Annotated in this window: 55 protein-coding genes and 1 riboswitch; of the genes, 39 read left to right on the plus strand and 16 right to left on the minus strand. The window is 68.4% G+C overall.

The annotated features are described in order from the left end of the window. The first annotated feature begins 267 nt into the window (after positions 1-267). The 4 genes from ehuB to ehuA are packed head-to-tail and all read left to right on the plus strand — an operon-like array spanning position 268 to position 3328. Positions 268-1152: an ectoine/hydroxyectoine ABC transporter substrate-binding protein EhuB gene (gene ehuB, locus P3H15_RS20785; RefSeq protein WP_276138999.1), complete on the plus strand. Its 885-nt coding sequence runs from the start codon at positions 268-270 to the stop codon at positions 1150-1152. A 22-nt stretch (positions 1153-1174) separates the two neighbouring features. Beyond that, positions 1175-1906, plus strand: coding sequence for an ectoine/hydroxyectoine ABC transporter permease subunit EhuC (gene ehuC / locus P3H15_RS20790; RefSeq protein ID WP_276139000.1), 732 nt, complete (start codon positions 1175-1177; stop codon positions 1904-1906). Further along, complete coding sequence (gene ehuD / locus P3H15_RS20795) at positions 1903-2547, plus strand: ectoine/hydroxyectoine ABC transporter permease subunit EhuD (protein WP_124391783.1); 645 nt, start codon at positions 1903-1905, stop codon at positions 2545-2547. The genes ehuC and ehuD overlap by 4 nt, the downstream gene beginning before the upstream one ends. Positions 2548-2566: 19 nt before the next feature. Continuing rightward, positions 2567-3328, plus strand: a complete 762-nt coding sequence (gene ehuA / locus P3H15_RS20800) for an ectoine/hydroxyectoine ABC transporter ATP-binding protein EhuA (protein ID WP_276139094.1) — start codon at positions 2567-2569, stop codon at positions 3326-3328. 8 nt (positions 3329-3336) lie between these two features. Here ehuA and P3H15_RS20805 read toward each other — a convergent pair whose 3' ends face one another. Further along, the gene (locus P3H15_RS20805; RefSeq protein ID WP_276139001.1) at positions 3337-4341 is read right to left on the minus strand and encodes a bile acid:sodium symporter family protein; all 1005 of its coding nucleotides are present in this window, start codon (positions 4339-4341) and stop codon (positions 3337-3339) included. Positions 4342-4424: 83 nt separating this feature from the next. On the opposite strand from P3H15_RS20805, the gene P3H15_RS20810 reads away from it, so the two are divergent. Continuing rightward, the gene (locus P3H15_RS20810; RefSeq protein ID WP_276139002.1) at positions 4425-5285 is read left to right on the plus strand and encodes a LysR family transcriptional regulator; all 861 of its coding nucleotides are present in this window, start codon (positions 4425-4427) and stop codon (positions 5283-5285) included. Here the strand turns inward: P3H15_RS20810 and P3H15_RS55775 are convergent. Continuing rightward, positions 5221-5403: a DUF3253 domain-containing protein gene (locus P3H15_RS55775; RefSeq protein WP_369426196.1), complete on the minus strand. Its 183-nt coding sequence runs from the start codon at positions 5401-5403 to the stop codon at positions 5221-5223. The genes P3H15_RS20810 and P3H15_RS55775 overlap by 65 nt on opposite strands. Positions 5404-5435: 32 nt before the next feature. Between P3H15_RS55775 and P3H15_RS20815 the strand changes: the two genes are divergently transcribed. After that, on the plus strand, positions 5436-6083 hold the full coding sequence (locus P3H15_RS20815; protein ID WP_095862977.1) for a GntR family transcriptional regulator: 648 nt from the start codon (positions 5436-5438) through the stop codon (positions 6081-6083). Further along, a complete protein-coding gene (locus P3H15_RS20820; RefSeq protein ID WP_276139003.1) occupies positions 6080-7414 on the plus strand; it encodes an MFS transporter in 1335 nt (444 codons plus the stop codon). The genes P3H15_RS20815 and P3H15_RS20820 overlap by 4 nt, the downstream gene beginning before the upstream one ends. On the opposite strand, the gene P3H15_RS20825 is transcribed toward P3H15_RS20820, so the two are convergent. Together P3H15_RS20825 and P3H15_RS20830 are read right to left on the minus strand one after the other, a co-directional pair. Beyond that, on the minus strand, positions 7345-8643 hold the full coding sequence (locus tag P3H15_RS20825) for a M1 family metallopeptidase (protein WP_276139095.1): 1299 nt from the start codon (positions 8641-8643) through the stop codon (positions 7345-7347). The two genes, P3H15_RS20820 and P3H15_RS20825, sit on opposite strands and share 70 nt — an antisense overlap. A 14-nt stretch (positions 8644-8657) precedes the next feature. After that, positions 8658-12548: a Pls/PosA family non-ribosomal peptide synthetase gene (locus P3H15_RS20830; RefSeq protein WP_276139004.1), complete on the minus strand. Its 3891-nt coding sequence runs from the start codon at positions 12546-12548 to the stop codon at positions 8658-8660. 219 nt (positions 12549-12767) lie between these two features. Between P3H15_RS20830 and P3H15_RS20835 the strand changes: the two genes are divergently transcribed. Together P3H15_RS20835 and P3H15_RS20840 are read left to right on the plus strand one after the other, a co-directional pair. Then, positions 12768-13469 (plus strand): YciI family protein, encoded by a 702-nt coding sequence (locus P3H15_RS20835; RefSeq protein ID WP_276139005.1) that lies wholly within the window; start codon positions 12768-12770, stop codon positions 13467-13469. Then, complete coding sequence (locus tag P3H15_RS20840; protein WP_276139006.1) at positions 13470-14723, plus strand: RNA polymerase sigma factor; 1254 nt, start codon at positions 13470-13472, stop codon at positions 14721-14723. Here the strand turns inward: P3H15_RS20840 and P3H15_RS20845 are convergent. The 4 genes from P3H15_RS20845 to P3H15_RS20860 are packed head-to-tail and all read right to left on the minus strand — an operon-like array spanning position 14702 to position 18853. Further along, on the minus strand, positions 14702-15727 hold the full coding sequence (locus P3H15_RS20845; RefSeq protein WP_276139007.1) for an agmatine/peptidylarginine deiminase: 1026 nt from the start codon (positions 15725-15727) through the stop codon (positions 14702-14704). The genes P3H15_RS20840 and P3H15_RS20845 overlap by 22 nt on opposite strands. Further along, positions 15724-16722: a nitrilase-related carbon-nitrogen hydrolase gene (locus P3H15_RS20850; protein WP_276139008.1), complete on the minus strand. Its 999-nt coding sequence runs from the start codon at positions 16720-16722 to the stop codon at positions 15724-15726. Before P3H15_RS20850 ends, P3H15_RS20845 begins: the two co-directional genes overlap by 4 nt. Next, positions 16719-17345 (minus strand): TetR/AcrR family transcriptional regulator, encoded by a 627-nt coding sequence (locus P3H15_RS20855; protein ID WP_072947337.1) that lies wholly within the window; start codon positions 17343-17345, stop codon positions 16719-16721. The genes P3H15_RS20850 and P3H15_RS20855 overlap by 4 nt, the downstream gene beginning before the upstream one ends. A gap of 26 nt (positions 17346-17371) precedes the next feature. Then, positions 17372-18853: a cytosine permease gene (locus tag P3H15_RS20860; RefSeq protein WP_124391762.1), complete on the minus strand. Its 1482-nt coding sequence runs from the start codon at positions 18851-18853 to the stop codon at positions 17372-17374. A 173-nt stretch (positions 18854-19026) separates the two neighbouring features. Between P3H15_RS20860 and P3H15_RS20865 the strand changes: the two genes are divergently transcribed. The 5 genes from P3H15_RS20865 (at position 19027) to P3H15_RS20880 (ending at position 22715) form a co-directional block, all read left to right on the plus strand. Then, positions 19027-19149 (plus strand): hypothetical protein, encoded by a 123-nt coding sequence (locus P3H15_RS20865; protein WP_276139009.1) that lies wholly within the window; start codon positions 19027-19029, stop codon positions 19147-19149. Next, positions 19146-20393: an MlaD family protein gene (locus P3H15_RS20870; RefSeq protein ID WP_276139010.1), complete on the plus strand. Its 1248-nt coding sequence runs from the start codon at positions 19146-19148 to the stop codon at positions 20391-20393. The genes P3H15_RS20865 and P3H15_RS20870 overlap by 4 nt, the downstream gene beginning before the upstream one ends. 81 nt (positions 20394-20474) lie before the next feature. Beyond that, positions 20475-20589: riboswitch (SAM riboswitch) on the plus strand. 51 nt (positions 20590-20640) lie between these two features. Continuing rightward, a complete protein-coding gene (locus tag P3H15_RS20875; protein WP_276139011.1) occupies positions 20641-21936 on the plus strand; it encodes an aminotransferase class V-fold PLP-dependent enzyme in 1296 nt (431 codons plus the stop codon). A gap of 28 nt (positions 21937-21964) precedes the next feature. Continuing rightward, the gene (locus tag P3H15_RS55780; RefSeq protein ID WP_369325290.1) at positions 21965-22033 is read left to right on the plus strand and encodes a putative leader peptide; all 69 of its coding nucleotides are present in this window, start codon (positions 21965-21967) and stop codon (positions 22031-22033) included. Positions 22034-22088: 55 nt separating this feature from the next. Beyond that, positions 22089-22715 carry a hypothetical protein gene (locus tag P3H15_RS20880; RefSeq protein ID WP_276139012.1) on the plus strand — a complete coding sequence of 209 codons (627 nt, stop codon included), beginning with the start codon at positions 22089-22091 and terminating at the stop codon, positions 22713-22715. Between the two features lie 5 nt (positions 22716-22720). Here P3H15_RS20880 and dszD read toward each other — a convergent pair whose 3' ends face one another. The 3 genes from dszD to P3H15_RS20895 form a co-directional block, all read right to left on the minus strand. Further along, positions 22721-23305, minus strand: coding sequence for an NADH:FMN oxidoreductase DszD (gene dszD / locus P3H15_RS20885; RefSeq protein WP_087559824.1), 585 nt, complete (start codon positions 23303-23305; stop codon positions 22721-22723). 118 nt (positions 23306-23423) lie between these two features. After that, on the minus strand, positions 23424-23897 hold the full coding sequence (locus P3H15_RS20890) for a YbaK/EbsC family protein (protein WP_072947342.1): 474 nt from the start codon (positions 23895-23897) through the stop codon (positions 23424-23426). Positions 23898-23931: 34 nt separating this feature from the next. Then, complete coding sequence (locus P3H15_RS20895; RefSeq protein ID WP_276139013.1) at positions 23932-25023, minus strand: hypothetical protein; 1092 nt, start codon at positions 25021-25023, stop codon at positions 23932-23934. Positions 25024-25075: 52 nt separating this feature from the next. On the opposite strand from P3H15_RS20895, the gene P3H15_RS20900 reads away from it, so the two are divergent. Continuing rightward, complete coding sequence (locus tag P3H15_RS20900) at positions 25076-25726, plus strand: TetR/AcrR family transcriptional regulator (RefSeq protein WP_276139014.1); 651 nt, start codon at positions 25076-25078, stop codon at positions 25724-25726. Between the two features lie 44 nt (positions 25727-25770). On the opposite strand, the gene P3H15_RS20905 is transcribed toward P3H15_RS20900, so the two are convergent. Next, positions 25771-26838, minus strand: coding sequence for an alpha/beta fold hydrolase (locus tag P3H15_RS20905; RefSeq protein ID WP_276139015.1), 1068 nt, complete (start codon positions 26836-26838; stop codon positions 25771-25773). 75 nt (positions 26839-26913) lie between these two features. Next, positions 26914-28233 (minus strand): monooxygenase, encoded by a 1320-nt coding sequence (locus tag P3H15_RS20910; RefSeq protein ID WP_276139016.1) that lies wholly within the window; start codon positions 28231-28233, stop codon positions 26914-26916. Positions 28234-28315: 82 nt separating this feature from the next. Here P3H15_RS20910 and P3H15_RS20915 point away from each other — a divergent pair, with 82 nt between their 5' ends. Together P3H15_RS20915 and P3H15_RS20920 are read left to right on the plus strand one after the other, a co-directional pair. Beyond that, positions 28316-29146, plus strand: coding sequence for a crotonase/enoyl-CoA hydratase family protein (locus P3H15_RS20915; RefSeq protein WP_276139017.1), 831 nt, complete (start codon positions 28316-28318; stop codon positions 29144-29146). Between the two features lie 75 nt (positions 29147-29221). Continuing rightward, positions 29222-30919, plus strand: a complete 1698-nt coding sequence (locus P3H15_RS20920; protein ID WP_276139018.1) for an MDR family MFS transporter — start codon at positions 29222-29224, stop codon at positions 30917-30919. A 66-nt stretch (positions 30920-30985) separates the two neighbouring features. Here P3H15_RS20920 and P3H15_RS20925 read toward each other — a convergent pair whose 3' ends face one another. Continuing rightward, positions 30986-31477: an inorganic diphosphatase gene (locus P3H15_RS20925; protein ID WP_276139019.1), complete on the minus strand. Its 492-nt coding sequence runs from the start codon at positions 31475-31477 to the stop codon at positions 30986-30988. Positions 31478-31608: 131 nt separating this feature from the next. On the opposite strand from P3H15_RS20925, the gene dacB reads away from it, so the two are divergent. From dacB to hpt, 4 genes are read left to right on the plus strand one after another with little or no spacing between them, the layout of a single operon-like run. Then, positions 31609-32994 (plus strand): D-alanyl-D-alanine carboxypeptidase/D-alanyl-D-alanine-endopeptidase, encoded by a 1386-nt coding sequence (dacB, locus tag P3H15_RS20930; RefSeq protein WP_276139096.1) that lies wholly within the window; start codon positions 31609-31611, stop codon positions 32992-32994. Next, on the plus strand, positions 32994-34040 hold the full coding sequence (locus tag P3H15_RS20935; RefSeq protein WP_276139020.1) for a zinc-dependent metalloprotease: 1047 nt from the start codon (positions 32994-32996) through the stop codon (positions 34038-34040). The genes dacB and P3H15_RS20935 overlap by 1 nt, the downstream gene beginning before the upstream one ends. 19 nt (positions 34041-34059) lie before the next feature. Then, positions 34060-35040, plus strand: a complete 981-nt coding sequence (gene tilS, locus P3H15_RS20940; RefSeq protein ID WP_276139021.1) for a tRNA lysidine(34) synthetase TilS — start codon at positions 34060-34062, stop codon at positions 35038-35040. Between the two features lie 4 nt (positions 35041-35044). Beyond that, the gene (gene hpt / locus P3H15_RS20945; RefSeq protein ID WP_072947351.1) at positions 35045-35599 is read left to right on the plus strand and encodes a hypoxanthine phosphoribosyltransferase; all 555 of its coding nucleotides are present in this window, start codon (positions 35045-35047) and stop codon (positions 35597-35599) included. A 10-nt stretch (positions 35600-35609) separates the two neighbouring features. Here the strand turns inward: hpt and P3H15_RS20950 are convergent, their stop codons facing one another. Beyond that, positions 35610-37661: a serine/threonine-protein kinase gene (locus P3H15_RS20950; RefSeq protein ID WP_276139022.1), complete on the minus strand. Its 2052-nt coding sequence runs from the start codon at positions 37659-37661 to the stop codon at positions 35610-35612. A gap of 164 nt (positions 37662-37825) precedes the next feature. On the opposite strand from P3H15_RS20950, the gene P3H15_RS20955 reads away from it, so the two are divergent. The 18 genes from P3H15_RS20955 (at position 37826) to P3H15_RS21040 (ending at position 56077) form a co-directional block, all read left to right on the plus strand. Then, positions 37826-39172 (plus strand): amidase, encoded by a 1347-nt coding sequence (locus P3H15_RS20955; protein ID WP_276139097.1) that lies wholly within the window; start codon positions 37826-37828, stop codon positions 39170-39172. A gap of 212 nt (positions 39173-39384) precedes the next feature. Continuing rightward, positions 39385-41673, plus strand: a complete 2289-nt coding sequence (ftsH, locus tag P3H15_RS20960; RefSeq protein ID WP_276139023.1) for an ATP-dependent zinc metalloprotease FtsH — start codon at positions 39385-39387, stop codon at positions 41671-41673. A 60-nt stretch (positions 41674-41733) separates the two neighbouring features. Continuing rightward, positions 41734-42351, plus strand: coding sequence for a GTP cyclohydrolase I FolE (folE, locus tag P3H15_RS20965; RefSeq protein WP_043826734.1), 618 nt, complete (start codon positions 41734-41736; stop codon positions 42349-42351). Then, positions 42348-43205: a dihydropteroate synthase gene (gene folP, locus P3H15_RS20970; RefSeq protein WP_276139024.1), complete on the plus strand. Its 858-nt coding sequence runs from the start codon at positions 42348-42350 to the stop codon at positions 43203-43205. Before folE ends, folP begins: the two co-directional genes overlap by 4 nt. Beyond that, complete coding sequence (folB, locus tag P3H15_RS20975; RefSeq protein WP_276139025.1) at positions 43198-43560, plus strand: dihydroneopterin aldolase; 363 nt, start codon at positions 43198-43200, stop codon at positions 43558-43560. The genes folP and folB overlap by 8 nt, the downstream gene beginning before the upstream one ends. After that, the gene (gene folK / locus P3H15_RS20980) at positions 43557-44069 is read left to right on the plus strand and encodes a 2-amino-4-hydroxy-6-hydroxymethyldihydropteridine diphosphokinase (RefSeq protein ID WP_276139026.1); all 513 of its coding nucleotides are present in this window, start codon (positions 43557-43559) and stop codon (positions 44067-44069) included. The genes folB and folK overlap by 4 nt, the downstream gene beginning before the upstream one ends. 20 nt (positions 44070-44089) lie before the next feature. Next, positions 44090-44557, plus strand: coding sequence for a DUF3180 domain-containing protein (locus tag P3H15_RS20985; RefSeq protein WP_179377657.1), 468 nt, complete (start codon positions 44090-44092; stop codon positions 44555-44557). Between the two features lie 70 nt (positions 44558-44627). Then, positions 44628-45599, plus strand: coding sequence for a DUF6779 domain-containing protein (locus P3H15_RS20990; RefSeq protein WP_276139027.1), 972 nt, complete (start codon positions 44628-44630; stop codon positions 45597-45599). A 147-nt stretch (positions 45600-45746) separates the two neighbouring features. Beyond that, positions 45747-46673 carry a Rossmann-like and DUF2520 domain-containing protein gene (locus tag P3H15_RS20995; RefSeq protein ID WP_276139028.1) on the plus strand — a complete coding sequence of 309 codons (927 nt, stop codon included), beginning with the start codon at positions 45747-45749 and terminating at the stop codon, positions 46671-46673. Between the two features lie 5 nt (positions 46674-46678). Continuing rightward, complete coding sequence (panC, locus tag P3H15_RS21000; RefSeq protein WP_276139029.1) at positions 46679-47614, plus strand: pantoate--beta-alanine ligase; 936 nt, start codon at positions 46679-46681, stop codon at positions 47612-47614. Between the two features lie 18 nt (positions 47615-47632). Continuing rightward, complete coding sequence (gene panD / locus P3H15_RS21005) at positions 47633-48079, plus strand: aspartate 1-decarboxylase (protein ID WP_012691507.1); 447 nt, start codon at positions 47633-47635, stop codon at positions 48077-48079. Positions 48080-48082: 3 nt separating this feature from the next. Beyond that, positions 48083-48898 carry a type III pantothenate kinase gene (locus P3H15_RS21010; RefSeq protein ID WP_012691508.1) on the plus strand — a complete coding sequence of 272 codons (816 nt, stop codon included), beginning with the start codon at positions 48083-48085 and terminating at the stop codon, positions 48896-48898. Positions 48899-49020: 122 nt separating this feature from the next. After that, positions 49021-49554, plus strand: coding sequence for a cysteine dioxygenase family protein (locus tag P3H15_RS21015; RefSeq protein WP_276139030.1), 534 nt, complete (start codon positions 49021-49023; stop codon positions 49552-49554). Beyond that, positions 49551-49973, plus strand: coding sequence for a rhodanese-like domain-containing protein (locus P3H15_RS21020; RefSeq protein ID WP_012691510.1), 423 nt, complete (start codon positions 49551-49553; stop codon positions 49971-49973). The genes P3H15_RS21015 and P3H15_RS21020 overlap by 4 nt, the downstream gene beginning before the upstream one ends. A 45-nt stretch (positions 49974-50018) precedes the next feature. Continuing rightward, positions 50019-51530, plus strand: a complete 1512-nt coding sequence (gene lysS, locus P3H15_RS21025; protein ID WP_276139031.1) for a lysine--tRNA ligase — start codon at positions 50019-50021, stop codon at positions 51528-51530. Positions 51531-51668: 138 nt separating this feature from the next. Continuing rightward, the gene (locus P3H15_RS21030) at positions 51669-52019 is read left to right on the plus strand and encodes an Lsr2 family protein (protein WP_072947363.1); all 351 of its coding nucleotides are present in this window, start codon (positions 51669-51671) and stop codon (positions 52017-52019) included. 99 nt (positions 52020-52118) lie between these two features. Further along, positions 52119-53054, plus strand: a complete 936-nt coding sequence (locus tag P3H15_RS21035) for a triacylglycerol lipase (protein ID WP_276139032.1) — start codon at positions 52119-52121, stop codon at positions 53052-53054. Positions 53055-53539: 485 nt separating this feature from the next. Then, positions 53540-56077, plus strand: a complete 2538-nt coding sequence (locus tag P3H15_RS21040) for an ATP-dependent Clp protease ATP-binding subunit (RefSeq protein WP_276139033.1) — start codon at positions 53540-53542, stop codon at positions 56075-56077. Between the two features lie 68 nt (positions 56078-56145). On the opposite strand, the gene P3H15_RS21045 is transcribed toward P3H15_RS21040, so the two are convergent. Then, positions 56146-56727 (minus strand): TIGR03086 family metal-binding protein, encoded by a 582-nt coding sequence (locus P3H15_RS21045; RefSeq protein ID WP_276139034.1) that lies wholly within the window; start codon positions 56725-56727, stop codon positions 56146-56148. Between the last annotated feature and the right edge of the window lie 26 nt (positions 56728-56753).

Below are 56753 nucleotides of genomic sequence, written 5' to 3' on the forward strand. Positions count from 1 at the left end.
TGCACCCGACAGGGTGTGGGAGAGTAGGACACCGCCGAACATCCGTTACCGAAAGCCCCCCAACCTTGTTGGGGGGCTTTCGGCATTCCACAACACTTTCGCCCACCGCAACTTGATAACGCTGCGGTAACGTCCCCCCGGTTCCTCTTTGGCAGGTCCTTCGCCTGCGTAACGTGGCCCGGGCAGATCCGTTGGGATCGTGCCGTGCGGTGCGCGTCCTCCCGGATCACCCGAGGTGACGAAGGGGAATCTGTGGTGACGAGCACGATGTCGAAACAACGTCCGGCTGTCAGAGCGGCTGTCGCGTTCACAGGCTTGATGGTGGCCGCCGGCTCCGTCGCGGGGTGCACGAAGACCGACACGGCGAGCGGCGGATCGCTCCTCCAGCAACTGCAGGACAGCGGAACGGTGACCGTCGGTTTCGCCGGCGAGGCGCCGTACAGCTTCGAGCAGGACGGACAGTTGACCGGCGCCACCGTGGCATTGCACCGGGAAATCTTCAAGAACCTCGGCATCGACAACGTCGAGGGCGTGAGCACCGACTTCGGAGCCCTCATTCCCGGACTGCAGGCGCGCCGCTTCGACGTTGTCAGTGCCGGCATGTCGATCCTGCCGCAGCGCTGCGAGCAGGCAGCGTTCAGTGAGCCGGAATTCAACTACACGACCGCGCTGATGGTGCCCAAGGGCAATCCCGCGAACCTCACCGACATGCAGTCGGTGCAGCAGAGCGGTGTGCGGATGGCCGCGATGACCGGGGCGATCGAATCGGACTACGCGCAGCAACTCGGAATCGACGCCATGCAGGTGGCGTCGCCGCAGGACGGCATGGATGCCGTCGCCAACGGGCGTGCGGATGTCTTTGCGCTCACCGGGATCTCGCTGAACTGGCTGGCGCAGAACAACCCGCAGGCGCCGGTGGAGGTGACCAACTCCTTTGTCGCCGTGATCGACGGGGTACCCCAGGTCGGTGCCGGCGGAACGGTCTTCCGGAAGGAGGACACCGAGTTGCGTGACGCCTACAACGCCGAACTCGCCAAGATCACCTCCGACAAGGAGAAGTACCTGTCGATCGTCGGACCGTTCGGATTCACCGAAGAGGAACTGCCCGATCCGAACCTGACCACCGCCAAACTCTGCGGCGAGACCGGCTGATCGTCGCCGGGGTCTGCTGCTTGTGAAGGAGAACATCGACGCGCTGCTGGATGCGTGGCCGAGCATCCAGGAAGGCATCGTCGTCACGCTCCAGCTGACGGCGGGAGGCGCGCTCCTGGCGTTCGTGCTCGCGCTCGTACTCGGTTTGGCAGCCCGTGCCCACAACATCGTGGTCCGGGGATCGGCTCGTGCGTTCATCGAATTCTTCCGGGGTACTTCGCTTTTGGTGCAGCTGTTCTGGTTGTTCTACGTGGTTCCGCTGTTCGGCTATCTCCTCGACCCGGTGCTGTGCGGGATCCTCGCGCTCGGGCTCAACTACGGCGCCTACGGAGCCGAGGTGGTCCGCGGTGCGATCAACTCGGTGCCGCAATCGCAGTGGGAGGCGGCGACGGCACTGGACTTCAGTCACTGGCAGCGGCTGCGCCGGGTGGTCTTCCCGCAGGCGTGGGCAGAGATGATTCCGCCGCTGACGAATCTGCTCATCCAGCTCCTCAAGGGCACGGCGCTCGCGAGCTACATCCTTTTGCAGGACTTGACCTTCGAGATCGATCAGCTCCGGCAGACGACCGGGAACACGCTGTTCGCGTTCGGTGTCGGGCTCGTCATCTATTTCGTCATCGGCTATGTGCTGACGCTGTTGATGAACGCGCTCGAGGTGCGGGCGAAGAATCGCCTCGGCACGGGACCGTCTCTGCGTGAGATCTTCAGTCTCGCACCGTCCGATCCGCGGGGATTGGAGGCGGCGAAACAATGAGTGCCCACTGGAGCTGGGACCGCGCATTCGAGGCCCTGCCCGTGCTGCTCGAGGGTTTCAAGATCACCCTGATCGCCACCGTGCTCGGGTTCCTGATCTCAGTCGTACTCGGACTCGTCATCGCATTGATCCGGCAGGCCGCACCGCGGTGGGTGAGTGTGCCGGTCCGCGCGGTCAGCGAATTCATCCGGCTGACGCCGCTCGTCGTGCAACTGCTGTTCGTGTACTACACGTTCACGGGACTGTCGCCGCTGCAGATCGGTGTGGCGGTGCTCGGAATTCATTATTCGACGTACATGGCAGAGGTGTACCGGGCGGGGATCGAAGCGGTGCCCGTCGGTCAGTGGGAGGCGGCGCGGGCGTTGTCGATCGCGCCGACCCGGACGTGGCGGGCGATCATCCTGCCGCAGGCCATCCGTCGCGTCGTCCCCGCGCTGGGCAACTACGCGGTGTCGATGTTCAAGGACACCCCGTTCCTGTTCGCCATCACGGTGGTGGAGATGGTGACGGCCGCACAACAGTTCGGTGCCCGGCACTTCCAGTACCTCGAACCGTTGACGCTGGCGGGTGTGATCTTCCTGCTCGCCAGCTACCCGACGTCCCTGCTCATACGGCGATTGGAGAGACGTCTTGCCCGATGACACGAGCGCAGCAACCCCGATGATCCGATTCGACGACGTCGTCAAGCAGTTCGGCGACCACGTCGTGCTCGATCACCTGGATTTTCAGGTCGAACGCGGCGACCGCGTGACCCTCATCGGTCCGAGCGGATCGGGGAAGACGACGATCCTGCGGTTGCTCATGACCCTCGAGAAGGTGAACGACGGCGTCATCTGGGTGGACGGAGCACCGCTGACGCACGAGGAGAAGGGCGGCACACTCGTTCCGGCGTCGGAGAAGTACGTGCGCCGGATACGACGCCGGATCGGCATGGTCTTCCAGCAGTTCAACCTGTTCCCCAACATGAACGTGATCGAGAACATCACCGAAGCGCCTATCCACGTGCTCGGCCTGGACAAGGCCGCGGCTACGAAGCGGGCACGCGAGTTGCTCGAGACGGTCGGTCTGTCGGACAAGGAGACCGCGCACCCGACGCAGCTGTCCGGTGGTCAGCAACAGCGGGTCGCGATCGCGCGAGCCCTGGCGATGGACCCCGACATCCTGCTGCTCGACGAGGTGACGTCGGCACTGGATCCGGAGTTGGTGGCGGACGTCCTCGACGTGCTCCGGGACGTCGCGCGCACCACCGACATCACGATGCTGATCGTCACGCACGAGATGCAGTTCGCGCGGGACGTGTCGAATCGGGTGATGATGTTCGACGCGGGCCGCATCGTGGAAGAAGGCGACCCGGCCACGATCTTCACCGCACCGAAGCACGAGCGCACCAAGACGTTCCTGAAGGCCGTGCTGGCCGACTGATTCCCGGACTAGCGTGAGGTGGTCGCGAGTTCCGCGTCGTCGGCGGGAGCGCGCCGTGCCAGCCGGCCTGCCATCCACGCGCACACCAGCAATTGCAGTTGGTGGAACAGCATGAGCGGCAGCACGATCAGGCCGATCGGCTGGCCGGCGAACAGGACCGTGGCCATCGGAAGACCGGTGGCGAGGCTCTTCTTCGACCCGCAGAACGTGATCGTGATCTGATCGGCCCGGTCGAACCCGAGTCGTTTCGACCCGAACCAGGTGAGGGACAGGACGATCGCGAGCAGCACCGCGCACACCGCGAGCAGGCCGAGGAGCCGGCCGACGGACAGCGTGCCCCAGATGCCCTCGTTCATTCCTTCGCTGAACGCGACGTAGACAACCAGCAGGATCGATCCCCGGTCGACGAGCTTGAGCGGCGCGCCGTGCTTCTTCACCCAGGGGCCGATCCACCGTCGCACCAACTGGCCGGCGATGAACGGGAGCAGCAGCATGACGAGGATGCCGATCGCGGAGGACGCGTCGAAGCCCGCCCCCTCGCTCGTCATCAATAACGCCACGAGCAGCGGAGTCACGAAGATGCCGAGGATGTTGGAGAACGACGCGCTGACGATCGCCCCGGGCACATTCCCCCGTGCGATCGACACGAAGGCGATCGACGACTGGACGGTCGACGGCAGGAGGCAGACATACAGGAGGCCCAGGTACAGCGGCTGGGTCAGGATCGTCGGGACCAGCACGCGTGCGGCGATTCCGAGGAGCGGGAAGATGACGAACGTCGCAGCGAGGATGGTGAGGTGGAGACGCCAGTGACGCAGGCCCTGCAGCGCCTCCTGCGTGGAGAGCCGGGCGCCGTAGAGGAAGAACAGAATTCCGACAGCAACCTTCGTGGCCCAGGTGAACGCCGTCAGGGCCGTGCCGTCAGCGGGGACCAGGCTGGCGATCCCGACGGTGATCAGGATGCCGATGATGAACGGATCGAGTCTTCCGAGCAGCGGGATCTTGGTCAGCATGGTTCGACCGTAAGGAATCCGCGGATATTTCGAAAGGCGATAGTGACGTTTACTGTAATGCCGAACCGTGATAACAATGGGTCATGTTCGATCCGGTTCACCTGCGGAGCTTCCTGGCGGTCGCGCGCACCAAGAGCTTCACCGCCGCCGCCCGGCGCCTGGACCTGCGGCAATCGACGGTCAGCCAGCACGTCGGCAAACTCGAGAACGCTGCCGGTCGCCGCCTGTTTCTGCGGGACACGCATTCGGTCGAACTGACGGCGGACGGCTCCGTGATGGTGGGGTTCGCGACGTCGATACTCGAGCGGCACTCGGACGCCGAACGCTACTTCACGCAGTCCGGGGTGCGCGGACGCGTCCGGTTCGGCGCGTCCGAAGATCTGGTTCTGCACGAACTCCCCCGGATCCTGGGCGAGTTCCGGCGCAGCCATCCGCTCGTGGATCTCGAACTCACCGTGGCGTTGAGCGAAGTGCTGTTCCAGCAACTGCACGAAGGCCGGCTGGACCTGGTCTTCGGGAAGCGTCGCCGAGGAGACCGGCACGGGGAACTGGTGTGGACCGACCGGTTGGCGTTCTTCGCCGCGCCCGATTTCGTGCCGGACGCCGAGGGCCCGGTGCCGCTGGTGACGTACCCGCCGCCGTCGATCACGCGGGCAGCGGCGCTGGACACCCTGGAGAAATCCGGGCGCGGCGCGCGCGTGGCCTGTGTGACGGACAGCTTGAACGGGTTGCGGGCCGCCTGCCTCGCGGGTCTCGGCGTCGTGTTCCACGCGGAGACCCTTCCACCCGCGGGGCTGGTTCCGGTGCGGATGCGTTCGCGCGACGAGTGGGGGCCCGCGGTCGACGTCGAATTCGTGCTGGAGGCACGTCGGAGCGTCCTCAGCGAACCGGAGCAGGCATTGCGCGCCGCCATCCTCGAGAACGCGGATCGACTGCGCGCGTGACCTCGGCGGGGGACGCCGTGCGCCGAGGCCGTCGAGCTGTCGGTAATTCAAGTCCCTGCCGTCCGGCGCACCCGTGGAGATAGAGCTCACAGTGGCCGTCTCGACATAGACCCGGCACCGGTCACCGGCGTATAAATACATCTTGTGTCTATGTTGTATTCCGCCGCGGAGCAGGCCTATCGTGAGGTCAAAGAGCTCATCCTGTCGGGCGGCCTGCCCGGCGGTGAGCTGATCAGCGAGGGCGAGATCGCCGGACGCATGGGGCTCAGCCGCACCCCCGTGCGCGAGGCCTTCCTCCGGCTCGAGGCCGAGGGCTGGATGCGGCTGTATCCGAAGCGCGGCGCGCTCGTCGTGCCCGTCGCGGACGGCGAGGCGGAACACGTGGTCGACGCCCGCCAACTGGTCGAGACACACAGCGTCCGGGTGCTCGCCGATCAGCCGCACGCCCGCCAACTCCTCGTCGCCCGCCTGCGCGAGAATCTCGCGGAGCAGCGCGAGATCGCCGCACGAGGCGACGTCGCCGCCTTCAGCGCCGCCGACGCCGACTTCCACCGGATGATCGTCGAGGCGGGCGAGAACCCGCTGCTCGCGACGTTCTACTCCAGCATCCGCGAGCGTCAGCGCCGGATGACGGCACACTCGATCACTCGCGACCCGGGACAGCTGCCCAGGATCATCGCCGACCACGAACAGCTGACGGAACTCGTCGAGGCCGGTGACGCCGCCGGCTTCGACGCCGCGGTGCTCGTCCACATGCGCCAGGTCCACGCCCTCAACCCGAGAGGAGTTGCGCGATGACCGCCGTCCGCGAATACCCGATGGAGATGCCGCAGGTCCTCGCGTCGCCGCGCACCTGGATGCTGGTGGCCGCGACCATGTTCGCCGTCGCCTGGGGTGGCAACGAGTTCACGCCGCTGCTCGGTATGTACCGCGCCGATCACGGATTCTCACCGGTCACGGTCGACCTGTTCCTGTTCGCCTACGTCGTCGGGATCGTGCCTGCACTGCTCCTCGGCGGACCACTGTCCGACCGGCTGGGACGACGGCCGATCCTGCTCCCCGCGCCGTTCCTGACGGTCGCCGGCTCCGCACTCCTGGCCCTCGGCGCCGACTCCGCGGCGATGATCGTCGTCGGCCGCGTCCTGTGCGGCGTCGCGCTCGGCCTCGGCATGGCCGTCGGCGGCAGCTGGGTGAAGGAACTGTCGACCCCGCCGTGGGATCCCGCGGCCGCGGAGGGTGCGGGTGCGCGGCGGGCCGCGATGAGCCTGACGGGTGGGTTCGGCCTCGGTGCCGGTGCCGCCGGTGTTCTCGCGCAGTGGGCGCCGCTGCCGAGCGTCCTGTCCTACGCCGTGCACAGCGCGATCGCCGTCGCCGCAGCTTTCGCGCTGTGGCGGGCGCCCGAGACCCGCGCGGCCCAGCCCGTCTCCGAACGAGCCTCCCTCGCCCGCGACCTCGCGATCCCGTCCGCCGCGCACAAGCGTTTCCTGTTCGTGATCGTGCCGCTCGCACCGTGGGTGTTCGGCACGGCGGCCGCCGCCTACGCGGTGCTCCCGTCGCTGATGTCCCGGAACACCGGTGGGCTGCCGCTCGCGTTCTCCGCGCTCATGTGCATGGTCGGCCTCGGGGCGGGTTTCGCCATCCAGGCTCTCGGCCGCAAGATCGACACTCCCCGGAACGCGCGGGCCGTCGTGGTCTCGCTCGTTGTCGTCGTCGCCGGAATGGGTGTCGCGGTGATCGCCGCGTCCGCGCTGACCGTCCCGCTCGCGCTCGCCGCGGCCGTCGTGCTCGGCTGCGGATACGGCATGGCCATGGTGTCGGGACTACAGGAGATCCAGCGGATCGCGGGCCCCGACGACCTCGCCGGACTGACGGCCGTCTTCTACTCGCTGACGTATCTGGGATTCGGGACACCCGTCGTGATGGCGTACCTGTCCGAGACGTTCCCGGCGGTGCCGTACCCGAAAATGTTCGTGTTCGGCGCGGTCGCGGCCGCCGGCTGCCTCGCGCTCGCACTCACGAAGTGGCGTTCGCACCTGCCGAATTCGGAAGCGGCGTCGGATCACATCGACGGCAGCGTCTTCTCCCCGAGCCACGAATCCCACAGCAGGCGCAGCGATTCGTCGGTGTAGTGGGCGGCCAGGTCGGTGAACTGCTCGCTCGTGACGGTGGAGTGGCGATGGGCCAGGGTCCACTCGCGCAGCAACGCGAAGAACTTGTCGTCGCCGAGCCGGCGCCGCAGGGCGTGGAGGGTGAGCGCGCCGCGCTTGTAGACGCGGTCGTCGAACATCAACTGCGGTCCCGGATCGGCAATCACCAGGTCCTGTGGTTTACGGGCCAGGCCCTGATGCGCCTGCAGGGCGAGTTGGTGCGCCGAATGTCCACCGGAGTTCTCCGACCAGATCCACTCGGCGTAACAGGCGAAGCCTTCGTGCAGCCAGATGTCCCGCCACTGGCCGAGCGTCAGGCTGTTGCCGAACCACTGGTGGGCCAGTTCGTGCGCCACCAGACGCTCGGCCCAGCGCCGGCCGGTGCAATGGTTGGCGCCGAAGATGGACAGTCCCTGCGCCTCGAGCGGGATCTCCAACTCGTCGTCCGTCACGACCACCGTGTAGTCGGCGAACGGGTAGGGGCCGAACAACCGGGAGAACACGTCCATCATCTGGGGCTGTCGGCCGAAATCCACGTCGAACGACGCACGCAGCCGCGGCGGGTGGACGGCGAACATGGGAACACCACCGGAACCGAACCTGCGGCGCTCGTACGGCCCGATCTGGATGGTGGCGAGGTAACTCGGCATCGGCTCGGTCTGCTCGTACACCCACGTCGTCTGACTGGCCCGGGTCTGCTTGCTCACCAGCGCGCCGTTGGCCACCGTGTAGTACGGCGAATCGGTCGTGATCGCGATGCGGTAGCTGGCCTTCGAGCTGGGATGGTCGTCGCACGGGAACCAGGACGCCGCCCCGTTGGGCTGACTGGCGACGAGGGCGCCCTCGGACAATTCCTCCCACCCGACCTCACCCCACATGCTGCGGATCGGTTTCGGCGAACCCCCGTACTGGATGGTGAGCACGAGAGCGCCGCCCGCGGGGATCTTCTGCGCGGGCGTGACGATCAGCTTGCCGTTGCGGTGCAGCCACTTCGTGTTACGGGAACCGTTGGCCGCGACCTTGGTGACGTGCATGCCGGCCGCCAGGTCCAGGGCGAACCGGGAACGTACCGCGGTCGTGACCGCGGTGATCGTGGCCTTGCCCGTCAGCCGGTTGCTGTGGACCTTGTAGGTGAGGTCGAGTTCGTACCGGGACACCCGGTATCCACGGTTGCCGTTCTGGGGGAGGTACGGGTCGACCGGCTCGTCCATCCCCTTGTCGGACTTCACGTGGCCGCCCAGGGGGCGATCGGGTTCCCCTGCCACCGCGTGGACGGCGGCACGGTGTCGCCGCGCATGACGAGGGAGGCCGGTCCGACCGTGCCGCCTTCGCCGATCCGGGCGGCGGGCAGCGCGACACAGTGCGGACCGAGGGTGGCTCCGGCTCCGAGGATGACGGTGTCCATGGACATGATCCGATCATGGAACAGGTGAGTCTGCACCACGCACCCCCGTTCCACGGTCGCCCCGTCGCCCAGTGTCACGAGATCGGCCTCGGGGAGCCAGTAGGTTTCACACCACACACCCTTGCCGATGGTGGCGCCGAGGCCGCGCAACCAGACGTTCAGCACGGCGGTGCCGGTGGCGGCGCGCGCGAACCAGGGCGCGGCGACGGTCTCCACGAACGCGTCCGACACCTCGTTCCGCCACACGAACGAACTCCACAGCGGGTGTTCGATCTTCCCGATCCGACCCACCACCAGCCACTTCGCGATCACGGAGATCAGTCCGGCGGCCGCACCCGCGACGAGGAGCACGAGCCCGCTGGCCAGCGCCGCGAGCCAGAACCCGACGCGGCCGGCCATCACCTCCACCGCGAACAGCACGCCGAGCCCGATCCCGAACGTCACCATCACGGGGAGGAGACGGCACGTTTCGACGATGGCACGCGCGACCTTGAGCCGGAACGGCGGACGGAACGTGCGGGAGGCGTCGGTGTCGCCGGGCGCCCGGCGGAGGCGGACGGGCGGACTGCCCAGCCAGGAGGAACCGGATTTCGCCTTCGACGGCGTGGCCGACAGCACGGCGACGAGACCGTTCTTGGGGACCCGGCGGCCCGGACCGGTCATCCCGGAGTTGCCGAGGAACGCGCGCTTGCCGACCTTGGCGTGTTCGATGTGCATCCAGCCGCCGCCGAGTTCGTAGCTCGCGATCATCGTGTCGTCGGCGAGGAACGCGCCGTCCGCCACGGTCGTGAACTTCGGCAGCATGAGGACGGTCGACGCTTCCACGTTCTTGCCGATCCGGGCGCCGAGCAACCGCAGCCACCCCGGTGTCAGCAGGCTCGCGTACAGCGGGAACAGGAAGGTGCGGGCCGAGTCCATGAGCCGTTCGGTGGCCCACACCTGCCAGCCGATGCGACTGCGGACCGGGTGGTAGCCCTCGCGCAATCCGATCGACAGCAGCCGGACGGACACGACCGTGAGGACGGCGAACACGGCGAGGCTGACGAGGGTCGCGGCGGGAAGGATCACCAGCGACCGGAGTGCGGCCGCCCCGACCGTGGCCGCGTCGCGGATCCACCACCCGACGACCACGATGCCTGCGACGAGAGCGAAGATCGGCAGTCCGGCGATGAGCATGGACGTCACGCCGAACGCGGGGACCCAGTAGGCGGAGCGGCGCGGGGTCTCTTCCGGCCACGGGTGGACCGCCTTGCCGACCTTGACCGCCGGTGAACCGGCCCAGTGCTGGTTGGCCTTGACGCGTCCGAACACGGCGGAACCCGCCTCGACTTCGGCGTTACGTCCGATGGTGGCGCCGGGCAGCAGCGTCGATCGCGCGCCGACCGAGGCGCCGGGGCCGATCTTGATCCCGCCGATGTGGACGACGTCGCCGTCCACCCAGTGCCCGGACAGGTCGACCTCCGGTTCGACGGAGCAGCCGTCGCCGAGTTCGAGCATGCCGGTGACCGGCGGCAGCGTGTGCAGGTCGACGCCCTTGCCGACGTCGGCGCCGAGCGCCCGCGCGTAGTAGAGCATCCACGGGGCCCCGGACAGGTTCGCGGCGCCGCTGGCCTCGGTGAGGCGCAGTGCCACCCACAGTCGCAGGTGTTCGCTGCCGCCGCGGGGGTACGTTCCCGGTTCCAGTCCGCGCAGCAGGATCCGTGAACCGAGCACCGAGATCGCCATCCGGCCGACCGGGCTGATGAACGCGAAGAACGCGAGCAGAATCCACCACCACGACACTGTGGGCGCCCAGGGCACGGTCGTGAACCAGGAGAAGACGTTGTTCGCGATCGCCAGCCACGTCACCCACTGCAGACCGGTCAGTGTGGTGAGCGGAACCGTGGCCGCGATCTGCGCGAGCTGGCTTCGCCGCGGGGTCGGGGTGACGATGCGGGGTTCGGCGGCGTCGATCGGCGCCAGTTCGTCGAGGTATTCGGCGAGGGAACCGAGCCGCGGATGATCGTAGAGTTGCGCGACAGTCACTTCGGGGAACCGTTCGCGCAGCGCCGTGACCAGCTGGGCGGCGGAGAGGGAACCACCGCCGAGTTCGAAGAAGTCGTCGTCGGTGCCGGTGATCTCGGCGCCCAGAATCGACGTCCACAACTCGGCGACCCACGCCGGAGTGCCCTCGAGACCCAGCTTCTCCGCGGCGTCGTCGACGCCCGGCGGCGGCCAGGGAAGGGCGTTCCGATCGACCTTCCCCGACGTGCGGGTGGGGAGTTCGTCGACCAGCACCAGCCGCGGGACCAGCGCAGCCGGAAGTTGGCCGGTGAGCATCGTGTGCGCAGCCTTGAGGTCGAAGTCGGGATTGGTGCTGGCCAGGTAGCCGACGAGGATCTGGTGACCGGCGCCGGTCCGGCGCACGGCCGCGGCCGCGCCGCCGACGCCGGGGAGGTTCTGCAGCGCGTTGTCGACCTCGCCCAGCTCGATCCGCCTGCCGCCGAGCTTCACCTGGTCGTCGGCGCGGCCCTGGAACAGCAGTCCGCCACGGTCCAGCCGGACCAGGTCGCCGCTCCGGTACGCCCGATCCCAGCCGAGCGTCGGCATCGGCGCGTACTTCTCGGCGTCCTTCGCGGGGTCGAGGTACCGGGCCAGGCCGACCCCGCCGATGACCAGTTCGCCGACCTCACCCTCGGGCACGGGTTCGCCTGCTGCGTCGACGACGGCGAGATCCCAGCCGTCCAGCGGGAGGCCGATGCTGACCGGACCCTTGCCGTCCATCAGGGCGCCGCAGGCCACGACCGTCGCCTCGGTGGGCCCGTACGTGTTCCACACCTCGCGGCCGTCGACGGCGAGGCGTTCGGCCAGTTCGGGTGGGCAGGCCTCGCCGCCGAAGATCAGCAGGCGCACGGACTCGAGGGCCTCGGCGGGCCACAGCGATGCCAGGGTCGGCACCGTCGAGACGATGCTGACGTCGCGGGCGACGAGCCACGGGCCGAGATCCATGCCGCTGCGCACCAGCGACCGGGGTGCGGGCACCAGGCAGGCGCCGTGCCGCCACGCCAGCCACATCTCCTCGCAGGACGCGTCGAACGCCACCGACAGTCCGGCGAGGACCCGGTCGCCGGGCCGGATCGGGTCTTCCTGCAGGAACATCCGGGCCTCGGCGTCCACGAACGCGGCCGCGTTGCGATGGTTCACCGCGACGCCCTTGGGGGTGCCGGTGGACCCGGAGGTGAAGATGATCCACGCGTCGTCGTCGACGGTCGGCGGGCGGGCGCTCGGCGCGTCCGCCCTGGCCGCTGCGGTGCCGGCGATGATCCCGGTACCGGTCACCACACACCGCACCTGCGCCTCGCCGAACACGAGTTCGGCGCGTTCTTCGGGGTCGTCCGCGTCGACCGGCACGTAGGCGGCGCCGACGGCGAGGGCCGACAGGATGGCGACGTACAGCGAGCACGACCCGGACGGCATCCGGATTCCGACGCGATCGCCGGCCCCGACTCCCGATCCGGCGAGGACGTCGGCGGTCTTCCGGATCTCCTCGAGCAGTTCCTGGTACGTCAGCGACGTGGTGCCGTCGTCGATCGCGGGGGCTTCGGGGTTCGCCTCGGCCGTCGCGAACAGGATGTCGACGAGGGTGCGCGGCGCCGGTGCGAATTCACGGCGGAGGAATTCCCGGGGTATACGGAGCGACAGGTCCGAATCCGTCGGCGACTGGAGAGACAATCCAGGATTCCTTCTCTGAGCGGGTAGTGGTGCGTACGGCTCGTTATCTCACGATCAAGTGGCCAGATGGTGAACAGTTGGTGGTGGGCAGGCCTTCTTCGACCATTCTTCACCTGCTGTTGGAGGTTTCTCGCCGCGGATGTAGAAGTTCGCTCCTTTTCTTCGTCGTCTGGTCAGAGGGAGCACCCGAGTTCCTTCGAACCGAGGAAGGATGACCCCATGTACTACCTGGCATTGCTGGCGGACGAGAAGAACGCCACCGAATGGGCACCGGACAGTCCGGAGTTCGCGGTGGCCGTTGCGCGCCATCAGGCGTTCACGGAGAGAGCGGGCTCCGCGATCGTCGGAGGTGGTGCCTTGTATCCGACCGCGGAGGCGGCGACCGTCCGGAACGAGGGCGGCCGCGCGCTGATCACGGATGGTCCGTTCGCGGAGACCGCGGAGGTGATCGGTGGTTTTTACGTTCTCGAGGGACCGGACCTGGACGAGGTGCTGAATGTCGCGCGGCACATCCCCGAGGCGATCATCGAGTTGTGGCCGATGGTCGAGTGGATGCCCGTGACCGATCAGAAAGGCTGCTGGATGGCGCTGCTCCGCGAACCGGTGGCGGCGGCGGTGTCGCCGGGCACACCCCAGTGGGACGAGGGGATGGCCGAGCACGAGAAGTTCGGTCGCCTCGCCGGGTCCGCGGTGCGTGGTGGCGGAGCCCTGTATCCGCCGGACTCCGCGACGACGATCCGCGTCCGCGACGGCGAACTTCTGCTCACCGACGGCCCCTTCGCCGAGACCGCCGAGGTCGCGAACGGTCTGTACGTGCTCGCAGCCGACGACCGGGAGAGCGCGATCGCGTTGTCGGCGAAGATCCCGGTGTCGCCGAAAGGCTGCATCGAACTCCGGCAGATCGTCGACTTCGCCGAGTAAATGGACGGCGACACGCTGAGCCGCGTCTTTCGGGAGGAGTCCGGTCGGTCGCTGGCCACCGTGGCTCGGATGGTCGGCGACCTGTCCCTCGCGGAAGACGCGGTGCAGGAGGCGTTCGCCGAGGCGATCCGCAGCTGGCCGGGTTCGGGTGTGCCGAACAACCCGGGAGCCTGGATCACGACCGTCGCCCGCAACCGGGCACTGGACCGGTTGCGTCGGGAGTCGCTGCGCGGCGACAAGGAGCACGATGCGGCGCGGCTCGTTCCGCCTCCGGACGAGGAAGAGGTGTGGCCGGTGCGTGACGACCAGTTGCGGCTCATGTTCACGTGCTGCCATCCCGCGCTGTCCTCGGAGTCGCAGGTGGCGTTGACGCTCCGGCTGGTGGCCGGGCTGAGGCCGGCGGAGATTGCCCGGTTGTTCCTCGCCCCGGAACCGACCGTGTCCCAACGGCTCAGCCGGGCCAAGGCCAAGATCCGGACGGCCGGGATCCCGTTCCGGGTTCCGCCCGACCATCTGCTTCCCGAGCGCACCCCGCAGGTGCTCGCCTGCATCTACCTGGTGTTCACCGAGGGGTATTCGGCCACGTCCGGTGACACCGCGATCCGGGACGAACTCTGCGACGAGGCGCTGCGGCTCGGCCGGTTGCTGTGCGAGCTGATGCCGGACGAGGGTGAGGCGTGGGCGTTGACGGCGCTCATGCTGTTCCACGACAGCAGGCGGACCGAGCGCACCGACGACGCCGGTGACCTCGTCCCGCTCGAGTGCCAGGATCGCAGGCGGTGGGACCGGGCGAAGATCGAGGAAGGCGTCGTGTGCCTGCGGGCCGCCCGGCGCCGGGGAGGCGGTCCGTACAGCGCGCAGGCCGCGATTGCCGCCGCCCATGCGACGGCGCCGGACTGGGAAGCCACCGACTGGGACGCCGTCGTCGCCGGATACGACGATCTCGCTGCGTATGGTGACTCGCCCGCGGTTCGTCTCAATCATGCTGTCGCCGTGAGTTTCCGTGACGGTCCCGACGCCGGTCTCGCCGAGGTGGACGCGCTCGCCGGGGAGCCCCGGCTGGCCCGGACACACGCCCTGCACGCCACCCGCGCCGACCTGCTGCGCCGAGTGGGCAGGCCGGCGGAGGCGAGCGTGGAATACCGCGCCGCGATCGGACTGGCGGCGAACGAACCGACCCGGCGTTTCCTGACCCGACGGCTCGCGGAAGTGGACGGCGACACCGCTGCCGGTCAGGTCCGCCCGCGCGGCTGATGCTGGGTGATGCAGTGGATGCCGCCGCCCCGCGCGAAGATCTGCCGGGCGTCGACGGTGACGACGCGACGACCCGGGTAGACGCTCGACAGGATGTCGCGGGCGAGGGCGTCGTGGGGGTCGTCGAAGCCGCACGCGATGACGCCGCCGTTGACGACGAGGTGATTGATGTAGCTGTAGTCGACCCACCCCTCCTCGTCACGCAGGACGGTCGGCGCGGGCACCTCGACGATCCGCCACGGCGCGCCGGACCGGTCACGGCTGTCGGAGAGCACCTTCAGGATCTCGGCGGTCACCTCGTGGTCGGGGTGGGACGGGTCGCGCTGGCAGTGCACCAGGACCACCCCGGGTGCGGGAAGCGCCGCGACGATGTCGACGTGCCCCTTGGTGCCGAATTTCTCGGAATCCCGCGTCAGACCTCGGGGGAGCCAGACGACGTGCTCGGCGCCGATCGTGCGCGCGAGTTCCGCCTCGACCCCGGCCGCGTCCAGGCCGGGGTTGCGCAGTGGGTCGAGTTGCACGGTCTCGGTGACGAGCACGGTTCCGTGGCCGTCCACCTGGATCCCGCCGCCCTCGTTGATCATCGGCGACGGGACCGGCCGGGCGCCGGACCACCGGGTGACGGCCGCGCCGATGGAGCGGTCGCGGTCCCAGGTGGCCCACTCCTGCTGTCCCCAGCCGTTGAACGTCCAGTCGACGGCGCCCAGGCGGTCCTCCTCGTCGAGGACGAACGTGGGACCGATGTCGCGCATCCAGGCGTCGTCGAGGGGCGCCTCGACCACGTCGATGTCCGGGGACAGGTACTGCCGGGCGACGTTCCCGTCTGCCGGATCGACGACCATGGTGACCGGTTCGAATTCGGCGACCGCGTGGGCGACCGCTGCCCACGCGGTCCGCGCCTCGTGGGCGTCGTCCGCCGTCGCGGTCATCGACGCCCCGAGGGGCGGGAACGCCATCCAGACCCGCTCCTGCGGTTCCGTCTCGCTGGGCATCCGCCAGGTCATGGCCGGGTCTCCGCGGCGGCGACCATCGACGGAAGACCGTAGGGGTGCTCGTGGTCGACGGCGTCCGTGAGCCGGGTGTACGTGTCCGGCCTGCGGGTGGTCAGGAACGGGAAGAGGTCGAGCCAGTCCTTGCGCTGATCGAGGTCGAGGTCGGCCACGAGGACCGCCTCCTCGTCGCGGGGAGCGGACACCAGCACCCGGCCGTACGGGTCGGAGATGAACGAGGAACCGTAGAAATCGATGCCGCCCTCGTTGCCGCACCGGTTCGGGACCACCATGAATGTGCCACCGGTGATGCCGTTTCCGACGATCACGTGCTGCCAGATCGGCTGCGTGTCGAACGCCGGGAAGCTCGGCTCCGACCCGATCGCGGTGGGGTAGACCAGGATCTCCGCGCCGGCGAGCGAGTACATCCGGGCCACCTCGGGGAACCACTCGTCCCAGCACGTCGGCAGTCCGATGGCGGCGCCGCCCAGTTCGGCCGGCCGGTAGACGGGGTAGGCGTCGTCGGCGGGACCGCCGCGGAAGTAGGTGTCCTCGTAGTAGCCGGCGCTGACGGGGATGTGCAGCTTGCGTGTCCGGGAGAGCAGTTCACCGGACGGGGACACGAGGATGGCGGTGTTGAAACCGAGACCGTCCGGGCCGTCGGCCCTCTCGTACAGCGAGGCGTGGACGCAGACCCCGTGCCGGGCAGCGGCGGTGGCCGCGAAACTGTATGTGGGTCCGGTCGTGAGGTCCTCGGCGTCGCGCCCGGGCGTCCCGGTCGCGCGGGTGTCGGCGGGGTACTTCGACAGCGTGAGTTCCGGCAGGAACACCACCTCTGCGCCGAGGGCCGCCGCCTCACCGATCGCGTCGGTCAACCCGGTGCGCAATGCGTCCGCGTCGGCGAGCCAGCGGTGCTGCACCAACCCGACGCGCAGCGGAGTGCGGGCGGACGCCGTGGAACGTGCGGGGGAGGAGGGTGCGGGCAGCGCGGTGATCGTGCGGATGGTCATCGTTTTTCCTTCGTTCTGGTGGTGACGGGGTTGTCGGTGGTGCGGTTGGGGGGCTCGGACATCACGACGTCGATCGCGCCGAGCAGATGGGAGCGGGCGTCCTCGGTGGAGATCTCCTTGCAGAGCCACCGCCCGGACAGTCCTTCGACGAGGGCGGTCATCGTGACCGCGGTGCGCCGGGGATCGAGGGAAGGGGAGATCTCGCCGGTGGCCTGCGCCTGCGTGATCGCGTCGGCGATCTCGGCAACCCACGCGGCGGTGGTCCGCGCGAGGGGCTCCCGCAGCGCCTCCTCGTACACCGCGGAGGCGCGTAACTCGTTCCAGGCCAGCGAGTTCTCCACGACCTCGGGGCGGTCCTGGATCTCGCCGAGGAGCGAGCGGGTGAGCCGGTCGCGAGCGGAGTCCGCGGACCCCTCGCCTTCGCTGCGGTAGTCGCGGGCACGGTCGTTGATGTAGTTCAGGGCGGCCTCGAGCAGGCCGATGCGATCCTTGAAGTGGTAGTACAGCAGTCCCGGCGAGACGCCCGCGACCTCCGCGACATCGTTGACGCGCAGCCCGCGGATGCCTCGCTGGGCAATCGCCGTCGCGCTCGCCTTCAGGATCGCGTCGCGTCGCTCGCTCATCGGAATCTCCTTCGGTTCGTGTCGTCCTAGGACGACGGCGCCTCGACCGGGGCCACGTGTTCGGGCCACAGTCGCAGCGCGACGAGGTAGCCGGCCACGGCAATGACCGACGATCCGATCAGACTGACATCGACACCGTGCGCGATGTCGGCAAGTGGCCCGGAGTACAGCGACGTGTCGACGGCGAGCAGGCCGAACAGCGATCCTGCGGCCCAGGGGATGACCGCGCGCAGGTTCCAGCCGCCGGTGAACCAGTACCGCCCGCCCTTCCGGCCCAGGTTGAACACCTGGAGATCGACGGCGTCGTACTGCCCGCGCCGCGCGACCAGGAAGCCGGCGACGTTGATCGCGACCCACGGAGCGGCGAAACCGTTGAGCACCAACGTCATCGCCGTGATCGAATCGACGGCGTCGACGACGAAGACGCCGATGTAGAGCAGGGCCACCGCGAGCGCCGACGTGATCAGCGTCGTGTGGACGCGTCGCAACCGGGGGATCAGCGCTTCCAGGTCGAGCCCGCTGGCGTAGACGTTGAGGACGCCCTGGCCGAGTCCGCCCGCGAGGGCGACGAGGACGATCGGCAGCACGTACCAGCCGGGAGCCTCCGCCACCAGGTCGGCGACGTAGGAGTCGCTCAGCGTGGTGAACGTCGACGCGGTGAACGAACCGAACGCCGCGGTCAGGAACAGTCCGAAGAAGATGCCGGCCATGGTGGCCGCGACGATCGAACGGTCGCTGAACCGCACCCGGGAGATCCGCCTGCTGTAGTCGCCGAGCGTCGGGGCGTAGGACAGCGGACCGCCGACGGCGAGGACGACGGCCAGAATCCAGGTCGGCCAGAAGCCGCCGAGCAGGTAGTCGCCGCTGCCCGCGCCGCCGTCGAAGTGGCCACCGAATGCGAAGACCCCCAGCAGGAGCAGTGCGGCGACGACGGGCAGCACGAACTTCTGGAGTGCGACCACCGTGCCGTGGCCGAACAGTGCGACGGCCACGATCTCGGCGGCGATGATGCCGTAGCCGAGGGCGAGCATGCCGTTGTCGACCGGTGTGCCGAACAGGCGGTGGGCGGCGGCGACCAGTGCGTCCCCCGACGTCCAGACCGCGATCGCCGCGTACGCGAGGGCGAAGAGGAGGGTGAGCCCCGAACCGATCATCCGTCCGCTCACGCCGAAGTGCGCACCACTCGACACGGTGTTGTTCGTGCCGGTGCGCGGGCCCAGGAGCGACAGGGGAGCGATGAGGAGCGTCCCGAGCCCGATGCCGATCGCGCTGGCCGCCAACGCGCTGCCGAAGCTGAGCCCGAATGTGATGGGGAGCCAGCCGAATACGATCACGGAGAACGCCAGATTGCCGCCGAAGAACACCGCGAGCATGTTGAGCGGCCGCGAGTCGCGTTCCGATTCGGGGATGTACTCCACGCCGATCGTCTCGACGTGTCCGAACCGGTCCTCCGGCGGGGAGGGGGCGGTGTCGTCGAGGGGCGTCGTCGGGTCGAGATTCGTGGACACTGCGGACCTCACATTCGGGGCGGAGGTGACCGGTATCACGTCCTGTTGGCTACCGAACATATTCCAAACTGAAAATTCAGTCAAGACTGGAGAGTGACGTGCACCACGGCGGGCGTCGCGGAGTTTGCGCTGCTCCAGCGACCGGACTAGATATATGTGTGACCGTTCGTCTCATGTATCTATCTGCCATCGGAGTGTCTGTGCCCGCCACCACCACCAGCCGTCTCGTGAACCCGGACCGGCTCGCCGCAGCAGGGACGGCGTTCGATCGACGCGACATCGAGGGTGCACGGTGAGGTCGCCGATGGTCCGGTGGCAGCTGATCGGCTTCGTACTCGTCGCCGTCATGGGGCTCGTCTACGTCGGTGCCCATTACGTGCGCCTCGACAACCTCCTCGGTTTCGGCGAATACACCGTGAATCTCGAACTGGAGACGTCGGGCGGCATCTTCACCAACGCCGAAGTCACCTACCGCGGCGTGCCGGTCGGCCGCGTCGGGAATCTGTCCCTCGCGGCGGACGGCGTCGTCGTCGAATTGCGGATCGACAAGAGCGCGCCCGACATTCCCGCGTCCGCGAAAGCCGTTGTGGCGAACCGGTCGGCGATCGGTGAGCAGTACGTCGACCTGCAGCCCTCTGCTGATCGTGGACCGTACCTGGTGAACGGCTCTCGCATCGCCGCCCGCGACACGTCCACGCCGGTACCCGTCGAGGAGTTGCTCGCCGACGCGGAGAGATTGACCGAATCCGTGCCGATCGACGCACTCCACACCGTCGTGACGGAACTCGGCGCGGCATTCGACGGAAAGGGTGAAGACCTTCGGTCGCTGGCGGATTCGCTGTCCGGGCTGTCGGGGTCGGGCGTCGAATCACTCGACCGCACCGTGGCCCTGGTGCGCGACAGTCGGACGGTGCTGGGCACGCAGTCCGAACAGTCTTCGGCGATCAGGGATTTCAGTGCCGACCTGGACTCGCTCGCGGATCGACTGCGCAGCAGCGACCCCGACATCCGGCGGTTGATCGACAACGGAAACCTCGCGAGCAATCAACTGGGACAACTGGTCTCGGACGTCGGTCCGGGCATCACGGCGAACCTCGCCGACCTGTCCGCCACGGCGAAGGCGATCTCCGTGCAGGCGACTGCCCTGCGAACCCTGTTCGTGTACCTGCCGGGCGTGGCGGCGGCGTCGTCGACGATCGCGCCCGACGACGGAACCGTGCACCTGGGCCTGGTGGCCGAGACCGGAAACCCGCCGTCGTGCACCGTAGGGTACGAGGGCACCCAGGCGATCCTCCGGGAGATGAGGCGCCAGGATCCGAACTTCGACGACACACAGCAGGATTTCCCGCAGAACACCGCCGCCACCTGTGCGGCACCGCAGGGCAGTCTTACCGGCGTCCGCAGCGCGAACCGGATCGTGTTCGGCGGCCCCGCCACCGTTCAGCCATGGGACTCCACACCCAAGAAGGACCCGAACAAGCTGGACCTCAACCCGATTGCGAATCAGCTCGCCCCGCTGCTCGGGGTCACCCCCAACTGACGCGAATCGTCGGACCCGGATCCCGGACCCTCCCGGGTGCCGGGTTGACAACTGCGCGCCGATCCTGCAATCTTCGAAACAGGTCACGAGTACCAGCGTCAAGCCCCGGCTAGCTGGTCGGCAACCCTCCACCGCGGCGGGGTGCTCCGGGTGACGACCAGGCTGAGGTTCATACCGAACCCGGCAAGCGCGGACTCCGAGAGGGCACCGACCCTGCGACGAGTCCCTGACTACGAGGGATGTCGTGATGACTGCTGTATTGACCGCTGACGTGTGTGTTGCCCCCCTGGCCCAGGTTTCGGGTTCCGACCTGCGGGTTCCGCTCGTTCAGGGCGGCGACTGCACCTATGTGAACTTCGACTACGCGGCCAGTGCACCGGCGTTGGCGCAGGTCACGGACCGTATCGGGGCACTGCTTCCGACGTACTCCAGCGTGCACCGCGGCGCCGGCTACGCCTCGCGGGTGTCGACCGAGTGCTACGAGAAGGCCCGCGACTCGGTGGCCCGGTTCGTCGGAGCGTGCGACGATCAGGTGGTGGTGTTCACCCGCAACACCACCGACTCGCTGAACCTGCTCGCCGGATGCGTTCCCGGCAGCACCGTCGTCCTCGACATCGAACACCACGCGAACCTGCTGCCGTGGAAGGACTCTCGCGTCGTGCGGGCGGCGGACACGCTGGCCGAGACCGTCCGGCTGCTCGTCGCCGAACTGTGCTCCAAGCCCACCGCTCTGCTCGCGGTGACGGGGGCGTCCAACGTCACCGGTGAGGTGCTGCCGATCGCCGCCCTCGCCGAGGTGGCGCATCGTTGCGGCGCACGGATTCTCGTCGACGCCGCGCAGCTCGCACCGCACCGCCGCATCGACGTCGAGGAGTGGGGTGTCGACTACCTCGCCTTCTCCGGGCACAAGCTGTACGCCCCGTTCGGGGCCGGCGTGCTCGTGGGCCGCCGGGACTGGCTCGACGCCGCCGAGCCCTATCTCGCGGGCGGCGGCGCGGTCCGGAACGTGACCGTCGAATCCACCCAGTGGGCGCCTGCCCCCGCCCGGCACGAGGCGGGAACCCCCAACGTGCTCGGCGCCGCGGCCCTCGCCGCCGCGTGCGATGCGCTGTCCGAACTCGACTTCGGCACGGTGGCCGAACACGAGGCGGCACTCACCGGCAGGCTCCTCGACGGCCTCGGCTGCGTCGACGGCCTGGAGTTCCTGCGGCTGTGGTCGGACGCCCCCGACACCGTGGGGATCGTGACGTTCACGATCGACGGTTTCGAGCCGGGGGAGATCGCCGCCTACCTGTCCGCCGAACACGGAATCGGAGTTCGCGACGGACGCTTCTGCGCACACCCGCTGCTCGGCCGCCTCGGCAGGCCCGACGGCGCCGTGCGGGTGAGCGTCGGTCTCGGAAGCTGCTCGGAGGACGTGGATCGCCTGGTCGACGCCGTGCGGACCCTGGTGGCGGGACGCCGGAACTGGGCCTACGCCAAGGAGAGCGGCCAGTGGAATCCGGTGCCCGAGACCCGCTTTTCGCGAGACGCGCTAGTATGACGGCATGGCATCGCAGGCTGGGAGCGCAATGATTGCTCACTGGTGCCGTCGGCATGTCGATCTGTGCCGAACCGCCTCGGGTATGTGTTCGAGCTGACCGGTCTTCCCGCTCCGTCTCACTCACACGCACACGTCATTCCCGAGGAACCCCTATGTCTCGAGACAATGCCTTCGTTTCCCGACCCCTTCGCGTCGCCGTCGAACTGACCGGATCGGGACACCACCCGGCCGCCGAGGGCGCCGCAGGCACGCGGCCGATCAACGGCGCCGACTACTGGGTGGACCTGACCGCCGACTCGACGGATCAGCTCGACCTCACGTCGTTCCCGCCGAACGTCGTCCGGATCCGGGCCGCCGATCTGCGTGAGGCGCAGCAGGAGCGCGCACGGATCCGTGCCGAGATCGTCGCCGACGGCCGCGACCCCGACAGCGTCACCGTCCTGGTGGACCTCGAGGTGCTCATCGCCGGAGAAGCCCGCGCCGCGCGCAAGGAGCTGGCCCTCCTCGACAGTGCGCTGGACGCACCGCGCGCACCGGTGTCGTTGCAGTACATCGGAACTCCGGTCGGCCTCGCCGGGCTCATCGCCGACATCCAGGCGGCCGGCGTCGCCGACGGCGTCACGCTGCTCCCGCTGTCGCTGCCCAGGGTGCTCGAGCAGCTCGTCGACGACACCCTCCCGTGGCTGGAGGAGCGCGGTCTCGTCACGTCCGCCGAAGCCGTGGACGAAGCGCTGCGCCGCTTCGACCTCCCCCGCGTCGAACGGGTGCTGGCGTCCTGACCAGGTCAGTTGCCGTTGTTCGCTGAACCCAGCGGAGTGGGCCGGTAGTACCGGCCCTCGTGATACAGCAGGGGAGCCGACGCGGAATCGTCGTCGGCCTCGGCGTGCACGCGAGTGACGAGGCCGATGACGAGCGTGTGGTCGCCGACCGGAATCAACTGGTCCACGACGACCCGCATCCAACTGGGAGTTCCGTGCAGCACCGGTTCGCCGGTGTCGAGCCGCGCCCACAGCGACTCGTCGGAGAACCGCTGGTCCGCGCTCCGCGAGAAGCGCTGAGCCAGGTGCTGCTGGTGCTCCCCGAGCAGGTGGATCACCAGTGAGCCCGCCGAGTGGAGCGCATCGATGCTCGACGACGTGTTCGCGATGTTGAACGACACCAGCGGCGGGGCCAGCGAGACGGACGAAAACGAGGATGCGGTGAAGCCCACCGGGCCCGATCCCGAGTCGAGGGTCACGATGGTGACGCCCGCCGGGTGACGGCGCAGGGCTGCGCGGTAGTCCTCCGCACAGATTCCGGGGGCGAGTTCGGGGTGGCGGGGGAGGTCCGAACCATCGACGGTATCGGCGTTCTCGGCTCTGTCGGACAAATCATTCTCCGGGTCGGCCCGTGTGGGCACTGTGTCATTCTCGCGCGGTCGTTCTCGCGCCCGTCATTCTCGTTCACGAGATCTGACGTCAACTATAAGGGCGGGAAGCGGCCGGGATTCAGTCGACGTCGATCGCCAGGCCCGCGGTGATCCGGACCAACTCCGAGAACGACGTGCGGAAGACGGTGTCCGGGTGACCGGCGGCGGCCCACAGTTCCGCGTACTCCGACAGGGCGTTGTCGACGTAGGTCGGAAGGTTCGTGGGATGTCCGAGCGGGGCGATACCGCCGATCGGCTGCCCGGTCGCGATCCGCACCATGTCGAGGGGTGCCTGGGTCAGATTTCCCTGCAGTCGTTTGCCCGTGTTCGCCAGATCCACCTCGTGCGCCCCCGACACGAGGAGCAGGATCGGGTCGTCGTCGAGGAGGAACACCAGTGACTTGGTGATGGCGCCGACATCGACCCCCAGGGACTCCGCCGCCTCGGCCGCGGTGTGGGTGGAGTCGGGCTGGGTCACGATCACCCCATGGTGCCCTCGCGCGATCAGAGTCTCGGCGACATGCGCGGCGTGGGGGTGCAGGGGCGTCGGCATGAACCAAGAGTAGGTCCATTCCCCTGGAACGACATCAAGAAGCGTCTTCCGACACGACATCGGTACGGGGCGTAGTCGATTCCAGCTTCCGGAGCCGCCGGACGGTGAACCCGAACAGCAGTCCCAGCCCGACCGCGGAGTAGAGCGCGAGGGCGAGCGCGGGCTGTCCCAGGCCCATGTCGTCGAAGTACACGATGCTGCGGATTCCCTCGGTACCCGCGCCGGGGGTGATCCACCGTCCGATGGCCGCGTAGAAGGTGGGGATGACGTTCGAACCGAACGCCCCGCCTGCGCTGGGGTTACCCAGGATGACGAAGACGGCGATCGCGAGCGGCACCGCGAGGATGCCGACCGAGGCGCGCAGGCCCAGCGTGAACACGGCCGTGCCGAAGACGACACCGGTCCCGAGGAGCCACAGCGGGAACCAGTGACCCGCGAACGTGCCGAGCACGTGCGTCGTGATCAGGGCGCCGAGAGCGCCGGAGAGCAGGGCGTAACCGAACAGGACGGCCGTGTGCGCGGACGCCTGACGCAGGGTCCGCGGGGCGCCGATGAACAGGCCGATCGCGGCCGCGAGCAGGTAGCCGCCGACCACCCACCCGACGGCCAGGTAGAAACCGGACAGGCCGCGGTTGTCGTGCGCGCCCACGGGGATCTCGTCGCGAACCGTGAACTCGCGACCCTGACTGTTCTCCACCTGGGTGAAGACCGATTCGAGCGCGCTGGAGATGGAACTGCCGCCCGCGCTCGCCGTGATCAGGGTGTCGGGACCTGCGGGATTCACGACGAACGCGCCCTGGATCTCACGGTCGTGGAGGAGGCGGCGGGCTTCCGCGGTGTCCGAGACGACGCGTGCGCGGAGCGGCCCGCCGTCGATCGCGTCGAGCCGGTCGGCGACCTGCTGGTCGGTCCCGGCGGGCAGTCCCGCCGCGGCGACGACCCCGATCTCGATGTCGCGGGGCGTGGGCTGATGGAACGCGGCCACGTAGCTGAGGATGAAGCCGAGTTGGAGGAGGAGAACGCCGAAGACCAGCCCGGCCATCACCTTGGGCGCGCCGTATTTCGACACCGGACTGTCGTGGTGCACGGGAGCCGGGGTGGGGGTTTCGCTGACGGTGGTGGTCATCGGACATCCTCGATCCTTGTCGATACCTAGGGTATTGAATACCCTAGGTATCGTGACTGAAGAACGTCAACCGGACAGTCGTCACACCGAATGGACGCCGACGACGCGTCCCGGTCGCGACGTCGTGCGACAGCGCCTCCTCGACGCGGCGGCGGAGGAATTCGCGGAACGCGGCTTCAGTGCGGCCCGGCTCGCCGAAGTCGCACGGCGGGCCGGGTTCACCAAGGGCGCGGTCTACTCGAACTTCGAGTCGAAACAGGACCTGTTCGCCGAACTCTTCGCGGCGCGCTCACTCGAACTCGCGGGACGGGTGCTCGCCGAGATCGCCGGCATGAACCCGACGGACGCCGCGGGCAGGGGCGGCGAGGCCGTCGCGTCGTGGATGGTGCGCGAGCCGGGGTGGTCGCTGCTGGTACTCGAATTCGGTGTGCTCGCCGCCCGCGACCCGCAGATCGCCCAGGCCTACCTGCGGGAACGGCGGCAACTGCGGGGACGGCTCGTCGAATTGATCGGCGAGCGCGCGCGGGAGTGGGGAGTCGACGACACGTTCGACGTCCGCACCACGGCCATCTCGCTGATGGCCCTCATCTCCGGCCTCGTGCTCGAACACTCCGTCGATCCGGAGGAAGTGGACCGGCAGACGATGGGCGCCGCGGTCACCGCGTTGTTCGCAGGTGCCGTCGCCCGGGCCGGGCTGGTGTAATCGCCCGGTCCATGGTCGTCTGAACAGCCCGGGCTGGTCTGATGTCAGGCGGTCTGCGCAACGACCCCGTCGAGGAAGCCGTCGATGTGTGCCCACGTGGAGTCCTTGGCCTTCGGGCCCGCGACGAGTCCGAGGTGGCTGCCCGGCGCGGATTCGAACCGCACCGATGGTGACCCGGTGAGCACGTCCGTCGCCGCCCGGACCGACGGGATCGGGGCGATGACGTCCTCGGTGCCGCCGATCGCGAGGACCGGCACCGTCAGATCGGCGAGCGCGATCGCGCCGTTCCTGGTCTCGAAGCTCCCTGTGGCGAGCGCGTTCCCGAGGATCAGCTGAGTGCAGACCTGGCGGAAGAAACGTGCTGGGTACCCGGGCATGTCGGCCATGAACCGGTCGATGGACTCCATGCGGGCCAGGGTCTCGGTGTCGTGCAGGTTCCGCGCGATGAACCACGGCTTGGTGAGTTCGCGCTGGAGTGCGGTGAAACGGTAGCTGGCCTGGACCAGTGGCGCGGGCAGTCCGCCCATCGCTCCCGTGGCGGTGGTGAGGGGACGGTCGCCGGTGAACCGGCCGACCGCCCGCAGCGGCGCGATCATGGTCACCGACTCGTAGTCGATCGGCGTGCCGATCGCCGTCACCGAACCGATCGGCAGATCGCCCCGGCCTGCGGCCGTGAGCAGCGACATCGTGCCGCCGAGGCTCCAGCCGATCAGGTCGACGGGTGCGCCGTCGTGGAGCCGGGACACGCGGTCGACGGCGGCCGGGATGAAGTTGTCCACCCAGTCCTCGAACCCCAGGCCGCGGTCGGCGTAGCCCATCGTTCCGTAGTCGACGAGATACGTGGCCTTGCCCGACCCGACCAGGTGCGCGGCCAGGCTCTGGCCGGGCCGGAGGTCGAAGCACTGCGCGGGCGCGGCGAGCGGCGGCACGAGGAGGATGGGCCGGTCGTCGTCGGTGTCGGAACCGTCGAACCGGTACAGGTCCTGATGGGGTGCCTCGTGGATGCGGGTCGACGGGGTGCGCTGGACGGGCGCGATGCCGCCGCCGAAGGACAGTCGCCAGGCGTTGCGGGTCAGCGTGTTCAGCGTCGGGTTCCAGGCGATGTCGAGCACGGACTTCCTCTCGTGGCGGCGCAGATCCTTGAGGTATCTGTGACGTCAACATACAGGTAATCCTGCGGTGGTCCGTCAGCGGGAGGCGAGCAGAACCCGCAGCACCGTCGCCGGTCGGAGCAGCGTCCCCGGACGGTCGAGGAGATGCGTCACCCGGAGGAACGCCGCCCCGACGGCCGGGTCCACGGACGCGGCCCGGTCGAGCCGGGACGCATAGGCATTGGCGAACCGCACCCGCGCCGACCGTCGTCCCGGCACGGCCGGGATCCGGAGGTCGTTGTCGACGGTGAGATTCCACGCGGCATCGATGCACCGGTTCGCCCCGCGCAGGAACCGGCGAGCGAGATGCGCCCGTCCCGACCGCAGGCAGTCCCGCAGGATCTGCGCCTCGACCGCGGCGACGCTCATCCCCTGACCGTAGATGGGATTGAACGAGCAGATGGCGTCCGCGAACGGCAGATAGTCCGGCGGCAGATCGTCCGCGGAATAGTGCCGCCGGACGGTCGTCGGGATCCGGTAGCGCACGCCGTCGTCCACCGGTTCGGCCGTGCGCAGTGCGTCGTACATGTCCGGCGCCGGGAACGACTTCACGAAGTCGAGGAACCCGCCCGGATCCAGCGGCGGCACGTCGTCGCCGTACCCGGCGAGCGTGACGATCCACGTGCCGTTCTCCTGCACGCCCATGAATCCGCTGCGCGGACTCGACGGTCCCGGCGCCATCCCGATGCCGGAATCGCCGTCCAGGTGCGGCGGGTCGAGCCGGAAGTGCCTCGTCGCGTAACTGACGTCCACGGCCACCTGCGACTCGGGCGGCGGCGAAAACCCCAGCGCGCCGAGCCGGGCGACGCTGTGCGAACTGCGGCCCGACGAATCCACGACGAGATCGGCCCGGACGACCTCCGGCGGAACCCCGCCCCGGTGCCGCACGGTCACGCCGGTCACCCGCCCGCCGTCCAGGGTGAGGCCCGTGACGTCGGAACGGTCCAGGATCCGCACGTTCGGCAGGGCCTGGATCCGCCGCCGCACCTGCCACTCGACGAGCGGCCTGCTGGCGAGAATGCCGGGAACCCCGCTGGTCGCGCGGGCCAACCGGTGCCCGTCGACGATCCACCGGATGTCGCCGAGCGCGTCGCCCGCGGTGGCGCCGAGGGCGAGGAGTTCGGGCACGAGACCCGGCAGGAGGTCCTCCATCGCGGCCTGCCCACCGGCGAGGAGAGCGTGCACGTGCCGGGCCTGCGGCACACACCGGCGCGCGGTGGCCGCGTCGGGCAGAACGTCGCGGTCGAGGACGACGACGTTCCGGAACGTGCTGCCGAGCGCCGCCGCCGCCAGCAGGCCACCCATTCCGGCGCCGACGACCACGGCGTCGCCACCCGGGGGCGTCCGATGCGTCATCGCGGCTGTCCGTTCGCAAGACGGTGCAGAGACCTCCAGGGTATTTCTCCTGACACCGGCGAGCGGAGGTTACTCTCGAGTAATGACCGAACAGAAGACCTGGAATGCGTTCACCGTCGAGCGCAAGGATCACGTCGCGCAGGTGACGCTCACCGGACCCGGCAAGGGCAACGCGATGGGGCCGGATTTCTGGAGCGAGCTCCCCGAGATCTTCGGTGAACTCGACTCCGATCCCGACGTGCGGGCCGTGGTGATCGCGGGCTCGGGCAAGAACTTCTCCTTCGGTCTCGACCTGCCCGCCATGAGCGGCAGCTTCGGTTCCGTTCTCGCGGACAAGGCACAGGCAGGCCCGCGCACCGCGTTCCACGACATGATCAAGCGGATGCAGTCCGGCATCAACGCGGTCGCCGACTGCCGCAAGCCGGTGGTCGCGGCCGTCCAGGGCTGGTGCATCGGCGGCGGCGTCGACCTGATCTCTGCCTGCGACATCCGGTACGCCAGCACCGACGCGAAGTTCAGCATCCGTGAGGTGAAGGTCGCGATCGTCGCCGACATGGGCAGCTTCGCCCGGCTGCCCGCCATCATAGGCGACGGCCATCTGCGAGAACTCGCACTCACCGGCAAGGACATCGACGCGGACCGCGCGCAGAAGATCGGTCTCGTCAACGACGTCTACGCGGACGCCGACGCCGTCCTCGCGGCCGCGCACGCCACCGCAGCCGAGATCGCGGCGAACCCGCCGCTCGTCGTGCACGGCATCAAGGACGTCCTCGACCACTCCCGGGCGGCCGCCGTCGACGACAGCCTCCGTTACGTCGCCGCGTGGAACGCTGCGTTCCTGCCGTCTCAGGACCTGACCGAGGCGATCACCGCCGTCTTCGAGAAACGCGCCCCCGAGTTCACGGGCGAGTAGTCCGGCGGCGGCAGAGCTTATCCGCAGGTAAAGCCCAGTCCAACAGTTGCCCGAATCCTCGCTGCGCTCGCATACTTGCCGACTACAAGTAAACGACAGCGCAGCGAGGAAACAGTGTCGAATTCGGTCGAAACGCCGGTGGCCTACACCCACCGGCAGATCCTGGCTGTACTCAGCGGGTTGATGCTCGGCATGTTCCTCGCCGCGCTCGATCAGACGATCGTGGCAACGGCGATCCGCACCATCGCCGACGACCTCGACGGCTACTCGCTGCAGGCGTGGGCCACCACCGCCTACCTCGTCACCGCCACCCTCGCGACGCCGCTCTACGGCAAGCTGTCCGACATCTACGGCCGCAAGCCGTTCTTCATGTTCGCCATCACGGTGTTCGTGATCGGCTCGGTCCTGTGCACGTTCTCGACATCGATGTACATGCTCGCGGCATTCCGTGCGGTGCAGGGACTCGGCGCCGGCGGCCTGTTCTCGTTGGCGCTCACCATCATCGGCGACATCGTCTCCCCGCGTGAGCGCGCCAAATACCAGGGCTACTTCCTGGCCGTGTTCGGCACGTCCAGCGTGCTCGGGCCGGTCCTCGGCGGACTGTTCGCCGGGCAGGACGTGATCCTCGGAATCGACGGCTGGCGTTGGGTTTTCCTGGTCAACGTGCCCGTCGGTCTGGTCGCGCTCACCGTCGTCTCCCGGGTGCTGCACCTTCCGCGACGACCGGGCGGAAGCCGGCGGATCGACTGGTGGGGCGCGATCGCCCTCGCGGTGGGTGTCGTGCCGTTGCTCATCGTCGCCGAACAGGGGCACACCTGGGGATGGGACAACTCGAAGTCGTTGGCGTGCTACGTGATCGGCGTCGTCGGCGTGCTTGCCTTCGTGCTCGTGGAACTGGCGATGAAAGACGACGCGCTCATCCCGATGCGCTTCTTCCGCAACAGCACCTTCGCGCTCGGCGTCGTCATCAGCCTCGTCGTGGGCGCCGTCATGTTCGGCGGCATCACCCTCCTGCCCCAGTACCTTCAGGTGGTGAAGGGCTCGAGCCCCACCCTCGCCGGGTTTCAGATCCTGCCGATGGTCCTCGGCCTCATGGCCGGGTCGGTGGTCAGCGGCCAGATGATCTCGCGGACCGGGCGGTACCGGTACTTCCCGATCCTGGGGACCGCCCTGATCGCGGTCGCCGCGTTCCTGCTGCACACGCTCGCAGCCGACACTCCGATGCCCGTCGTGATGGCGTTCATGCTGATCCTGGGACTCGGTCTCGGAAACCTGATGCAGCCGCTCACCCTCGCCATTCAGAACGCCCTGCCCCCGCAGGACATGGGGGTGTCGACCGGAGCGGCCACCTTCTTCCGGCAGATCGGCGGCACCGCAGGCGTCGCGATCTTCCTGTCGATCCTCTTCTCCCGCCTCACCCCGGCCATCGGCGAGCGCGTCACGGCCGCCGCGGGCACCTCCGACTTCCGGCGGGCAGTGGTGGCCGCCGCGCAGAGCAACGACCCCGCCGAGGCCGCCATGGGTCAGGGAATGCTCAGCCCCGACCACGCAGGCGTCAGCGGCGTCCTCACGGACAGTTCGGTGATCGGACGACTCGACGACGTGCTCGCCCTGCCGTTCCGGCAAGGATTCGCCGACGCCATCGGATCCGTCTTCCTCAGCGTCTCGATACTCGCCGTCGTCGCGTTCGTCCTCACCGTGCTGTGGAAGGAAGTACCCCTGCGCAGCGAGTCCGGACTGCAGGCCGCGGCCCGCGGCGACGCGGGGGAGTGAGACGGCAACGGCGCCCGGTCCACCCGATGACGGGAGAACTGGGCGCCGCGTGAACGAACGTCGGGCTCAGTGCCCGCCGTTGTTCTTCAGACGCTCGAGCGACGCCTCGACCTCGGCCTTCGCCTCGGCGAGCCCGACCCAGTCGGCCGCCTCGACGTGCTTGCCCGGCTCGAGGTCCTTGTAGTGGACGAAGAAGTGCTTGATGGCGTCCAGTTCGAACTGCGGGACGTCGCCGATGTCCTGGATGTGGTCCCAGCGCGGGTCGCCGGCGGGCACGCACAGCACCTTGTCGTCGCCGCCGGCCTCGTCGACCATCTTGAACATGCCGACGGGACGTGCCTCGACGATGACTCCCGGGAACACGGACTCGGGGAGCAGGACCAGCGCGTCCAGCGGGTCGCCGTCCTCGCCGAGGGTGTTCTCGATGTAGCCGTAGTCGGCCGGGTAGCCGAACGCGGTGTACAGGTAGCGGTCCAGCTTCACGCGACCGGTCACGTGGTCGACCTCGTACTTGTTTCGCTGACCCTTGGGGATCTCGATGGTGACGTCGAACTCCACGCCGATTCCTCGCTGTCGTGTCGATGATGATTCGGGGAGAGGATATCGGGTCGAGGATAAGGTTGGTTGTCTGACCACCCACGAATCACAGTGAAGACGGAGGCGCGTTGCCGGGCCAGGGAAAGAAGAAGATGGGCTCGTTGGCGGGACGCCACCGTCGGAACATGCGAATTCTGTTCGCGTCGGTCGTCGTCGTGGTGCTCGCGATGGCCGCCGTGCTGGTGGTCGCGGTGAGCGCGCACAACGCGTCGGCGGGCCGCGGTGAACTGACGATCGCCCCCGCACCGGCGCCGATCATCGCGGCCCCGCAGGTCACACCGGTCCCGGACGACGCGCCGATGCCGACTGCGCAGGGGATCGCGGCCGCGGTCGATCCGGCCGCCGCCAACCCCGACCTCGGCAAGTTCAGCGGAACGGTCGCCGACGCGGTCACCGGTCAGGTGTTGTGGAGCGTCGACCCGCAGACCCCGATGACGCCTGCGTCGACCACCAAGGTCCTCACCGCGGGATCCGCGCTGCTGTCGTTGCCGTCCGACCACCGTGTCACGACGAAGGTCGTGCAGGGGGCGACTCCCGGGGAGATCGTCCTCGTCGCTGGTGGTGATCCCACTCTCACCGCGAAGCCGGTCGGGGAGAACGGCTACTACCCGGGTGCGGCGCACATCTCGCAACTGGTCGACCAGATCCGGAACGCGGGCATCCAGGTGACGCGCATCGTCGTCGACACCGGCATCTACTCGGGCGACACCATGGCGCAGGGGTGGTTCCCGACCGATGTCGGCGCCGGATTCATCACCCCCACCGAGCCGATCATGATCGACGGCGGCCGCGCCGACCCACTCGTGGACGAGTCGCCGCGCAGTTCGACGCCCGCGATCGACGCCGGGCGGACGCTGGCCGGTGCGCTCGGCGTCGACCCGTCGGCGGTCGCGTCGGGCGTGGCGGCACCCGGCGCCGCCACCGTCGCGAGTGTGCAGTCCGCGCCGCTGCGCGACCGGTTGCGGCAGATGGTGGAACACTCGGACAATGTGCTTGCCGAAGCGATCGGGCGGGAGGTTGCCATGAATGCCGGCGCGGAAGCATCGTTCGCGGGCGCCGTCGCGTCCATCGGCCAGACCCTGTCCGGCGCCGGATTCGATCTGTCGGGGCTCACGCTGCACGACGCGAGCGGGCTGTCCGTGGACGACCGCATCGCACCGCACACACTCGACCAGGTCCTGACGGCCGCTGCCGGGGAGGGGAATCCCGCCCTGCGGCCGATGCTCGACTACCTGCCGGTGGCCGGCGCCACGGGCAGCCTGTCGGACCGGTACGCGTCGGGGAACCGCACGGGCGCCGGATGGGTGCGCGCGAAGACCGGCACCCTGTCCACGGCCAGCGCCCTCGCCGGCTACGTGGTGGACCAGAACGGGCGCGTCCTCACGTTCGCGCTGATGTCCAACGACCGCCCGCCGGAGGTCAGTCGTCCCGCGCTCGACGCACTGGCGGCCGCGCTCCGCACGTGCGGGTGCGAGTGATGGCCGCCGAGGGAAATGCCTTCAGCGGTGCCGTCGACTGGAAACTCGCAGCCAGGACGGGAGTGAGGCTGGCGCGCAGCGGGCCCGCCACGTCGCGGTACACGGCCGAAGCCGTGGTCGCGGAACTGGCCGACGCGTCGATGCGCGCGGAACTGCCCGTCCGGGAAGTCACCGGCCTCGCCGACGGACTGCCGGTGCCCACCGCCCAGATCCTCGACCGGGCGGGGTGGATCCACGCCGCCGCGCATTCGATGTCGCAACTCACCGGCGGCGACGCCGCCCCCGGCATGCTGCTCGGCAAGCCGGCGGGCATTCAGGCCGGGGCGATGCTCGCCTACCTGTCCTCGGCGATCCTCGGCCAGTACGACCCGTTCACCGGCGACAACGGGACCCTGCTGCTCGTCGCGCCCAACGTGGTGTCCGTCGAGCGCACGCTGCGGGTGCGGCCCAGCGACTTCCGGCTCTGGGTGTGCCTCCACGAGGTGACGCACCGGGTGCAGTTCTCGTCGTCACCGTGGCTCACCGGGTACATGCAGGAGTCGGTGGAGACCCTCGGATCCGCCGAGGACGAGTCGATCACCGACATGGTCGGCCGGTTGTCCTCCGCGCTGCGCGACCGTGGGCGCGCGGAGCCCGACGAGTCGGGTGCGCCGGGCGGCATCGTCGGACTCCTGCGCGCGACCCAGGCCGAGCCCCAGCGTGAGGCACTCGACCGTCTGCTGGTGCTCGGCACCCTCCTCGAGGGGCACGCGGACCACGTGATGGACGCGGTCGGTCCCGAGGTCGTGCCGTCGGTGGCCACCATCCGCGCGGCCTTCGACAGCCGGCGCCGCCGCAAGAGCAACCCGGTGCAGCGCGTCATCCGGGCGCTGCTCGGAATGGACGCGAAGATGGCGCAGTACGTGCGCGGCAAGGCGTTCGTCGACGCCGTCGTGGACAAGGTCGGGATGGACCGGTTCAACGTCGTGTGGACGGGCCCCGACACGTTGCCCCGGCTCGCGGAGATCGACGCGCCGGACGCCTGGGTGTCCCGGGTGCTGGGCTGATTCGCGAAGGACTGAGCCGGTGACAGTGCTTCCCGAGGAGCCGGCGATCCTCGAGGTTCGTCACGCGGTGCGGCGCTGGATCGCAGCACACGCCCCGGACGGCGACGTCGCGGTCGCTCTGTCGGGCGGCGCCGATTCGCTGGCCCTGACCGCGGCGGCCGCCGCGGAGGCGCGTTCGGCTGTCGCCCTGGTCGTCGATCACCGGCTGCAGCCGGGGTCGGACGCCGTCGCCGACGAGGCGGCAGCGCGTGCCCGGGCCCTGGGCTGCGCGTCCGCCGAGGTGCTTCCCGTCGACGTCACCGGAACCGGCGGGCTCGAGGCCGCCGCCCGGCAGGCCCGCTACCGGGCTCTCGACTCGGCGCGCGGAACCCGCCCGGTGCTGCTGGGGCACACCCTCGACGATCAGGCCGAAACGGTGCTGCTGGGGCTGTCGCGCGGTTCGGGCGGTCGATCCATCTGGGGAATGAGCCCCTACGACAGCCCGTGGGGCCGGCCGCTGCTGGACGTGCGACGCGCGGTGACCCGGCAGACCTGCGCGGAACTGGGCCTGCGCCCGCACGAGGATCCGCACAACAGTTCACCCGATTTCGTGCGGGTGCGGCTGCGCACCGAGGTGCTGCCGCTGCTGGAGGACGTCCTGGGTGGCGGTGTCGCCGGGGCCCTCGCCCGCACCGGGGAACACCTGCGCGAGGAGGGGGCCGTCCTCGATGCGGTGGCCGCCGACGCCGAAGCGAAAGTCGTGGTGGGCGGGGAAATCGACGCGGCGCTCCTGGCCCTGTCGGCACCGCCCGTCCGCCGCCGGGTACTGCGCAGCTGGCTGCTCGCGGCCGGTGCGCGCGGTCTCGGAGACACCCAGTTGCGGGCCGTGGACGACCTCGTCGCACGGTGGCGGGGGCAGGGACAGGTGGCGGTCGGGGGCGGAACACCGGACGCGAGGTTGGTGGTCCGACGGCGACGTGGCAGGCTGAACGTCGGATTGGACGACCGACGAAGGGTTTGATCGCGTGTACGAAGGCGACATCGCATCGGTACTGATCTCCGAGGACGAGATCCGTCGACGTACCGTCGAACTGGCCGAGGAGATCGCCAAGCGCTACCCGGAGGGCGCCCCGGAAGGGGATCTGCTCCTGGTGGGTGTCCTCAAGGGCGCCATCTTCTTCATGACCGACTTCGCGCGGGCCCTCCCCATCCCCACCCAGATGGAGTTCATGGCCGTCAGCTCCTACGGGTCGTCCACGTCGTCCTCGGGTGTCGTGCGCATCCTCAAGGACCTCGACAAGGACATCGCCGGCCGCCACGTGCTGATCGTCGAGGACATCATCGACTCCGGTCTCACGCTGTCCTGGCTGATGCGCAACCTCTCGACGCGGAACCCGGCGTCGCTCGAGGTCGTCACGCTGCTGCGCAAGCCCGACGCCATCAAGGTCGACATCAACGTCGCGAACGTCGGCTTCGACATTCCCAACGAATTCGTCGTCGGCTACGGCCTCGACTACGCCGAGCGCTACCGCGACCTGCCGTACATCGGAACGCTCGAGCCCTCCGTCTACGGAGGCTGAACCCCGCCCGTCAGCGGACGGTTTCGTGGGACACGGCGAGCTCCAGCGCCCGCAGATCCTGCTCCAGCTGGCGGAATAGCCAGTACACGCCGACGAACGCGAAGATGCCGCCGACGCACAGAATGCGGACGGCGATGATCACCAGCGTGATCTCGTCGGGCGACAGGAACGTCACGCCGGCCACACCGGCCAGCGGAACCGACGCGGCCACCGCGAGATACAGCGTGCTGCGGCGGTCGAGGCCCCGCAGCTTGTGCGCGTCGGCGCTGCTCGCGATGTCCTGCGGTAGCAGGGTCGGGTAGATGCAGCGCACCGCGAAGAACGCCACCACGAAGAACGGGTACGCCACCGACACCGCACCGCACACGATCAGCGACGCGATGAAGTGCACGTACGCGCCCGGCGGCACGTTCCCCGCCGCCAATTGCAGGGAAATCGGATAGGCGATGCCCGCGATCACCCACAACCCGAACACCACGAGCACCACGCGGTCGCCGAGCAGCAACGTGTCGGTGCGGGCCCGGGCCAGGGTCTGGCGGTCGTACGTCCGGCCCTTGCGCAGACCCCGCGGAACCAGCAGCGGGTAGCGGCACCAGTAGAGCAGCATGATCGCGCCCAACGGGAACGCGATCGAGTTGATCACCAACTGGATCCCCTCGAACGACTGCTGCGCCTCCGGCGTCAGATTGCTGATGATCAGCATCTTGTTGTGGTGATAGTTGTACGCGCCCGCGAGCGCGTTCGGCACCGCGATACCGAAAACCAGAATCGGAAGCGCGAAGCGGCGCAACCGCATGCGCCAACTGTTCGGCGGCGGATCGACGAGATCACGGGCCCGCGGGTTCAGGCACAGGTCGAACTGCTGGGCCAGTTCGGCGCCGGACGACCACCGGTCCTCCGGCTTCGGCGCCAGACATGTCAGCAGTACCCGGCGCAGCGACGGCGGGCAGTCGGCGGGCAACTGGTCCAGGAACTCCGGGTCGACGTCGCGGCTGCGGCTGTCCAGCATCGCCTCGAGTGCGGCGAGCGACTCGCTCGACACGTCCTCGTCCTGGAACGGACGCCGCCCGCACATCAGCTCCCACAGCATCACCCCGAGCGCGAAGATGTCGCTGCGGGTGTCGAGGTCCGCCGCCGTTCCCGGCATTCCGCGGTGACACGCCTCGAGTTGCTCGGGGGACATGTAGGCCAGGGACCCGCCGAAGTAGGCGAGCGGAGACGCCCCGGTGACGGTGTCGCTGAAACTGATGTTGAAATCGGCGAGCTTGGGCACACCCTCCGCCGTCAGCAGGATGTTGGCGGGTTTGATGTCGCGGTGCAGGACACCGCGCTTGCCTGCGTAGTCGAGGGCCTCGGCCAGTCGCCGTCCCAGCCACGCGATCGTCTCGGGCCAGGTGAGCGACGCGATCTCGTCCCGCACACTCGAGTCGGTGGGCCTGAGTTCGCCCTTCTCCCGCATCTCCTCGTCGACGACGTCGAGCAGCAGGCTGCCGGTCCGCTCCTGCTCGGGGGTCACGCGCACGCGCCGCAGAACCCGCAGCAGGGTGCCACCCGGCAGGTACTGCATGTAGAGCAGGCGCAGTTGACGGTCCTCGAGCAGCCGCTGGTCGAACACGCGGACGATGTAGTCGTGGTCGAGTTGCGCGAGGGTCTGCGGCTCGTTGCCCTTGTCGTGGGAGATCTTCACTGCGACCAGACGCTGCATCGACCGCTGGCGTGCGAGGAACACGCGGCCGAACGCGCCGCTGCCCAGCCCCATCAGCAGATCGAAGTCGTCGACCTGCTGCCCGACCTCCACGTCGTCGAGCGCCGCACTGCCGGGCGGCATGGTGATGAGCGTGTCCCGCTGGCGGGCGGTGACGGTTGGACGGGCCTCCGCGGTCTGGTCGGCGGGTGCGGTTCGCTCAGCCGTCACCGTTTGCTCAGCCGTCACCGTCGACGGGCCGGCCGCGACCGTCGCTTCGCTGCTCTCGTGTTCGGAGTTCGTGACTCCGACGGTCCGTTCGGCAGAGTCCGATCCAGCGGCCGATCCGTCTCTGCCCGACCCGTTTCCTCTGGTCATTGCACATCGAGGGTTCTACTGGGCGGGTTCTCTGGGCACATCGAGGTTGTCTGGAGCGGTGTGAAGAGTCCCATCCAGGGACAAGCGAATGGTAACCCCGCTGACCTACCGTATCCAGCGCGAATACTCGAAATCGCTGCTGCGCTGCACCATATACTCGGATGATGGGGGACTCCCCGTTCACCTCAGCCGTCGTCGTCGCCGAGCAGGTCCGCTCGGGCGTCTCGAGTCCGATGGAGCAGGTCGAGGCCGCGCTCGCGGCCATCGCGGAGCGTGAACCGAAGATCCAGGCGTTCGCCGCGGTCCTCGGCGACCAGGCCCGAGCCGAAGCGCTGGCCCTGTCCCGCCGACCGGATCTGGCCACCCTTCCACTGGCGGGGGTGCCTGTCGCGATCAAGGACGTCATCCCGGTGGCCGGGCTGCCGATGCGCGAGGGATCAGGCGCGACCAGCGCCGAACCGAGGGCCGCCGACCATCCGGTCGTGGCGCGACTGCGGGCGGCGGGCGCGGTGGTGGTGGGCCTGACGACCCTGCCCGAACTGGCGGTGTGGGGAACCACCGACGCGCCCGGCCACATCACCCGCAACCCGTGGAATCCGTCCCGGACCTGCGGCGGTTCGTCCGGGGGAGCGGCCGCCGCCGTCGCCGCGGGAATGGTGCCGCTGGCGCACGGGACCGACGGTCTGGGGTCGATCCGCATCCCGTCGGCGAACTGCGGAGTGTTCGGTATCAAACCGGGCAGGGGAGTCGTGCCGTCCGAACTCGGCGCCACCTCCTGGTTCGGCATGGCCGAGAACGGGCCCATCGCCACGACCGTCGACGACGCCGCCCTCATGCTGTCCGTGATCGCCGACCGTCCCGAACTCGCGCGGATCGGGCCGTCGGAGCCACTGCGGATCGCGGTGGCGTCGGGGTCGCCGACGTTCCTGGCCACGGTCGATCCGCAGTGGCGGGACGCGGCTGTGCGTGCGGGGACGGAACTGACCGGCTCGGGCCACGACGTGGAGCCCGCGACGTTGCCGTACCCGGTCAACCTGATTCCGGTTCTCGCCCGCTGGACGGCGGGAACGGCCGCCGACGCGGAGGGCCTCGACCGCAGGCGACTGCAGCCGCGGACCCGCAGGCACGTCGCATTGGGCCGCGCGCTGGGCCGGTTCGTCCGCCCGCAGCAGGTGAACAGGCTCGAGGACTCGCTGCGCGCCTTCTTCGAGAACTACGACGTGGTGATCACCCCCGCGCTCGCGCAGCCGCCGCTGGCGGCGACGACGTGGAGCGAGCGGTCGTGGTTGTCGAACATCGTGGCCAACGTGCGGTACGCCCCGCTCAGCGCGCTGTGGAATCTCGTCGGCTGGCCCGCGGCCAGTGTCCCCGTCGGCACGCATTCGCATTCGGGCACCCCGCTGGCCGTGCAGATTGCGGCGCCGCCCGGCGGAGAGGCCAGAATCCTGGCCCTGGCCGCCCACATCGAGCGGGTCGGCGGCGGCTGGCCGAGGGTCGCGCCTACGCGGTGACCTCCCGCACATCCGGACCCGGATCGAGGCGGAGGGAACCGATGGGCAGCCGCGCGCGTTGAACGAAATAGAGACCGCTCGCGACAGCGGTTGGCTGCTACCTGGAGTCGCCGGGGTGCCTTCGCGGTAACCTGGTTTGTCCGGTTGGCAGCCGGAAGGCGCACCCGGAAGACCCGCACTCTCGAAAGGACCGGCCATCTCGGCCGACCTGTATGAACCGTAAGACTGTGTTTCGAAACCTGGCGATAGTTGCCGGCATCCTGCTGGTGATCTACGCCTTCAGCTACTTCGGCAACGACACGCGCGGCTTCAAGGGCGTCGACACCTCCGTGGCGATCGCGCAGCTCGACGCGAACAACGTCGAGAAGGCGCAGATCGACGACCGGGAGCAGCAGGTGCGCCTGTGGCTGAAGGACGGCAACGACGCCACCGACGGCAAGACCGAGATCCTCGCCAAGTATCCGGCGTCGGCGTCGGAGCAGATCTTCAACGAGATCTCCGACAAGGGCCTGCAGAGCTACAACACCACGGTCACGCAGGAGAGCTGGCTCACGTCCATCCTGCTGTTCGTCCTGCCGATGGTGATCCTGCTCGGCATCTTCTTCTTCGTGATGAGCCGCATGCAGGGCGGCGGCCGCGGCGGCGTCATGGGCTTCGGCAAGTCGAAGGCCAAGCAGCTGTCCAAGGACATGCCGAAGACGACCTTCGCCGACGTCGCGGGTGCGGACGAGGCCGTCGAGGAGCTGTACGAGATCAAGGACTTCCTGCAGAATCCGGCGCGCTACCAGGCACTGGGCGCGAAGATTCCCAAGGGTGTCCTGCTCTACGGTCCGCCCGGAACCGGTAAGACCCTGCTCGCCCGCGCGGTGGCAGGCGAGGCCGGTGTCCCGTTCTTCACGATCTCCGGTTCGGACTTCGTCGAGATGTTCGTCGGTGTCGGTGCGTCCCGCGTGCGCGACATGTTCGACCAGGCCAAGCAGAACAGCCCCTGCATCATCTTCGTCGACGAGATCGACGCCGTCGGACGCCAGCGCGGCGCCGGTCTCGGTGGCGGTCACGACGAACGTGAGCAGACCCTCAACCAGTTGCTGGTGGAGATGGACGGCTTCGGTGACCGCACCGGTATCATCCTGATCGCCGCCACCAACCGCCCCGACATCCTGGACCCGGCGTTGCTGCGTCCGGGCCGCTTCGACCGGCAGATCCCGGTCGGCGCCCCCGACCTCGCCGGCCGTCGCGCCATCCTGAAGGTGCACTCGCAGGGCAAGCCGATCGACCAGCACGCCGACCTCGAGGGCCTGGCCAAGCGCACCGTCGGAATGTCGGGTGCCGATCTGGCCAACGTCATCAACGAGGCGGCGCTGCTCACGGCCCGCGAGAACGGCACCGTCATCACGGAGGCCGCGCTCGAGGAGTCCGTCGACCGTGTCGTCGGCGGTCCGCGCCGCAAGAGCCGCATCATCAGCGAGCACGAGAAGAAGATCACCGCGTACCACGAGGGCGGGCACACGCTCGCTGCGTGGGCGATGCCCGACATCGAGCCCGTCTACAAGGTCACCATCCTCGCCCGCGGCCGCACCGGCGGTCACGCGATGACGGTGCCCGAGGACGACAAGGGCCTGATGACGCGGTCCGAGATGATCGCCCGCCTGGTCATGGCGATGGGTGGCCGCGCGGCCGAGGAACTCGTGTTTCACGAGCCCACCACCGGTGCGTCCTCCGACATCGACATGGCGACGAAGATCGCCCGGTCGATGGTCACCGAGTACGGCATGAGCGCCAAGCTGGGTGCCGTGCGGTACGGCCAGGAGGGCGGCGACCCGTTCCTGGGCCGGTCGATGGGGCAGCAGTCCGACTACTCCCACGAGGTCGCGCGCGAGATCGACGAAGAGGTCCGCAACCTTATCGAGGCCGCGCACACCGAGGCGTGGGCGATCCTCAACGAGTACCGCGACGTGCTGGACATCCTGGCCACGGAACTACTCGAGCGGGAGACCCTCACCCGCAAGGATCTCGAGAAGATCTTCCACAGCGTCGAGAAGCGCCCCCGGATCACGGCGTTCAACGACTTCGGGCACCGGACTCCATCCGACAAGCCGCCGGTCAAGACGCCGCGGGAACTCGCGACCGAGCGCGGCGAGCCGTGGCCCCAGCAGCCCGAACCGGTGTTCGCGCAGCAGCAGTCGCAGCCGGCTCCGCCGCAGCAGCAGTACCCGCAGCCGGCGCCCGCAGGCGGCTACTCGCAGCCCGCTCCGGCCCGGCCGCAGGGCGGCATGACGCAGCCGCGTCCCGACTACGGCGCCCCCGCGGGATGGTCGGCTCCGGGCTGGCCGCCCCGCGATCCGGGCAACCAGAGTCCGGAGGGGCAGTACCCCGGCAACCAGGGGCCGGGCACCAACCAGGGTCCGGGGAACCAGTGGAATCCGCCGCACGAGCAGCGGGGCGCCGGCGACGACGATGCGCAGACGAGGGCCTGGAAAGGACCGGACGGATCGAACTGATCTGCCCGACACTAGGCTGTTGCTTCGGGACGGACGGTCCCGGTACTGGAGGAGTTTCGGTTGTCGGTGAATCATCTCGGTAGTGAGCCCGTGGCACTCGAGACAGGCCGGGTGTTCGATCAGCCGCGTGCCGAGGCTGCGGTGCGGGAACTGCTGATCGCGATCGGTGAGGACCCGGACCGTCCCGGACTCCGCGATACGCCCGCCCGCGTGGCGCGGTCGTACCGCGAGGTCTTCGCGGGCCTGTACACCGACCCGGACACCGTGTTGAACACGACGTTCGACGAGGGGCACCAGGAGTTGGTGCTCGTCCGCGACATTCCGCTGTACTCCACGTGTGAGCACCACCTCGTGTCGTTTCACGGGGTCGCGCACGTCGGGTACATCCCGGGCCGGACGGGCAAGGTGACCGGGCTGTCGAAGCTGGCCCGCGTGGTCGACCTGTATGCCAAGCGCCCGCAGGTCCAGGAGCGTCTGACCAGCCAGATCGCCGACGCCGTCATGCGCAAGCTCGATCCGCGCGGTGCGATCGTGGTCATCGAGGCCGAGCACCTGTGCATGGCGATGCGGGGGATCCGCAAGCCTGGTGCGAGTACCACCACCTCCGCGGTGCGTGGTCTGCTCCAGTCCAGCGCGGCCTCACGTTCCGAGGCTCTGGACCTTATTCTGCGGAAGTGACCGTGATCGAGCTGCCCTCACCGGGCCGCACCGTGGTGATGGGGATTCTCAACGTCACCACAGATTCCTTCTCCGACGGCGGACGCTTCCTCGATCGTGACGCGGCGCTCGAACGCGGTCTCGCGTTGAAGCGTCTCGGCGTCGACATCGTCGACGTCGGCGGCGAGTCCACCCGGCCGGGCGCGGCGCGGGTCGATCCTGACGTCGAGGCCGGACGGGTCGCACCCGTCATCGCGGACCTGGTCGCCGAGGGCATCTGCGTCAGCGTCGACACGATGCGGGCGTCCGTTGCGGAGGCCGCGATCGGCGCGGGCGCGTCGATCATCAACGACGTCGCCGGTGGCCGGGCCGATGCGGCGATGGCGTCGGTGGTCGCGGACGCCGGAGTTCCGTGGATCCTGATGCATTGGCGTTCGGCCGGCGACTACGTGCACCGCGGTACCGCCGACCACTACGACGACGTGGTCCGTGAGGTCCGGGACGAACTGATGACGCAGGTCGACCTTGCCGTGAAGGCCGGGGTGGATCCGGGCTCGCTGGTGCTTGATCCGGGTCTCGGTTTCGCGAAGAACTCCGATCACAACTGGGCGCTGCTGAAGGCGCTGCCCGAGTTCACCGAGCTGGGATTCCCCGTTCTCGTCGGCGCCTCCCGCAAGCGGTTCCTGGGTTCGCTGCTCGCGGATGCGGACGGCGAACCCCGTCCCCCCGCGGGCCGGGAGACCGCGACCGCCGTCGTGTCGGCGCTCGCCGCGACCCACGGAGCGTGGGGAGTTCGTGTGCACGATGCACAGGCCTCCCTCGACGCCATCGCGGTCGCCGAGGCCTGGACGAGGGGTGCAGCCGGACGTGAGTGATCGAATCGAGTTGCGCGGATTGAAGGTTCGCGGCAATCACGGTGTCTTCGACCACGAGAAGCGGGACGGTCAGGACTTCTACGTCGACATCACCGTCTGGATGGACCTCACGCCCGCCGCGGCGTCGGACGACCTCGACGACACCCTGGACTACGGCGGTCTCGCCGAGCGTGCGGCCGCGATCATCGCGGGCCCCTCCCGGGACCTGATCGAGACCGTGGCGGCCGAGATCGCGGACGGGGTGATGACCGACCCCCGCGTCCGGAGCACCGAGGTGGTGTTGCACAAGCCGTCCGCGCCGATCCCGCTGACCTTCGCGGACGTCGCGGTGGTGGCGCACAGGTCGAGACCATGAGTCGCGCGGTGCTGTCGATCGGGTCGAACGTCGGCGACAGCCTTGCCCACCTGCAGTCCGTCCTCGACGGTCTGGGTGATGCGGTCGTTGCGGTCTCCCCGGTGTATTCGACGGCGCCGTGGGGCGGCGTCGAGCAGCAGGACTTCCTCAACGCGGTCCTCGTCGCCGACGATCCCGCCCTCGACGGCTACGGCTGGCTGCGGCGTGGGCAGGAACTCGAGGCCGCCGCCGACCGGGTGCGCGTCGAACGGTGGGGTCCGCGCACGCTCGACGTCGACGTCGTCACGTGCGACGACATCCGCAGCGACGACCCGGAACTGACGTTGCCGCACCCGCGAGCCCACGAACGTGCTTTCGTGCTGATTCCGTGGCTGGACGTCGAACCCGACGCCGTGTTGCCGGTCGACGGAACGGCGACCCGCGTGGACGTACTGCTGCCACTGCTGGACGCCGAAGAGCGGGCTGGTGTGCACCGGACGGGCCTCGCCCTGGACCGGCGGTCGCGATGAAGCCGGAGCCGACGGGCACGATGAAGCCCACCCGCATCTGGGATCTGCTGTTCCTCGCCGCGCTCGCCGTCGCCGCCACCTGGATTTTGGTGCGCGTGTTCTACGGGTCGTTCCCGCCCATCCCCGTGTACGCGGGGGCGTCGCTGTATCCGGTCGCGCTGATCGAGGTCGTGCTCGCGTTCATGGTGCGATCCCGGGTCAGTAACCATCAGGTGGGTGACGGGCCGCGTCAACTGCATCCGATCACCGCCGCCCGGGTTGCCGCTCTGGCCAAGGCATCCGCACTCGTCGGCGCCGCGACGGCCGGGGTGTGGGGAGGCTTCTTGCTGTACCTGCTTCCGCAGCAGTCGGTGTTGCGCGCCGCCGGCTCGGACAGTCCCGGCGCGTGGGTCGGTCTCGTCGCGGCACTGGCGCTCGTCGGTGCGGCGCTGTGGCTGGAACACTGCTGCCGCACCCCCGACGACCCCTCGGACGAGCCTGCGCATTAGGGCACGGGGGATCGCCGCAGGTCGGATGGAATGCGCGGTGCACCCTTCGCGGCCAAGTACCCTTGGCACCATGACGAATCCTGGTCGCCTCAAGTCTGCGCGCCGCAACAGGCGCAGCGCGAGCCAGATGATCGTTGCGGGTTTGCTCGCCCTCGCCGTGATCGCGTCCCTGTTCCTGATCTTCAGCGACAGCGTCCAACTGCTGCGCGTGGGACTGGTGGCCGCGCTCTGGGCCGCCACGGTCGGTGCCATCGCCATGACGAAGTACCGGCGCGAGTCGGCGCTCGACAAGGCGAAGGTCAGCGACCTGCAGACCGTCTACGAGTTGCAGCTCGAGCGGGAGATCTCGGCACGGCGCGAATACGAGCTCACCGTCGAGAAGCGGGTGCGCAGCGAAGTGCGTGCCGATGCAGAGGAACTCGCCGCGCTGCGCGCCGAACTCTCGTCGCTCCGCAAGAATCTCGAGGCACTGTTCGACGGCGCGATGCCGACCGAACGGATCGCGCTGCGGGCGGATTCGACGCGTGTGCAGGAACTCGCAGGCGGCTCGTACAGCAGCTATCAGCCGGCCGCGTCGGGCCTGTACATCCCGGGTGCCGGGCACGCCACGGGCGCCGGGCATCAGAGCGGTTCCGCACAGTCTTCGCATTTCGCGAATCCCGACGACGATCCGGTCACCGCCGAGACGTCGATCGTCGAGCCCGCCGGCGCCGGACAGACCGAACCCGAGATCGAGGTCGAACCGGAGCCGGAGCCCACGCCGGAGCCTGTTGCCAAGGTCGCGCCGGTGCCCGCGCCCGCGCCTGTCGCGAAGGTCGCGTCCCAGCCTGTCGCCGAGCCGGAACCAGAGCCCACGGAGCCCGAGCCGGAGGCGGCCGAGCCGGAGCCCGAGGGGCGGCGGGGCCGCAGGCGGGCGGCGGAGGACGACGCCTCTTCGGGCGCGCACTCGAACGGGCTGTCCGTCGCCGAGATCATGGCCAACATGCAGACCGCGTCGGGGGCGTCCCAGAGCGCCGGAGGCAGGCGTCGCCGGGCCGAATAGGCTCCGACTCGCCCGAGGATCAACCCGCACGGTGTGAGGCATATATCACTCTGCCTGCGCATGGCGGGCCGAGTTCGCGCCGGGCTATCCTCACCGTGGAACGTCTGGTACCCGCCGAGCGGGACTGGAACGAACGAGAGGACGAAGGTGACCTCTTTCGGGATCACTAATGGCCCTGCGCCTGCGAGATTGACGGTAGGAATCGTCTCCGCCGGCCGGGTCGGAACAGCAATCGGTGCCGCGTTGGAGCGGGCGGGTCACGTCGTCGTCGCCTGCTCGGCCGTCTCCGACGCGTCACGGCATCGGGCACGTACCCGGCTTCCCGAGACCGAGATTCTGCCGGTCTCGGAGGTCGCGGCCCGCTCCGAACTGCTCATTCTCGCTGTCCCCGACGCCGAACTGCCGTCGCTGATCGCGGGGCTGGCCTCCACCGGTGCCGTGCCGGGTCGCGCGATCGTGGCCCACACGTCCGGCGCGAACGGCATCGGGATCCTCGGCCCCCTCACCGAGCAGGGTGTCGTTCCGCTCGCGATTCACCCCGCGATGACGTTCACCGGCCACGACGAGGACACGGTCCGTCTCGCATCCGCCTGTTTCGGTATCACCGCCGCCGACGACATCGGCTACGCGATCGCGCAGTCGCTGGTTCTCGAGATCGGCGGCGAGCCGGTGCGGGTCCGCGAGGACATGCGGCCGCTGTACCACGCCGCTCTCGCTCACGGCAGCAACCACCTGGTCACGCTCGTCGTCGACGCCGTCGCCGCGCTGCGAGTCGCGCTCGAGGGCCAGGAACTGCTCGGCCAGGAGTTGATCGGCGACGATCCGAACGGCCTGGCCGAACGAGTTCTGCAGCCGCTGCTGTCCGCGGCGCTCGACAACGCCCTGCGCCGCGGACCCGCGGCGCTCACCGGGCCCGTCGCCCGGGGCGACTCCGAGGCGGTGGCCACGCATCTGCGGGTTCTCGAGGAGGTCGATCCGCGGATTGCGGCCGGCTACCGGGCCCTCTCACTGAGGTCGGCGCAGCGCGCCGGCGCCACACCTGAACTGCTGGACATCCTGGAAGACCGGAGGTGAGCCCCGTGAGCGATCTGCAGGGCGGATACAAGCGCGGCGAACTGACCGTGCACCACGACCCGAGCGTGCTGACGCGGGTCTCGAAGGCGCTGCGCGGCGTCGGCCGCCAGGTCGCGCTCGTGCCCACGATGGGAGCCCTTCACACGGGTCACCTGGAGCTGGTGCGGCAGGCCAAGCTCACCGGCGCGGTGGTGATCGTCTCGATCTTCGTCAACCCGTTGCAGTTCGGTGCAGGCGAAGACCTCGACGCCTACCCGCGCACCCTCGACGCCGATCTCGAACTGCTGCGTGAGGCCGGAGTCGAGCTGGCGTTCGTGCCGACCGCGGCCACCATGTACCCGGCCGGTCCGCGGACGACGATCCATCCCGGACCGCTGGGTGCGGAGCTGGAGGGCGCGTCCAGGCCCACGCACTTCGCGGGCATGCTCACCGTCGTCGCCAAGCTGCTGCAGATCGCCGCACCGCACGTCGCGTACTTCGGCGAGAAGGACTACCAGCAGCTGACGCTGATCCGGCAGATGGTGACCGACATGAACTTCGACGTCCGCATCTTCGGGGTGCCCACGGTGCGTGAGCACGACGGACTCGCGCTGTCCTCGCGGAACCGCTACCTCGACGAGGATCAGCGGAACGCGGCGACGACGTTGTCCGCGGCCCTGATCGCCGGTGCCCACGCCGCGGCCGGTGGCGCCGAGGCGATCCTCGCCACCGCGCGCGAGGTGCTGGCGTCCACCCCCGAGGTGGAGGTCGACTACCTCGAGGTGCGGGGCGTCGACCTCGGTCCGGCCCCCGAGCGAGGCGACGGCCGGCTGCTCGTCGCCGCCAGGCTCGGAACCACCCGCTTGATCGACAACGTCGGTGTCGCCGTCGGCACCGGTTTCCTCGAACGTGACACCGAGGCGTCGGACGCGTCGGCGACAGACGAACTTCTTTCCCGCTAGAAGAGTAAGGACCGGAACATGTTTCGCACCATGATGAAGTCGAAGATCCATCGCGCCACCGTCACGCACGCCGACCTGCACTACGTCGGCTCGGTGACGGTCGACCAGGATCTGATGGATGCCGCCGACCTCCTCGAGGGCGAGCAGGTGTGCATCGTCGACATCGACAACGGCGCGCGGCTCGAAACCTATGTCATCGCCGGCGAGCGGGGAAGCGGTGTCATCGGGATCAATGGTGCGGCAGCGCATCTGGTCAAGCCCGGCGACCTCGTCATCCTCATCGCCTACGGCGTCATGAACGAGCAGGAGGTGCGCGACTACGAGCCGCGCGTCGTGTTCGTCGACGCCGCGAACACGCCGGTCGACCTCGGTGCCGACCCGGCGCACGCGCCGGAGGGCTCCGGCCTGATCACCCCGCGCATGCTGTCGACGCTCGACGCCGAGCGCGAATCCAGTTTGGTGTAACCCGTGCTCCTCACCGTCGACGTCCGGAACACGAACATCGTTCTCGGACTGTTCACCGGCACCGGTGAACATTCGAAGTTGGTGCAGGACTGGCGGATGCGCACCGATGCGAGGATGACGGCCGACGAACTGGCGCTCATCTTCCGCGGGCTCCTCGGCGCGCACACCGATCAGATCACGGGGGTGTCCGCGCTGTCGACGGTGCCGTCGGTGCTGCGGGAGATCCGCGTGATGCTGACGCGGTACTGGGGGCACGTCCCGCACGTGCTGGTGGAACCCGGGGTGCGAACCGGTGTTCCGCTGCTCGTCGACAACCCCAAAGAGGTCGGCGCCGACAGGATCGTGAACAGTCTTGCGGCGCATCACCTCTACGACGCGCCGTGCATCGTGGTCGACTTCGGGACGTCCACGTGCGTCGACGTCGTGTCCGCGAAGGGTGAGTTCCTCGGCGGCGCCATCGCGCCCGGCCTCGAGATCTCCTCGGACGCACTCGCGTCGCAGTCGGCGGCGCTGCGCAAGGTGGAACTGGTGCGACCTCGGTCCGTCGTCGGCAAGAACACCGTCGAATGCATGCAGTCGGGTGCGGTGTTCGGTTTCGCCGGCCTCGTCGACGGACTGGTCCGCCGGGTGCGCAGGGAACTGCCCGCCTTCTCCGGTTCCGACGTGGTGGTGATCGCGACCGGCGACCGTGCGCCGCTGATCATGCCCGAGACGGAGACCGTCGACGAGCACGAACCGGATCTCACGCTCGAAGGGCTGCGCCTGGTCTACGAGCGGAATCAGGCCCGCAGGGGAGCGCGTCGCAGTCCGCTCGACTGATGGGTTCCCTCTTCGCGGAAGTTATGTCAGAATGGTCCCCGTGAATCTCTGCACGAGTGCTCAGGAGTGTTGTCGAGGCTGAACGCTGCCTTGACCAATTCACACTTCTGGGAGTCTCTCTCGTGCTCGCAACGTATTCTTCTGCATCTGTACCCACCCGTCTTCGCCCGGCTGACCTGCTGCGCATCACCGATCAGGGTGCTTCCGAGGTCCTCGACGGCCGCCACGACGTCCTGCTCCCGCAGAGCTGGCCCACCGACGAGCGCTGGTCGACCCGGCTCTACTCGGACGACGACGTCGACGTCTGGCTGATCAGCTGGGTTCCCGACCGGAATACCGAATTACACGACCACGCAGGCTCTTTCGGCGCGCTGACTGTCCTCAGCGGTGCGCTGTCCGAGTTCCGTTGGGCGGGTGATCAACTGCGCCACCGCATCCTCGACGCCGGCGATCAGGCCTCCTTCCCGCTCGGCTGGGTCCACGACGTGGTGCGGGCGCCGGATGCACCCGGGGCACAGGTGGTGACGCCGACGCTGAGCGTGCACGCCTACTCGCCGCCATTGTCGGCCATGTCCTATTACGAGGTCACGGACCACGGCACGCTGCGCCGTACCCGGACCGAGCTCACCGATCTCCCCGAGGGCGGTTCGAAGTGAACATCGACCAGATGCTCGAAGAGGCCCGCACCAAGATCGACCGGATGTACGCGTTCGAGCTGCCCGAGGCAGTGGCACGCGGCGCGATCGTCGTGGACATCCGCCCGCAGGCGCAGCGCGCGATCGAGGGGACGCTGCCCGGCGCGCTCGCCATCGAACGCAACGTCCTCGAGTGGCGCTGCGATCCCACCAGCTCGGCGCACCTGGCGCTGGCCGTGGACCACGACGTCGAGTGGATCATCGTCTGCTCCGAGGGCTACACGTCGAGCCTGGCCGCGGCGGCCCTGCAGGAGCTGGGTCTGCACAAGGCGACCGACCTCGTCGGCGGGTACAAGGCGATCAAGGCGGCGGGGCTGCTGGGGTCGCTCATCGCGACGCAGCACTGCGTGCGGGAGTTGGCCACCGTCTCGGCTCACTGACCTCTGAATAGGGGCACGACCGGCTGTCGATTAGGCTGGTGACCCGTGAGTGAAGTAGCAGCCCAGCCAGTCGACGACACCCCCGAGCAGCTTCGGATCCGCCAGGAGAAGCGTGAGCGCATTCTCGCGGAGGGACGCCAGGCGTACCCGGTGTCGGTGGCGCGCACCCACTCGCTGGCGGAGATCCGCGCCAAGTATCCGGAACTCGAGCCCGACACGGCCACGGGCGACCGGGTCGGCATCGTCGGCCGGGTGATCTTCGTGCGCAACACGGGCAAGTTGTGCTTCGCGACGCTGCAGGAAGGCGACGGTACGCAGCTGCAGGCGATGATCAGTCTCGCCGCCGTCGGCGAGGATGCGCTCGCGTCGTGGAAGGCCGATGTCGACCTCGGTGACTTCGTGTTCGTGCACGGTGAGGTGATCAGCTCCCGTCGCGGTGAGCTGAGCGTGATGGCCGACTCGTGGCAGATCGCGTCCAAGTCGCTCCGGCCCCTGCCCGTTGCGCACAAGGAGATGAACGAGGAGTCCCGAGTCCGGCAGCGGTACGCCGATCTGATCGTGCGCCCCGAGGCGCGGGACAATGCGCGTAAGCGTGTGGCCGTGGTCCGTGAGCTCCGGAACGCGCTCGAGCGTCGCGGGTTCCTCGAGGTCGAGACGCCGATGCTGCAGACGGTGGCCGGTGGCGCGGCGGCCCGTCCCTTCATCACGCATTCCAATGCCCTCGACATCGACCTGTATCTCCGGATCGCCCCCGAACTGTTCCTGAAGCGGTGCGTCGTGGGCGGTATCGAGAAGGTTTTCGAGATCAACCGGAATTTCCGCAACGAGGGCGTCGACTCGACGCACTCGCCGGAATTCGCGATGCTCGAGACGTACGAGGCTTACGGCACCTACGACGATTCGGCTGTCATGATCCGCGAACTCGTTCAGGAGGTGGCGCAGGCCGCTTTCGGTTCGCAGGTCGTCACTCTTGCCGATGGCACCGAATACGACCTGAGCGGTGAATGGAAGACCCTCGAAATGTATCCGTCGCTGTCGCAGGCGATCGGTGTCGAGGTCACTCCGGATACCACGGTCGAGGAATTGCTGGCTCTCGCCGAGAAGGTGGGCCTCGAAGTTCCGAAGGACAAGGGGTATGGGCACGGGAAGCTGGTCGAGGAACTGTGGGAGCACCAGTGCGGCGACCAGTTGTTCGAGCCGACTTTCGTCCGTGATTTCCCGGTCGAGACGTCACCGCTGACTCGTGACCACCGCAGCAAGGCCGGGGTGACCGAGAAGTGGGACCTCTACATCCGTGGGTTCGAGTTGGCCACGGGCTATTCGGAATTGGTCGATCCGGTGATCCAGCGTGAGCGGTTCGTCGATCAGGCGCGTCTCGCGTCGGCCGGCGACGACGAGGCGATGGCCCTCGACGAAGAATTCCTCGCCGCAATGGAGCAGGGAATGCCGCCGACCACCGGTACCGGAATGGGAATCGACCGTCTGCTCATGGCTTTGACGGGATTGGGAATCCGCGAAACAATCCTCTTTCCCATTGTTCGGCCTTCTTCTCGCTGATTCGCCGGGGGTGAATTCGCGCCGATAAATTCGATCCATTCCTCGTATTCCGAATCGGAAGAACAGGGGTATGGTTGCCTCGGGTCGTAGCTCACGTTGACGATGAGACGTCGCTTCATTCGAGAGGAATTTCATCCCATGGCTAAGAAGGTCACTGTCACCCTGATCGACGATGTCGATCAAGAGGCGTCTGCCGACGAGACGGTCGAGTTCGGACTCGATGGTGTTCAGTACGAGATCGACCTTTCCTCGGAGAATGCGGCGAAATTGCGCGAGCAGCTCGACGTGTGGGTTTCCCACGCGCGCAAGGTGAGCTCGCGCAAGCGCGGCAAAGCGGTGGCGGCCCCGGCCGTCACCAAGTCCCGAGTTTCGGTCGATCGGGAACAGAGCGCCGCCATCCGGGAATGGGCGCGCAAGAACAACAAAAAGGTTTCGGCGCGCGGCCGTATCTCCGCCGAAATTATCGAGGCCTACAACAAGGCGAACTGAAAGTTAGCTGGGAACAGAATTCGCTGATTCGCTCCGCAAGGCGACCTGGACTGTTACCGTCCCGCTCTGATCCGACATTCGGGGAGTCTGGGGGTAGCTGTGCGCCGCTGCGTGTCCGTTTCAGGGATTCTGTTCCTGGCTTTCGTTATGTGGGCCGGGGTGGCATCCGCAGCGCCTGCCTATCCGGTGCCGGATTCGTTCCTCGCCGGAGTGCCCCTCGAATTGGGAAGTCCGGACGGTTCGGCCCCGGGCTCGAACGACTGGTCCTGCCGGCCGAGTGACGCGCATCCCGAACCGGTGGTCCTCGTCCACGGGACGGGAGGCGCGCGCCAGACCAACTGGGCGGTGTATGCACCCCTGCTCGCCAACGAGGGCTACTGCGTCTACTCGCTCACCTACGGCAACTTCCCCGACCTGCCCTGGCCGCTCGACGCGATCGGCGGCATGACGCCCATCGACACCGGCACCGCTCAGATCGCCGCGTTCGTCGATCAGGTGCTGGCGAGCACGGGCGCCGCGAAAGTCGACCTGGTGGGGCATTCTCAGGGCACGGTGCAGGCGAATAATTACGTGAAGTTCTTCGGGGGTGCGGACAAGGTCGCGAAGATCGTGTCGCTAGCCCCGCCGTGGCAGGGCACGTACGGAAACGATCAGATCAGTGCAGGCAGGTTCCTGCGTTCGCTCGGCGTCGACGACGCGGTGGCGGCAGGTTTCCCCGTCTGCCGGGCGTGTCCCGAGATGCTTCAGGGGTCGAAGTTCATCGACCGCATGCGCGCGGGCGGGGTCTACGTCCCCGGGATCGAGTACACGAACATCGTCACCCGCTACGACGAACTGGTCGTCCCGTACACGTCCGGCCTCGAGCCGGGGCCGGACACCACCAATATCGTCGTCCAGGACGGGTGCGAGCAGGACTATTCCGACCACGTCGCCGTCGCCGGCTCCGCCCGCGCCGCAGGTTTCGTCCTGAACGCGCTGGACCGCGACAATCCTCGCGAGGTGCCGTGCCGTTTCGTCGCCCCTGTCGCGGGGTAGCGCCCCGCGAGATCCATCTGCGGCCAGTTACCGGGGGAGGCCTGGGCAAGCCGCTGGGTAACGCCGCCGACCCCGGCGGAAACGAACGGGTGGCGAACTCACAGCTCGTCGACATACCCTGTCCGGATACGCAGGTCTCGCCCCCTCGGGGAGCGGGCCGTCGGCCCCTCTCGACCGGATGCCCTCCGCAGGCGCCGCCGGACATGTTCGCTCCAGGCGTACAGCGAAGGGGAAACGATTGCCGGACCTGGGGCGTTAAATACGAATAAGCAGGCGTGCTCGCCCACCTAAAGGGGTGGAGGGGCAGCAGGTCGATCGGCAGCCAACTAGAGTAATAGCTGGGGTCGTGGAACCTTCGTCGGTTCGGGGCTTCTGCCCTCGGATCAGGCGCTGGCGATCTGCTTGTAGTGCCGGAGCGAAACGCGGCGAACAGGGACGAGACACCCGGTCTCGTGACTGCACGTCGGAAAGTGTGAGGGAGAGCGATGTTCGAGAGGTTCACCGATCGCGCACGGCGCGTTGTTGTCCTGGCTCAAGAAGAAGCCAGGATGCTCAACCACAACTACATCGGTACGGAGCACATCCTGCTCGGCCTCATTCACGAGGGCGAAGGTGTCGCTGCCAAGTCGCTGGAGTCGTTGGGCATCTCCCTCGAAGGAGTGCGCAGCCAGGTCGAGGAGATCATCGGCCAGGGCCAGCAGGCCCCGTCCGGCCACATCCCCTTCACCCCGCGTGCCAAGAAAGTCCTGGAGCTCAGCCTGCGCGAGGCACTGCAGCTCGGACACAACTACATTGGTACGGAGCACATCCTGCTCGGCCTCATCCGCGAGGGTGAAGGCGTCGCGGCGCAGGTTCTGGTGAAGCTCGGCGCCGACCTCAACCGGGTCCGTCAGCAGGTCATCCAGCTGCTTTCCGGTTACCAGGGCAAGGAGCCGGCCGAGTCCGGCGGCACTCGTGGCGAGGCGGGCACCCCGTCCACGTCGCTGGTGCTCGACCAGTTCGGTCGCAACCTCACCCAGGCGGCCCTCGAAGGCAAGCTCGACCCCGTCATCGGCCGCTCGAAGGAAATCGAGCGCGTCATGCAGGTGCTGTCGCGCCGTACCAAGAACAACCCCGTGCTGATCGGTGAGCCCGGTGTCGGTAAGACCGCCGTCGTCGAAGGTCTCGCTCAGGCCATCGTCAACGGCGAGGTCCCCGAGACGCTCAAGGACAAGCAGCTGTACACGCTCGACCTCGGGTCGCTCGTGGCAGGCAGCCGTTACCGCGGTGACTTCGAAGAGCGCCTGAAGAAGGTCCTCAAGGAGATCAACACCCGCGGCGACATCATCCTGTTCATCGACGAGCTCCACACCCTGGTGGGTGCCGGCGCGGCCGAGGGCGCCATCGACGCGGCCTCGATCCTCAAGCCGAAGCTCGCCCGCGGTGAGCTGCAGACCATCGGTGCGACCACCCTCGACGAGTACCGCAAGTACATCGAGAAGGACGCCGCACTCGAGCGCCGCTTCCAGCCGGTGCAGGTCGGCGAGCCGACGGTGGAGCACACCATCGAGATCCTCAAGGGTCTGCGCGACCGTTACGAGGCGCACCACCGCGTGTCCATCACGGACGGTGCACTCGTCGCCGCGGCCACCCTGGCCGATCGCTACATCAACGACCGCTTCCTGCCGGACAAGGCCATCGACCTCATCGACGAGGCCGGAGCACGGATGCGCATCCGCCGGATGACCGCACCGCCGGACCTCCGCGAGTTCGACGACAAGATCGCCGACGCCCGCCGCGAGAAGGAGTCCGCGATCGACGCGCAGGACTTCGAGAAGGCCGCGAACCTGCGCGACAAGGAGAAGACCCTCGTCGCTCAGCGTGCGGAGCGGGAGAAGCAGTGGCGTTCCGGTGACCTGGACGTCATCGCCGAGGTCGACGACGAGCAGATCGCCGAGGTCCTGGGTAACTGGACCGGTATCCCCGTGTTCAAGCTCACCGAGGAGGAGACCACCCGTCTGCTCCGCATGGAGGAGGAGCTGCACAAGCGGATCATCGGTCAGGAAGACGCGGTCAAGGCTGTCGCCAAGGCCATCCGTCGTACCCGCGCCGGCCTGAAGGACCCGAAGCGTCCGTCCGGTTCGTTCATCTTCGCCGGCCCGTCCGGTGTCGGTAAGACCGAGCTGGCCAAGTCGCTCGCCAACTTCCTGTTCGGCGAGGACGACGCTCTCATCCAGATCGACATGGGTGAGTTCCACGACCGGTTCACCGCGTCGCGGCTGTTCGGTGCCCCTCCCGGCTACGTCGGCTACGAAGAGGGCGGCCAGCTCACCGAGAAGGTGCGCCGCAAGCCGTTCAGCGTGGTGCTGTTCGACGAGATCGAGAAGGCACACCAGGAGATCTACAACACCCTCCTGCAGGTTCTGGAAGACGGCCGTCTCACCGACGGTCAGGGCCGGACCGTGGACTTCAAGAACACGGTGCTCATCTTCACCTCGAACCTCGGCACGTCGGACATCTCCAAGGCCGTGGGTCTCGGCTTCACGTCCGGTAAGGGCGACGAGTCGAACTACGAGCGGATGAAGCTCAAGGTCCACGACGAGCTGAAGAAGCACTTCCGGCCCGAGTTCCTCAACCGCATCGACGACATCGTCGTGTTCCACCAGCTCACCACCGAGCAGATCGTTCAGATGGTGGACCTGATGGTTGCGCGCGTCGAGGTGGCCCTGAAGAACAAGGACATGACGATGGAGGTCAGCGACAAGGCGAAGTCGCTGCTGGCCAAGCGTGGTTTCGATCCGGTCCTGGGTGCGCGGCCGCTGCGTCGCACCATCCAGCGCGAGATCGAGGACCAGCTGTCGGAGAAGATCCTCTTCGGCGAGGTCGGCCCCGGTCAGATCGTGTACGTCGAGGTCGAGAACTGGGACGGCGAAGGCGCGGGCGAGGACGCGAAGTTCACGTTCCGCGGCGAGGCGAAGCCGGTCACGGTTCCCGACGAGGTTCCGGTCGACCTGGCCAAGTCGGGCGCAGCCGACTCGGAGTAGTCAGGCAGTAGTCGAACGAGACGGGCCGCCGGTGGTTTTCCACCGGCGGCCCGTTCGTGTGTGTGGGGTCAGATGCTCTTGCGTCCCGACCAATTGGCGAGGCGTTCGGTGGGGCCCGCGGTGGGGAGCGGGTCGACGACGTCGGCGAACGGCACGTGGCCGCCGCGTGGCTCCGCGGGGATCGCCTGCCGTGCGACGACGAGCACGGCTTCGGCCAGCTCCGGGCGGGTCTCGGAGGGCTGGCCGGTGGCGACCGCCAGGTCCCAGCCGTGCACGAGCGTCTCGTTGATGTAGCCCCAGATCGCGGCGCGGCCGGGGACGGTGCCCCACGGCGCGGTCACCGTCGCGTCGAGGCTGCTGTCGTCGGCCCAGACGGACCACATGCGGTCGGCGGCAGACCGGTAGGCGTCCGCGTAGCCGTCGTCGCGGATGTCGGCGACGACGAGCGGAATGCTGCGGGGGTCGCCGCCCTCGCCGATCACGCGGGCGCGTTCCACGGTGGCGACGAGGTGGCCGAGCATAGTGCGGACGTCGAAGTCGGCGCACGGGGTGGATGCCGTCAAATGGTCCTCGCGGACGTTGTCGATGAGGCCGGTGGTCCAGGCGAGGGCTTCGCGGTACAGGGGCCGGGGATCTGTCGTGTTTGTCATGAGGCAACTATCGCCGCAATACATGA

The sequence above is a fragment of the Rhodococcus sp. T2V genome (assembly GCF_029269925.1).
Taxonomy (GTDB): Bacteria; Actinomycetota; Actinomycetes; order Mycobacteriales; family Mycobacteriaceae; genus Rhodococcus_F; species Rhodococcus_F koreensis.

What these genes read in the sequence shown, in the direction of transcription:
- ehuB (WP_276138999.1), top strand. Translation starts at nt 268, where the DNA reads ATGTCGAAACAACGTCCGGCTGTCAGAGCGGCTGTCGCGTTCACAGGC.
- ehuD (WP_124391783.1), top strand. Translation starts at nt 1,903, where the DNA reads ATGAGTGCCCACTGGAGCTGGGACCGCGCATTCGAGGCCCTGCCCGTG.
- ehuA (WP_276139094.1), top strand. Translation starts at nt 2,567, where the DNA reads ATGATCCGATTCGACGACGTCGTCAAGCAGTTCGGCGACCACGTCGTG.
- P3H15_RS20805 (WP_276139001.1), bottom strand. Translation starts at nt 4,341, where the DNA reads ATGCTGACCAAGATCCCGCTGCTCGGAAGACTCGATCCGTTCATCATC.
- P3H15_RS20810 (WP_276139002.1), top strand. Translation starts at nt 4,425, where the DNA reads ATGTTCGATCCGGTTCACCTGCGGAGCTTCCTGGCGGTCGCGCGCACC.
- P3H15_RS20815 (WP_095862977.1), top strand. Translation starts at nt 5,436, where the DNA reads ATGTTGTATTCCGCCGCGGAGCAGGCCTATCGTGAGGTCAAAGAGCTC.
- P3H15_RS20820 (WP_276139003.1), top strand. Translation starts at nt 6,080, where the DNA reads ATGACCGCCGTCCGCGAATACCCGATGGAGATGCCGCAGGTCCTCGCG.
- P3H15_RS20825 (WP_276139095.1), bottom strand. Translation starts at nt 8,643, where the DNA reads ATGGACGAGCCGGTCGACCCGTACCTCCCCCAGAACGGCAACCGTGGA.
- P3H15_RS20835 (WP_276139005.1), top strand. Translation starts at nt 12,768, where the DNA reads ATGTACTACCTGGCATTGCTGGCGGACGAGAAGAACGCCACCGAATGG.
- P3H15_RS20840 (WP_276139006.1), top strand. Translation starts at nt 13,470, where the DNA reads ATGGACGGCGACACGCTGAGCCGCGTCTTTCGGGAGGAGTCCGGTCGG.
- P3H15_RS20845 (WP_276139007.1), bottom strand. Translation starts at nt 15,727, where the DNA reads ATGACCTGGCGGATGCCCAGCGAGACGGAACCGCAGGAGCGGGTCTGG.
- P3H15_RS20850 (WP_276139008.1), bottom strand. Translation starts at nt 16,722, where the DNA reads ATGACCATCCGCACGATCACCGCGCTGCCCGCACCCTCCTCCCCCGCA.
- P3H15_RS20855 (WP_072947337.1), bottom strand. Translation starts at nt 17,345, where the DNA reads ATGAGCGAGCGACGCGACGCGATCCTGAAGGCGAGCGCGACGGCGATT.
- P3H15_RS20865 (WP_276139009.1), top strand. Translation starts at nt 19,027, where the DNA reads ATGTATCTATCTGCCATCGGAGTGTCTGTGCCCGCCACCACCACCAGC.
- P3H15_RS20875 (WP_276139011.1), top strand. Translation starts at nt 20,641, where the DNA reads ATGACTGCTGTATTGACCGCTGACGTGTGTGTTGCCCCCCTGGCCCAG.
- P3H15_RS20880 (WP_276139012.1), top strand. Translation starts at nt 22,089, where the DNA reads ATGTCTCGAGACAATGCCTTCGTTTCCCGACCCCTTCGCGTCGCCGTC.
- P3H15_RS20890 (WP_072947342.1), bottom strand. Translation starts at nt 23,897, where the DNA reads ATGCCGACGCCCCTGCACCCCCACGCCGCGCATGTCGCCGAGACTCTG.
- P3H15_RS20895 (WP_276139013.1), bottom strand. Translation starts at nt 25,023, where the DNA reads ATGACCACCACCGTCAGCGAAACCCCCACCCCGGCTCCCGTGCACCAC.
- P3H15_RS20910 (WP_276139016.1), bottom strand. Translation starts at nt 28,233, where the DNA reads ATGACGCATCGGACGCCCCCGGGTGGCGACGCCGTGGTCGTCGGCGCC.
- P3H15_RS20915 (WP_276139017.1), top strand. Translation starts at nt 28,316, where the DNA reads ATGACCGAACAGAAGACCTGGAATGCGTTCACCGTCGAGCGCAAGGAT.
- dacB (WP_276139096.1), top strand. Translation starts at nt 31,609, where the DNA reads ATGGGCTCGTTGGCGGGACGCCACCGTCGGAACATGCGAATTCTGTTC.
- P3H15_RS20935 (WP_276139020.1), top strand. Translation starts at nt 32,994, where the DNA reads ATGGCCGCCGAGGGAAATGCCTTCAGCGGTGCCGTCGACTGGAAACTC.
- P3H15_RS20950 (WP_276139022.1), bottom strand. Translation starts at nt 37,661, where the DNA reads ATGACCAGAGGAAACGGGTCGGGCAGAGACGGATCGGCCGCTGGATCG.
- P3H15_RS20955 (WP_276139097.1), top strand. Translation starts at nt 37,826, where the DNA reads ATGGGGGACTCCCCGTTCACCTCAGCCGTCGTCGTCGCCGAGCAGGTC.
- ftsH (WP_276139023.1), top strand. Translation starts at nt 39,385, where the DNA reads ATGAACCGTAAGACTGTGTTTCGAAACCTGGCGATAGTTGCCGGCATC.
- folK (WP_276139026.1), top strand. Translation starts at nt 43,557, where the DNA reads ATGAGTCGCGCGGTGCTGTCGATCGGGTCGAACGTCGGCGACAGCCTT.
- P3H15_RS20985 (WP_179377657.1), top strand. Translation starts at nt 44,090, where the DNA reads ATGAAGCCCACCCGCATCTGGGATCTGCTGTTCCTCGCCGCGCTCGCC.
- P3H15_RS20990 (WP_276139027.1), top strand. Translation starts at nt 44,628, where the DNA reads ATGACGAATCCTGGTCGCCTCAAGTCTGCGCGCCGCAACAGGCGCAGC.
- panD (WP_012691507.1), top strand. Translation starts at nt 47,633, where the DNA reads ATGTTTCGCACCATGATGAAGTCGAAGATCCATCGCGCCACCGTCACG.
- P3H15_RS21030 (WP_072947363.1), top strand. Translation starts at nt 51,669, where the DNA reads ATGGCTAAGAAGGTCACTGTCACCCTGATCGACGATGTCGATCAAGAG.
- P3H15_RS21040 (WP_276139033.1), top strand. Translation starts at nt 53,540, where the DNA reads ATGTTCGAGAGGTTCACCGATCGCGCACGGCGCGTTGTTGTCCTGGCT.
- P3H15_RS21045 (WP_276139034.1), bottom strand. Translation starts at nt 56,727, where the DNA reads ATGACAAACACGACAGATCCCCGGCCCCTGTACCGCGAAGCCCTCGCC.